General features: G+C 62.7%; 55 protein-coding genes (2 of these 55 only partly in view). 23 read left to right on the top strand and 32 right to left on the bottom strand.

All coding sequences use genetic code 11. The features are described 5' to 3' along the window. The 5 genes in view from ACMGE0_RS04670 to ACMGE0_RS04650 are tightly spaced (at most 53 nt apart) and all read left to right on the top strand, a layout consistent with a single transcriptional unit that may run on beyond the window. On the top strand, positions 1-518 hold the 3' portion of the coding sequence (locus tag ACMGE0_RS04670) for an ABC transporter ATP-binding protein (protein ID WP_436814706.1). It extends 430 nt beyond the left edge of the window; the window shows 518 of its 948 coding nt (coding positions 431-948); its start codon lies beyond the left edge, outside the window; its stop codon occupies positions 516-518. A gap of 4 nt (positions 519-522) precedes the next feature. Beyond that, the gene (locus ACMGE0_RS04665) at positions 523-1,476 is read left to right on the top strand and encodes an ABC transporter permease (protein ID WP_436814705.1); all 954 of its coding nucleotides are present in this window, start codon (positions 523-525) and stop codon (positions 1,474-1,476) included. Continuing rightward, the gene (locus ACMGE0_RS04660) at positions 1,473-2,423 is read left to right on the top strand and encodes an ABC transporter permease (protein ID WP_436814704.1); all 951 of its coding nucleotides are present in this window, start codon (positions 1,473-1,475) and stop codon (positions 2,421-2,423) included. Before ACMGE0_RS04665 ends, ACMGE0_RS04660 begins: the two co-directional genes overlap by 4 nt. Before the next feature lie 37 nt (positions 2,424-2,460). Continuing rightward, positions 2,461-4,152: a peptide ABC transporter substrate-binding protein gene (locus tag ACMGE0_RS04655; RefSeq protein ID WP_436814703.1), complete on the top strand. Its 1,692-nt coding sequence runs from the start codon at positions 2,461-2,463 to the stop codon at positions 4,150-4,152. Positions 4,153-4,205: 53 nt separating this feature from the next. Then, positions 4,206-5,228, top strand: a complete 1,023-nt coding sequence (locus tag ACMGE0_RS04650) for a D-2-hydroxyacid dehydrogenase family protein (RefSeq protein WP_436814702.1) — start codon at positions 4,206-4,208, stop codon at positions 5,226-5,228. Here the strand turns inward: ACMGE0_RS04650 and ACMGE0_RS04645 are convergent. Then, entirely contained in the window at positions 5,209-6,114 is a 906-nt protein-coding gene (locus tag ACMGE0_RS04645; protein WP_436814701.1) for a LysR family transcriptional regulator, read from the bottom strand. The two genes, ACMGE0_RS04650 and ACMGE0_RS04645, sit on opposite strands and share 20 nt — an antisense overlap. 116 nt (positions 6,115-6,230) lie before the next feature. Between ACMGE0_RS04645 and ACMGE0_RS04640 the strand changes: the two genes are divergently transcribed. The 7 genes from ACMGE0_RS04640 to ACMGE0_RS04610 all read left to right on the top strand — a co-directional run bounded on the left by ACMGE0_RS04640 (position 6,231) and on the right by ACMGE0_RS04610 (position 12,014). Next, complete coding sequence (locus ACMGE0_RS04640) at positions 6,231-6,437, top strand: rubredoxin (RefSeq protein ID WP_436814700.1); 207 nt, start codon at positions 6,231-6,233, stop codon at positions 6,435-6,437. A gap of 55 nt (positions 6,438-6,492) precedes the next feature. Next, complete coding sequence (locus ACMGE0_RS04635; RefSeq protein ID WP_436814699.1) at positions 6,493-7,242, top strand: hypothetical protein; 750 nt, start codon at positions 6,493-6,495, stop codon at positions 7,240-7,242. A gap of 20 nt (positions 7,243-7,262) precedes the next feature. Continuing rightward, positions 7,263-7,997 carry a transporter substrate-binding domain-containing protein gene (locus tag ACMGE0_RS04630; protein ID WP_436814698.1) on the top strand — a complete coding sequence of 245 codons (735 nt, stop codon included), beginning with the start codon at positions 7,263-7,265 and terminating at the stop codon, positions 7,995-7,997. Between the two features lie 167 nt (positions 7,998-8,164). After that, a complete protein-coding gene (osmF, locus tag ACMGE0_RS04625; RefSeq protein WP_436814697.1) occupies positions 8,165-9,076 on the top strand; it encodes a glycine betaine ABC transporter substrate-binding protein OsmF in 912 nt (303 codons plus the stop codon). A 96-nt stretch (positions 9,077-9,172) separates the two neighbouring features. Next, positions 9,173-10,339 carry an ABC transporter permease gene (locus tag ACMGE0_RS04620; RefSeq protein WP_436814696.1) on the top strand — a complete coding sequence of 389 codons (1,167 nt, stop codon included), beginning with the start codon at positions 9,173-9,175 and terminating at the stop codon, positions 10,337-10,339. Further along, a complete protein-coding gene (locus ACMGE0_RS04615) occupies positions 10,336-11,274 on the top strand; it encodes an ABC transporter ATP-binding protein (RefSeq protein WP_436814695.1) in 939 nt (312 codons plus the stop codon). The genes ACMGE0_RS04620 and ACMGE0_RS04615 overlap by 4 nt, the downstream gene beginning before the upstream one ends. Next, positions 11,271-12,014, top strand: a complete 744-nt coding sequence (locus tag ACMGE0_RS04610) for an ABC transporter permease (RefSeq protein WP_436814694.1) — start codon at positions 11,271-11,273, stop codon at positions 12,012-12,014. Before ACMGE0_RS04615 ends, ACMGE0_RS04610 begins: the two co-directional genes overlap by 4 nt. Here ACMGE0_RS04610 and ACMGE0_RS04605 read toward each other — a convergent pair. The 10 genes from ACMGE0_RS04605 to murA form a co-directional block, all read right to left on the bottom strand. Continuing rightward, complete coding sequence (locus ACMGE0_RS04605; RefSeq protein ID WP_436814693.1) at positions 12,011-12,931, bottom strand: DMT family transporter; 921 nt, start codon at positions 12,929-12,931, stop codon at positions 12,011-12,013. The two genes, ACMGE0_RS04610 and ACMGE0_RS04605, sit on opposite strands and share 4 nt — an antisense overlap. A gap of 47 nt (positions 12,932-12,978) precedes the next feature. After that, positions 12,979-14,094, bottom strand: a complete 1,116-nt coding sequence (locus ACMGE0_RS04600) for an anhydro-N-acetylmuramic acid kinase (protein WP_436814692.1) — start codon at positions 14,092-14,094, stop codon at positions 12,979-12,981. A 10-nt stretch (positions 14,095-14,104) separates the two neighbouring features. Further along, positions 14,105-15,136 (bottom strand): serine hydrolase domain-containing protein, encoded by a 1,032-nt coding sequence (locus ACMGE0_RS04595; protein ID WP_436814691.1) that lies wholly within the window; start codon positions 15,134-15,136, stop codon positions 14,105-14,107. An 11-nt stretch (positions 15,137-15,147) separates the two neighbouring features. Continuing rightward, positions 15,148-16,905 (bottom strand): ABC transporter ATP-binding protein, encoded by a 1,758-nt coding sequence (locus ACMGE0_RS04590; RefSeq protein ID WP_436814690.1) that lies wholly within the window; start codon positions 16,903-16,905, stop codon positions 15,148-15,150. After that, a complete protein-coding gene (locus ACMGE0_RS04585) occupies positions 16,902-17,741 on the bottom strand; it encodes an ABC transporter permease (protein ID WP_436814689.1) in 840 nt (279 codons plus the stop codon). The genes ACMGE0_RS04590 and ACMGE0_RS04585 overlap by 4 nt, the downstream gene beginning before the upstream one ends. After that, positions 17,741-18,703: an ABC transporter permease gene (locus ACMGE0_RS04580; RefSeq protein WP_436814688.1), complete on the bottom strand. Its 963-nt coding sequence runs from the start codon at positions 18,701-18,703 to the stop codon at positions 17,741-17,743. Before ACMGE0_RS04580 ends, ACMGE0_RS04585 begins: the two co-directional genes overlap by 1 nt. 38 nt (positions 18,704-18,741) lie before the next feature. Then, positions 18,742-20,265 (bottom strand): ABC transporter substrate-binding protein, encoded by a 1,524-nt coding sequence (locus ACMGE0_RS04575; protein WP_436814687.1) that lies wholly within the window; start codon positions 20,263-20,265, stop codon positions 18,742-18,744. Positions 20,266-20,343: 78 nt separating this feature from the next. Continuing rightward, the gene (gene murQ / locus ACMGE0_RS04570) at positions 20,344-21,267 is read right to left on the bottom strand and encodes an N-acetylmuramic acid 6-phosphate etherase (protein WP_436814686.1); all 924 of its coding nucleotides are present in this window, start codon (positions 21,265-21,267) and stop codon (positions 20,344-20,346) included. Positions 21,268-21,405: 138 nt separating this feature from the next. After that, the gene (locus tag ACMGE0_RS04565) at positions 21,406-22,335 is read right to left on the bottom strand and encodes a glucosamine kinase nucleotide-binding domain-containing protein (RefSeq protein WP_436814685.1); all 930 of its coding nucleotides are present in this window, start codon (positions 22,333-22,335) and stop codon (positions 21,406-21,408) included. After that, positions 22,332-23,588, bottom strand: a complete 1,257-nt coding sequence (murA, locus tag ACMGE0_RS04560; protein ID WP_436814684.1) for a UDP-N-acetylglucosamine 1-carboxyvinyltransferase — start codon at positions 23,586-23,588, stop codon at positions 22,332-22,334. The genes ACMGE0_RS04565 and murA overlap by 4 nt, the downstream gene beginning before the upstream one ends. 220 nt (positions 23,589-23,808) lie before the next feature. Between murA and ACMGE0_RS04555 the strand changes: the two genes are divergently transcribed. Next, the gene (locus ACMGE0_RS04555; protein WP_436814683.1) at positions 23,809-24,660 is read left to right on the top strand and encodes a MurR/RpiR family transcriptional regulator; all 852 of its coding nucleotides are present in this window, start codon (positions 23,809-23,811) and stop codon (positions 24,658-24,660) included. Between the two features lie 5 nt (positions 24,661-24,665). Here the strand turns inward: ACMGE0_RS04555 and ACMGE0_RS04550 are convergent, their stop codons facing one another. From ACMGE0_RS04550 to ACMGE0_RS04530, 5 genes are all read right to left on the bottom strand, one after another. Then, positions 24,666-25,316: a class I SAM-dependent methyltransferase gene (locus ACMGE0_RS04550; protein ID WP_436814682.1), complete on the bottom strand. Its 651-nt coding sequence runs from the start codon at positions 25,314-25,316 to the stop codon at positions 24,666-24,668. 102 nt (positions 25,317-25,418) lie between these two features. Further along, on the bottom strand, positions 25,419-26,039 hold the full coding sequence (locus ACMGE0_RS04545) for a 2-dehydro-3-deoxy-6-phosphogalactonate aldolase (protein ID WP_436814681.1): 621 nt from the start codon (positions 26,037-26,039) through the stop codon (positions 25,419-25,421). 15 nt (positions 26,040-26,054) lie between these two features. Then, positions 26,055-26,984 (bottom strand): 2-dehydro-3-deoxygalactonokinase, encoded by a 930-nt coding sequence (locus ACMGE0_RS04540; RefSeq protein WP_436814680.1) that lies wholly within the window; start codon positions 26,982-26,984, stop codon positions 26,055-26,057. A gap of 2 nt (positions 26,985-26,986) precedes the next feature. Continuing rightward, positions 26,987-27,910, bottom strand: a complete 924-nt coding sequence (locus tag ACMGE0_RS04535; protein ID WP_436814679.1) for a 2-dehydro-3-deoxygalactonokinase — start codon at positions 27,908-27,910, stop codon at positions 26,987-26,989. Positions 27,911-27,941: 31 nt separating this feature from the next. After that, positions 27,942-29,093, bottom strand: a complete 1,152-nt coding sequence (locus tag ACMGE0_RS04530) for a mandelate racemase/muconate lactonizing enzyme family protein (protein ID WP_436814678.1) — start codon at positions 29,091-29,093, stop codon at positions 27,942-27,944. 140 nt (positions 29,094-29,233) lie between these two features. Here ACMGE0_RS04530 and ACMGE0_RS04525 point away from each other — a divergent pair, with 140 nt between their 5' ends. From ACMGE0_RS04525 to msrA, 9 genes are all read left to right on the top strand, one after another. Then, positions 29,234-30,958, top strand: a complete 1,725-nt coding sequence (locus tag ACMGE0_RS04525) for an SMP-30/gluconolactonase/LRE family protein (RefSeq protein WP_436814677.1) — start codon at positions 29,234-29,236, stop codon at positions 30,956-30,958. Positions 30,959-30,985: 27 nt separating this feature from the next. Continuing rightward, positions 30,986-32,080, top strand: a complete 1,095-nt coding sequence (locus ACMGE0_RS04520; RefSeq protein WP_436814676.1) for an ABC transporter ATP-binding protein — start codon at positions 30,986-30,988, stop codon at positions 32,078-32,080. Then, positions 32,077-32,883, top strand: a complete 807-nt coding sequence (locus ACMGE0_RS04515) for an SDR family NAD(P)-dependent oxidoreductase (RefSeq protein ID WP_436814675.1) — start codon at positions 32,077-32,079, stop codon at positions 32,881-32,883. The genes ACMGE0_RS04520 and ACMGE0_RS04515 overlap by 4 nt, the downstream gene beginning before the upstream one ends. An 80-nt stretch (positions 32,884-32,963) precedes the next feature. Further along, positions 32,964-34,235: an extracellular solute-binding protein gene (locus tag ACMGE0_RS04510; RefSeq protein WP_436814674.1), complete on the top strand. Its 1,272-nt coding sequence runs from the start codon at positions 32,964-32,966 to the stop codon at positions 34,233-34,235. 132 nt (positions 34,236-34,367) lie between these two features. Continuing rightward, the gene (locus tag ACMGE0_RS04505; protein WP_436814673.1) at positions 34,368-35,300 is read left to right on the top strand and encodes a carbohydrate ABC transporter permease; all 933 of its coding nucleotides are present in this window, start codon (positions 34,368-34,370) and stop codon (positions 35,298-35,300) included. A gap of 1 nt (position 35,301) precedes the next feature. Next, a complete protein-coding gene (locus tag ACMGE0_RS04500; protein WP_436814672.1) occupies positions 35,302-36,138 on the top strand; it encodes a carbohydrate ABC transporter permease in 837 nt (278 codons plus the stop codon). Then, positions 36,135-37,046, top strand: a complete 912-nt coding sequence (locus ACMGE0_RS04495) for a dihydrodipicolinate synthase family protein (protein ID WP_436814671.1) — start codon at positions 36,135-36,137, stop codon at positions 37,044-37,046. Before ACMGE0_RS04500 ends, ACMGE0_RS04495 begins: the two co-directional genes overlap by 4 nt. Before the next feature lie 11 nt (positions 37,047-37,057). Next, positions 37,058-38,251, top strand: coding sequence for a mandelate racemase/muconate lactonizing enzyme family protein (locus tag ACMGE0_RS04490; RefSeq protein WP_436814670.1), 1,194 nt, complete (start codon positions 37,058-37,060; stop codon positions 38,249-38,251). Between the two features lie 77 nt (positions 38,252-38,328). Beyond that, positions 38,329-38,853, top strand: coding sequence for a peptide-methionine (S)-S-oxide reductase MsrA (gene msrA, locus ACMGE0_RS04485; protein WP_436814669.1), 525 nt, complete (start codon positions 38,329-38,331; stop codon positions 38,851-38,853). Positions 38,854-38,925: 72 nt separating this feature from the next. Here the strand turns inward: msrA and ACMGE0_RS04480 are convergent, their stop codons facing one another. From ACMGE0_RS04480 to ACMGE0_RS04430, 11 genes are all read right to left on the bottom strand, one after another. Beyond that, positions 38,926-40,359, bottom strand: a complete 1,434-nt coding sequence (locus ACMGE0_RS04480; RefSeq protein WP_436814668.1) for an aldehyde dehydrogenase family protein — start codon at positions 40,357-40,359, stop codon at positions 38,926-38,928. 65 nt (positions 40,360-40,424) lie between these two features. Then, positions 40,425-41,705 (bottom strand): TRAP transporter large permease, encoded by a 1,281-nt coding sequence (locus ACMGE0_RS04475; RefSeq protein WP_436814667.1) that lies wholly within the window; start codon positions 41,703-41,705, stop codon positions 40,425-40,427. Beyond that, entirely contained in the window at positions 41,705-42,226 is a 522-nt protein-coding gene (locus ACMGE0_RS04470) for a TRAP transporter small permease (protein WP_436814666.1), read from the bottom strand. The genes ACMGE0_RS04475 and ACMGE0_RS04470 overlap by 1 nt, the downstream gene beginning before the upstream one ends. 81 nt (positions 42,227-42,307) lie before the next feature. Then, complete coding sequence (locus ACMGE0_RS04465) at positions 42,308-43,282, bottom strand: TRAP transporter substrate-binding protein (RefSeq protein WP_436814665.1); 975 nt, start codon at positions 43,280-43,282, stop codon at positions 42,308-42,310. Between the two features lie 54 nt (positions 43,283-43,336). Then, complete coding sequence (locus ACMGE0_RS04460; RefSeq protein ID WP_436814664.1) at positions 43,337-44,218, bottom strand: amidohydrolase family protein; 882 nt, start codon at positions 44,216-44,218, stop codon at positions 43,337-43,339. Next, positions 44,218-45,354 (bottom strand): mandelate racemase/muconate lactonizing enzyme family protein, encoded by a 1,137-nt coding sequence (locus tag ACMGE0_RS04455; RefSeq protein WP_436814663.1) that lies wholly within the window; start codon positions 45,352-45,354, stop codon positions 44,218-44,220. Before ACMGE0_RS04455 ends, ACMGE0_RS04460 begins: the two co-directional genes overlap by 1 nt. Positions 45,355-45,358: 4 nt before the next feature. Further along, a complete protein-coding gene (gene kdgD / locus ACMGE0_RS04450; protein WP_436814662.1) occupies positions 45,359-46,264 on the bottom strand; it encodes a 5-dehydro-4-deoxyglucarate dehydratase in 906 nt (301 codons plus the stop codon). 71 nt (positions 46,265-46,335) lie between these two features. Next, complete coding sequence (locus tag ACMGE0_RS04445) at positions 46,336-47,088, bottom strand: FadR/GntR family transcriptional regulator (RefSeq protein WP_436814661.1); 753 nt, start codon at positions 47,086-47,088, stop codon at positions 46,336-46,338. A 319-nt stretch (positions 47,089-47,407) separates the two neighbouring features. Continuing rightward, complete coding sequence (locus ACMGE0_RS04440) at positions 47,408-48,634, bottom strand: MFS transporter (RefSeq protein WP_436814660.1); 1,227 nt, start codon at positions 48,632-48,634, stop codon at positions 47,408-47,410. Then, positions 48,634-49,515 (bottom strand): TonB-dependent receptor domain-containing protein, encoded by an 882-nt coding sequence (locus ACMGE0_RS04435; RefSeq protein ID WP_436814659.1) that lies wholly within the window; start codon positions 49,513-49,515, stop codon positions 48,634-48,636. Before ACMGE0_RS04435 ends, ACMGE0_RS04440 begins: the two co-directional genes overlap by 1 nt. A gap of 35 nt (positions 49,516-49,550) precedes the next feature. Beyond that, on the bottom strand, positions 49,551-50,678 hold the full coding sequence (locus tag ACMGE0_RS04430) for a TonB-dependent receptor plug domain-containing protein (protein ID WP_436814658.1): 1,128 nt from the start codon (positions 50,676-50,678) through the stop codon (positions 49,551-49,553). Positions 50,679-50,946: 268 nt separating this feature from the next. Here ACMGE0_RS04430 and ACMGE0_RS04425 point away from each other — a divergent pair, with 268 nt between their 5' ends. Beyond that, positions 50,947-51,906, top strand: a complete 960-nt coding sequence (locus ACMGE0_RS04425; RefSeq protein WP_436814657.1) for a S1C family serine protease — start codon at positions 50,947-50,949, stop codon at positions 51,904-51,906. A gap of 18 nt (positions 51,907-51,924) precedes the next feature. Here the strand turns inward: ACMGE0_RS04425 and ACMGE0_RS04420 are convergent, their stop codons facing one another. The 5 genes from ACMGE0_RS04420 to ACMGE0_RS04400 all read right to left on the bottom strand — a co-directional run. Continuing rightward, positions 51,925-52,665, bottom strand: a complete 741-nt coding sequence (locus tag ACMGE0_RS04420; RefSeq protein ID WP_436814656.1) for a tyrosine-protein phosphatase — start codon at positions 52,663-52,665, stop codon at positions 51,925-51,927. Between the two features lies 1 nt (position 52,666). After that, positions 52,667-53,527, bottom strand: coding sequence for a carbohydrate ABC transporter permease (locus ACMGE0_RS04415; protein ID WP_436814655.1), 861 nt, complete (start codon positions 53,525-53,527; stop codon positions 52,667-52,669). After that, positions 53,517-54,467, bottom strand: coding sequence for a carbohydrate ABC transporter permease (locus ACMGE0_RS04410; RefSeq protein ID WP_436814654.1), 951 nt, complete (start codon positions 54,465-54,467; stop codon positions 53,517-53,519). The genes ACMGE0_RS04415 and ACMGE0_RS04410 overlap by 11 nt, the downstream gene beginning before the upstream one ends. A 109-nt stretch (positions 54,468-54,576) precedes the next feature. After that, positions 54,577-55,872, bottom strand: coding sequence for an ABC transporter substrate-binding protein (locus tag ACMGE0_RS04405; RefSeq protein WP_436814653.1), 1,296 nt, complete (start codon positions 55,870-55,872; stop codon positions 54,577-54,579). Positions 55,873-55,894: 22 nt separating this feature from the next. Then, on the bottom strand, positions 55,895-55,959 hold the final stretch of the coding sequence (locus tag ACMGE0_RS04400; protein WP_436814652.1) for a metallophosphoesterase family protein. The gene runs 778 nt beyond the window's last position; only the last 65 of its 843 coding nucleotides appear in the window; the start codon falls outside the window, past its right edge — the gene reads right to left on this strand; it ends in the stop codon at positions 55,895-55,897.

Below are 55,959 nucleotides of genomic sequence, written 5' to 3'. Positions count from 1 at the left end.
CGCATCAGTTTTCCGGCGGGCAGCGGCAGCGCATCGCGATCGCCCGCGCGCTGATCGCCGAGCCGGAGATGATCGTTGCCGACGAGCCGCTTTCGGCGCTCGACGTCTCGATTCAGAGCCAGGTGCTCAATCTCTTGGACGATATCAAGCAGGAGCATGGCATCAGCTATATCTTCATCAGCCACGATCTCGGCGTCGTCCGGCATCTCGCGGACCGGGTCGCGGTTCTTTATCTCGGGCGGCTGATGGAAGTGGCGAGCCGCGACGATCTCTTCGCCACGCCCAGCCATCCCTATACTCAGGCGCTGCTTGCCGCCGTGCCTCGCATCGGCAAGGGGCGGCGCAGGAAGGAGCAGATCCTCAAGGGCGAGATTCCGTCCCCTCTCGCGCCGCCTTCCGGCTGCGTCTTCCACACGCGCTGTCCGAAGGCCGAGGACATATGCCGCAAGGAAAAGCCGGCACTTCTGCCGGCGCCCGGCCGGCAAGCGCAGCTTTCCGCCTGTCATTTCAAGGATTAAGCCGATGTTGAGATACACGATATCGCGCCTTCTCCAAGCGGTCCTCGTCATCCTGGTGATGTCGCTCCTGCTCTTCATGCTGATCGGGCTGATGCCGGGCGACCCGGTGGAGAACATGCTGGAAGGAAACCCGGCGCTGACGCCCGAGACGATGGCGCAGATGCGGGCTCTCTACGGCGTCGACCAGCCGCTCTATACGCGTTACGGGCACTGGCTCACTTCGGCCTTCCATGGCGATCTCGGTTATTCGAGCGTCTATTTCCGACCGGTGCTCGACATCCTTGGGCCGGGGATCATCCAGACGGCCAAGCTTCTGGTCCTGACGGAGCTGATCAGCATCCCGCTCGCGATGCTTCTCGGCGCTCTGGCTGCGCGCCGGCCCGGCGGCTGGACGGACAGCATCATCAGCCTGCTGGCATTCGCGAGCATCTCGCTTCCGGGCTTCTGGACCTCGCTCATCCTGATCATCGTCTTCTCGGTCAAGCTCGGCTGGCTGCCGGCGAGCGGCACGCCGCTTCTCAGCGACGCGTCCATGTCGGAGCAGCTCGTGCACATGATCCTGCCGGTGACGGTACTGACGTTCTTCCATGTCGGGCCGCTGGTGCGTTACGTGCGCGCCTCGATGATCGAGACGCTGAATTCGGATTTCGTCCGCACTGCCCGGGCGAAGGGATTGTCCGAAGTGACGGTCGTCATGCGCCATGCGCTCCGCAATGCGCTGATCCCCATGGTGACCGTTCTGGCGCTTGGCTTCGGCTCGCTGTTTTCCGGGGCGCTCGTCGTCGAGACGATCTTTGGCATGCTCGGCATGGGCAAGATCATCTACGACGCGATCAGCAATATCGATTTCAACCTGGCGCTGGTCGGGCTCCTGCTCGCGACGATCGTCACCCTGTTGTCGAGCCTGCTTGCCGACCTCGCCTATGCCTGGCTCGATCCGAGGATTACCCTGAAATGAGCACCGTCACCGCCGACAAAGCGCCGGCAGAGGCCGGCAGGAATTCAGTCTGGAGCAAGCGCTGGGAGCGTTTCCGGCACAACAAGCTGGCGATGATCTCGCTCGTCTTCCTGGCACTCATGGCGATCGCCTGTGCGATGGCCGGTCCGATCGAACATTTCACCGGCATCGATGCGAATGCGACGAACCTTCTGCGGCGTTTCCGGCCACCGTCGGCGCAGCACTGGCTCGGAACCGACGATCTCGGCCGCGACGTTCTGCTGAGGTTGCTGCATGGCGGCCAGGTGTCGATCGCGGTCGGGCTTCTCGCAACCCTCATCACGGCGGTGATCGGCATCGCGATCGGGGTCACCGCGGGTTATATCGGCGGCCAGTTCGACAATATCCTCATGCGGATGACGGACTGCATCATCGCGCTGCCGCTCATCCCGGTCCTCATCGTACTCGGCGCGGTCGACCTCACGAAGATCGGCCTGAGTCAGGAAACCGCGAGCTCGCCGACCGTCGTTTTCCTCAGGATCGTGATCATCATCGCGCTGGTGGACTGGACAACGATCGCCAGGATCGCCCGCGCCGGCACGATCACCGTGCGCGACGTCGATTATGTGCGGGCGGCGACCGTCAGCGGCGCGAAGGGGCCGTACAATATCTTCGTGCACGTGCTGCCGAATATCGCGACGCCCCTGATCGTCGCCATGACGCTGTCGGTCGGGCGCATCATCTTGTTCGAATCGACTCTCAGCTTCCTCGGCTTCGGCATCGTTCCGCCCACTCCCACCTGGGGCAACATGCTGACCAACGCCCAGCAGCTGATCATTTCCGCACCCATGCTCGCGGTTTATCCGGGCCTTCTGATCTTCACCACGGTGATGGCGGTGAATTTCGTCGGCGACGGAGTGCGGTCCGCATTCGATCCGCGCTCGGAGACGGGCTCGGGGTCGCATTGAGGCATGCCTGAGAAACAGAAGTCTTATGGAGGAGAAAATGACGTCTGTAGGGTTGAAATTCAAAGCATACGCCAAGGTCGCGCTGGCCGGTGCCGCAATCGCGGTTCTGGCTTCGTCGTCGACGATGGCCCAGGCGAGCAAGGACCAGCTCGTCGTCGGCCAGATCCAGTTCCTGACCAATTTCCATCCGCTGATCCAGGTCAACAATACCAAGCGGCTGACGATCAACTATTCCCTGAGGCCGATCACCGCCTTCGATGAAAACGTCGTCAACCAATGCGTTCTGTGCGAGACGCTGCCGACGATCGAGAACGGGCTCGCCAAGATCGTCGATCTGCCCGACGGCAAGAAAGGCATGCAGGTGACGCTCACCTTGAGGAAGGGGCTTGCCTGGGGAGACGGCGTGCCGGTCACGCCCAAGGACATCGAGTTCACCTGGAAGATGGCGCGCGATCCGAAGATCGGATTTTCCAACTACAATTCTTGGGATCGCGCCACGGACCTGAAGATTGTCGACGACCGCACCGTCGTCCTGACCCTGCCGCAGGTCCTTTCCAGCTATAATTCCTGGGATCAGATCCTGCCGGAACACCTGGAGGGTCCGGTCTACGCCGCCAATCCGACGCTCGACACCTATGTCAAGCAATCGCTCTACAATACCCAGCCGACCAATCCCGGCCTCTGGAACGGGGCGTTCCTTCTGAGCGACTACCAGATCGGCACGCGCATCATCTTTCAGCCCAATCCCCATTGGCCGGGGACCAAGCCGCACCTGCAGCGCATCATCTTCAGCTATCGCGACAACTCGTCCGCGCTGCTTCAGAACCTTCTGGCCGGAGCGGTGGATGCGGTGCCGGTCAGCCCCGGCGGCATCAGTTTCTCGCAGATGCTCGACCTGCGCGGCCAGCAGCCGACCAAATTCAAGTACTATTTAGACTACGGCACCAACGTGGAGCGCATCGCGGTCAATTTCGACAATCCCATCCTGCAGGACAAAGCGGTGCGACAGGCGCTTCTCTACGCGATCGACCGGCAGGCGATCAGCGACGAGCTGTTCGGCGGATTGCAGCCGGTGGCGAACGGCATCCTCAGCGACGAGAATGCCTACTACAACAAGAATATGACGATCTACAAATATGATGCGGCGAAAGCCAAGGAGCTGCTGACGAGCGCCGGCTGGAAGCCGGGTCCTGACGGCATCTGCGCGAACGGCAAGGGTGAGCGCCTCTCGCTCGAACTGGTGTCGACCGCCGGCAACCAGACCCGCGAGCAGATCGCCCAGGTCCTGCAGAGCCAGATGAAGGAGGTCTGCGTCGAGATCAAGAACAACTTCGTGCCGCTCCAGGAATTCAACGGCGAGATGGCGCGCAAGCGGAAGTTCAAGGCCCTGATGATGTCCTCGATCGACTTCTCGCCATCAGTGTCCCCGCGCATCGCGCTCGGTTCGGATTCCATTCCGAAGCCGGAGAACAACGGCGTCGGCAACAATTTCTCCGGCTATGCGAACCCGGCGATGGATGAGGCGATTTCTGAACTGGAAGTGGCTCTCGACCCGAAAACCACCAAGGAGAAATGGGCGGAAGTCCAGAAGATCTTCGCCGACGACCTGCCGATGCTGCCGCTCTATTTCTATCCGCGCGCCTATGTGGCGGTGCCCGATCTGGTGAATTTCCGGCAGGGCACGCTCGATCCCCTGGCGATATGGGCGGAGGAATGGGAGCGGAAATAGCGCTACTACCCGGATTGCCAGCTGTCGAAGCACCACGAAGCACGGGATTTCCGATGAGGATGAACATCGCCGTTCTGGACGATTATATCGGCATTTCCCAGGAGGTCGCCGATTGGGAGCCCTTGAAATCCCGTGCCAACGTGGTCGTGTTCGACAGGCCGCTTGCCGTGCCGGACGAGGCGGCGAGGGAACTCGCGGACTTCGACATCATCTGCACGCTGCGGGAGAGAATGCCGATCCCGGCCGTGCTGATCGAGCGGCTGCCGCGGCTGAAATATATCGTCGTGACCGGCAAGCGTTACGACACGGTGGATGTCGCCGCCGCCGCGTCCCGCGGCATCCTCGTCTCCAACACGCCGGTCGCCGGCGCCGGTGCGGGCGGGGTCGCGGAACTCGTTTGGGGGCTGATCCTCTCCGCCACCCGGCATATCGCCTCCGAGGACCGCATGATGCGGCTGGGCGGCTGGCAGCATCAGGCGGGAACGACCGTCGGCGGCAAGACCCTCGGCATTCTCGGGCTTGGCGGGCTGGGGCGGCGTGTCGCCGAGATCGGCCGGGTCTTCGGCATGAACCTGCAGGCCTGGAGCCAGAACATGACGGACGAGCAGGCGGCGGCCGCCGGCGTTCGCCGCGTATCGAAGGAAGAGCTTTTTGCCACCAGCGACGTCATCACCATCCATCTCGCTCTCAGCGACCGGACCCGCGGCATCGTGGGGGCGCCGGAACTGCGGGCGATGAAGAAGAGCGCCTTCCTGATCAATACGGCGAGAGGCGCTATCGTCGACGAACAAGCCCTTATCGATGCTTTAGGAGGCGGTTCGATCGCCGGTGCGGGCCTTGATGTCTACGAAAGGGAGCCGCTGCCGGCGGATCATCCATTCCGCAGCATGCCGAACGTGGTGATCACGCCGCATCTCGGCTATTTCACGCGCGAGATGCTCGGCACCTATTACGGTGACGCCGTCCGCCTGATCGGGGCTTTCCTGGACGGCAGGCCCGAGCGGATCGTCAACATGATGGCCGCCGGTACCCGAGGCATTGCTGCCTCGACCGATGCTATGCCTGCGCGTTCTTGAGGAGCTGCAGGCTCAGATCCCTGAGTATCCGGAAGGCGGCCTCATGGAGCCTGTTGTTGAGCCTGCGGGCCGGCTGGACGAGTTCGACGGAGAGGACGAGTTCCGGCCCGACGATCTTCCGCATGGCGAGACCCGGGCCGGCACCCTTGGATTTGAGCGTCCGTATCGACGCGACCGTGAACCCGTAGCCGTCACGCACGAGGTCGAACATCGTTTCGAGCGGATCGAGCTCGAAGACGATATTCGGTTTCTGACCCATGCGCGCCAGTTCGGACTCCACGATCACCCTCGTGCTGTTGGGACGGCAGGCGATCACCATGGGCAAGGATGCCAGGGCTTCCAACGGCACAGGTCCCGGGTCATCGAAAGCATCTTCCGAACCGATCAGATAGAGGTTCTCGTCGACCAGGTCATGAATTTCCAGCATGGGCGAGGAGGGGGCGTTGTACATGATCGCCATGTCGATGCGGCCGGAGAGCAGCCATTCCTGCAACTGGCTGGAGCGGCCGTGGATGAGCGTCACCTGGGCGTCCGACAATTCCTCCCGCAGACGGCGGATCAGCGCGGTGGCGATGGCGATGGAAATCGTGGCCGGCAGGCCGATCGCGACCTTTCCCGATTTGCCGGTGCGCGCATTGTCGATGTCCTCATAGGTTCGCTCGACCATCCGAAGAATGCCGCGCGCATTGCTGAGCAGCCGCTCGCCCGCCTCGGTCACCTCCACGCCGCGGCCGTTGCGGACGAGCAGCCTTTCCTTGAGTTCGATCTCGAGGTTCCGCACCTGCCTGCTGAGCGCGGGCTGGGCAACATGCAGAAACGCCGAAGCGCGACTGAAACTGCCGAGCTCCGCCACGCGCACGAAATATCCGAGCTGCCGAATGTCCATCCCTGCCTCCTCTTCGAGTTATGCCGATTTGTTATGTCTGATAGTGAGACCTAACATCTGGTGATAGGTCACCATGTGGCGTAGCGTTTCCTGGGTCAATTTCATTCTGGAGGAGAATGGTGGCGACATCGGAAAATGTGGCGGACCGGGACGGTTTGAGAATCTGGGAATGCGTGCTTTGCGGCTATCGCTACGACGAGGCGCTCGGCGATCCCGATGGCGGCGTGCCGCCGGGCACGCGCTGGGAGGACGTGCCGGATGACTGGATATGTCCCGATTGCGGGGCCAGCAAGCACCAGTTCGACATGAAGGTCGTCGGCTGACAGCCGATAAGCCGCTGCAGGGAATGATAAGCTCGTCAACGAGAGGAGGATCGACATGCAGGCTGCGTCGTATTCAGAGAAGGAACCAAGCCGCTTTCGCCGCGGCCAGTCCTGGAAAATCAACCTGTTCGGCAAGAATTCCGATGTCGCGACGCCGGAGCCCCAGGCGTTCCGGCTCGATCTCAACGCCCATCAGAAGCTCGATTCGCATTTCCACATCGTCGACCAGTTCCAGGTTTTCATCGCCGGCAGCGGCACGATCGGCCGGGACGACGTGCGTCTCGTGACGGTCCACTATGCCGACCATCACACCGGCTACGGGCCGTTGATCGCCGGCGCCCAGGGCCTTTCCTATCTCACGCTGCGCAGCAAGACGGATGCCGGCCTCGTCTATCTCACCACCCCGGATATCCGCGAGAAACTGAAGCCGACCAAGCGCCGTCACCGCGTTTCCGACCCGGTGACGCTCTCCATCGATCCTGTACTTAATAACCGCACGGAGGTTTCCGTCGAGACGGTGATCGAGGAACAGCCAGGCGACGATGGGATGAACGTCAAGGTTATTCGCCTCGGTCCGTCGATGACGGCGCAGGCGCCCGATCCAAGCGAGTCCGGCGGCCAATATCTCATCGTCCTGAACGGCAGTCTGGTCTTCGAAGGCGCGACCTACACGCCGTTTTCGCTGATCTTCGTCCGCTCGACCGATGACGCGCCCATGCTTCAGGCCGGTGAGGGTGGACTGGAGCTCATGGTGACCCAATATCCGCGGGAGGACGACTGGATGAAATCGATCCAGGCGCCCTGAAAACAATCGGGAGGAAAATCTTGCGGCAGTCCGATCTCGATGCGGTCCGGAAGGAGATCGCGCCCTCCGGCACGTTGAAATGCGCACTCAATCACGGAAATGTCGTCCTTGTTCGCCGCGGACCGACAGACGACAGCCCGAGCGGTGTGTCCGTCGATCTGGCAAGGGCGCTGGCCGGCCGGCTGAAGCTTCCGATCGCCTTCCGGCATTACGACAAGGCCGGCGCGGTTTCCGGCAGCGTGGATACAGGCGAATGGGACGTCTGCTTTCTGGCCATCGACCCTGAGCGCGCCGAGCGGATCGCCTATAGCGAACCCTATGTGCTGATCGAGGGAGCGTATCTTGTCCGCGCCGATGGCGAGGCGAAAACGCTGGAAGATGTGGACCGGCTTCAACTGCGGATCGGGGCGGTCAAGGATAGCGCTTACGAGCTTCATCTGTCGCGGACCGGCAAAGGCGGCCGGCTCACGCGTTTCGACAGTTTCGCCGAAGCAATCGCCGCTCTCGATAGCGGTCAGATCGACGGTCTTGCCGGCGTTCGGCAGGCGATGCGGAAGGTGGTGGCCGATCACCCCGCATTCGATGTGATGGCGACACCCTTCATGACCATTCCGCAGGCCGTCGGCGTCAGTTCGACAAGGCCGCTTGCGGCAAAATTCGTCGCGGCATTCGTCGCGGAGATGAAGGCAAACGGTCTTGTCCGGCAATTCCTGGCGGACAGTGGCCATGCCGACGTGACCGTGCCCGTCGCCTGAGCCCCCATACTTCCTCGCGCGTTCATTAGCGTCGTAGAATTCAAACCAAGGACCGTTGAAAGGGACTCGCACATTCCGCGAGCCGCCCTACATAGACGGAGGTTTTTCATTTGTTCTCGTTTTGAATCTATGCGAGCATATGCCCGCAATCTGGAGGAAGTCCTGTTATGTCACTGAAAACGAAGCTGCTGGGCATTGCTCTCGCGCTCGGTGTTTCGGCCACCATGGCCAATGCCCAGGTCGTCGTCTCTTCCAAGATCGATACCGAAGGCGGCGTGCTCGGCAATATCATCCTCGCCATGTTGAAGGCCAACAATATCGAGGCAACCGACCGCATCCAGCTTGGCGCGACGCCGGTCGTCCGCAAGGCGATCACCGCCGGCGAGATCGATATCTATCCGGAATATACCGGAAACGGTGCGTTTTTCTTCGAGAAGGCCGACGATCCGGCCTGGAAGAACCCGCAGCAGGCCTATGAGGCGGTCAAGAAGCTCGACTACGACGCCAACAAGATCGTCTGGCTGACTCCATCCTCCGCCAACAACACCTGGGCGATCGCGCTCCGCAAGGATGTCGCGGATGCCGGCAACCTGAAGACGCTTACGGATTTCGGAAAATATGTTGCGGGCGGCGGCAAGATCGTGCTGGCGGCCTCTTCCGAATTCGTCAACTCCGCCGCGGCCCTGCCGGCTTTCCAGACCACATATGGTTTCCAACTGAAACCGGAGCAGCTCATCACGCTGTCGGGCGGCGATACCGCCGCGACGATCGCTGCGGCCGCCAACCAGACCAATGGCGCGAATGCGGCCATGGTCTACGGTACCGATGGCGGCATTGCGCCTTCCGGTCTCGTGGTTTTGGAAGACGACAAGGGCGTGCAGCCCGTCTACCAGCCTGCGCCGATCATCCGCGAAGAGGCGCTCAAGAAAAATCCGAATATCGAAAGCCTGCTGAAACCGGTTTTCGAAAAGCTCGATCTTGTCACGCTGCAGGATCTCAACGGCCGCGTTCAGGTGGGCGGCGAGCCGGCCAAGGCGGTTGCCGAGGATTTCCTCAAGAAGAACGGCTTCCTGAAGTAGTTCCGTTTCGGGCGGCTTTCGTGCCAACATGAGCCGGGTGCCTCGAAGCATCCGGCTTTTTCATCGGGACTGGACACCGCCACGCAGGGGAGCGGTTTGAGGATAAAGTTCGACAAGCTCGGCATCGTCATCGCCCTGATCGCTCTCTACGGGACTTTCTGGGCGGCCTTTGCGACGCTCAAGCCCAATCGCATATTACAGGGAGAGGCGAAGGCGATCCTCGACGCCTTGCCGGCGTGGGCGGGTTTCGGTGTGCTCGCTATACTGTTCCTGGCCGCAATCGCAGCACTCTTTCGAGCATCCTCGTGGCTGAAGCTGACAGCGGCGGCCGCTGCACTGGCGTCATTGACGCTTTCGATCGGTCTCGCCGCAGGCTTTCTGACGCCCGACGGCAACAGCTATGCCCGCGTCTCTCCAGCCTCGGGATTCTGGCTCCTGCTGTTCGCTTTTGCGTTGCTGGCCGCCGATGCGATCACGCGGCTTGCGCCGCCGCCCTGGATGCGCGTCTTATTCCTCATCGTGGTGGCTGTCGGAATCGGTACCGTCCTCATGTCGGGAAGCTGGGACGGGCTTTCTATCATGAAGGAATATGCCGGCCGCGCCGACGTCTTCTGGATCGAGGCGGGCCGACACGTGACACTGGCGCTCGGCTCGCTGTTTGCCGCCGTGATGGTGGGATTGCCGCTCGGCATCCTCTGTCACCGTGTGGAGCCGCTTAGGGCCGCCGTGCTGAACACATTGAACCTCATCCAGACGATCCCGTCGATCGCACTGTTCGGCATCCTGATAGGCCCGCTGGCGTGGATTTCGGCAACCGTGCCAGGCGCGGCGGCGATCGGCATCCATGGCATCGGAGTCGCGCCGGCTTTCGTGGCGCTTTTTCTTTATTCCCTGCTGCCGGTGGTCGCCAACACGGTCGTCGGTCTTGCGGGCGTGCCGCGTGAAGCCAATGACGCAGCGCGTGGGATCGGCATGACGGACCGTCAGCGGCTCTTCCAGATCGAGTTTCCGCTGGCGCTGCCGGTCATCCTGACAGGCATACGCATCGTGCTCGTCCAGAACATCGGCATGGCGACGATCGCGGCGCTGATCGGCGGCGGAGGCTTCGGCGTCTTCGTCTTCCAGGGCATCGGGCAGACGGCCATGGATCTCGTGCTGCTCGGTGCCGTGCCGACCGTCGCGCTCGCCTTTGCCGCCGCCGTCGTGCTCGATGCCCTGGTCGAAATGAACACCCGCGTGCCGAACGGAGCGAACACCAGATGATCGAGATCGACGCCATCACCAAGCGCTACGACGGTATAACCGTGGTCGACAACGTCTCGATGGTGATCGAGCCGCGCACGGTCACCGTGATTGTCGGCACGTCCGGTTCGGGCAAGACGACGCTTATCCGTATGATCAACCGTCTGGTGGAGCCGAGCGAGGGCTCGATCAGGCTCGACGGCGAGGACAACCGTTCGATCCCCGGCTACGAGCTGCGCCGCCGGATCGGTTATGCCATCCAGGGACATGGGCTTTTCCCGCATCGTACCGTGGCGCAGAACATCGCCACCGTGCCGGGCCTGCTCGGCTGGCAGAAATCGCGCATCGATGCAAAGGTCGAGGAATTGCTGATGCTTTTCCAGCTTGACCCGAAAACTTTCGGACCACGATATCCGCACGAGCTTTCCGGCGGTCAGCAGCAGCGCGTCGGCGTCGCCCGCGCGCTTGCCGCCGAGCCGAACGTGCTTCTGATGGACGAGCCGTTCGGCGCGCTCGACCCGATCATCCGCGCCAAGGCGCAGGAGGACCTGCTGGCGATCCAGAAACATTTCGGCACGACGATCGTGCTTGTCACGCATGACATGAACGAAGCGTTTCATCTCGCTGATAAGATTGCGGTTATGGACAAAGGACAGGTATTGCAATACGGCCCGCCGGCAGATCTCGTGCGCGTTCCGGCCACGCCATTCGTCGAGACGCTGATCGGCGATGGCGAGCGGCCGTTCCGCCTGCTTTCGATCGCCAGGACCGGAGCGGCGGCAGAGCCCGGCGAAGCCGAGGGGGAGCCGATCCGTGAGGACAGGAGCCAGCAGGAGGCACTTGCCGATCTGATCTGGACCGGGCGGAAAGCGCTGCCCGTCATCTCCGCCAGCGGCGCGCCTATGGGGCGGGTCACCCTCGAAACACTTCTCAAGCGCGGCGCGAGGCGCCGATGAGGGTCCGGGCGCCGACGATCCTTCGCGGCTTGCTGCTCGTTCTGCTGGTTGCTTTTCTGGTGTCGCCGGGGAGTTTCGAGCCGCTCCTGAAGCCGTTGGTGCAGCCGAACGCACCGGCCATCTACAATCAGGGAAGCCTTCTCGGTTTGACGCTCCAGCATTTAAGGACGGTCTTCATCGCAACCTTGGCCGCAACGATCATCGCAGTGCTGCTGGCGATCCTCGTCACAAGGCCGTTCGGGGCGGAATTCCTGGCGCTTTCCCGCAGCCTCGTGAATATCGGCCAAACGTTTCCCCCGGTCGCAGTGTTGGCGCTCGCCGTGCCGGCCGTCGGGTTCGGCGAAAGGCCGACGCTGATCGCACTTTTCCTCTACGGCTTGCTGCCGATCTTCGAAAATACGCTGACGGCGCTCACCAATCTGCCGCGCTCCGTGATGGAAGCGGCCCGCGGTTCCGGCATGACGCCCCTGCAGCGGCTCATTCAGGTCGAACTGCCGCTTTCGCTGCCGGTGATGGTGGCCGGCATCCGGCTTTCCGTGGTCATCAGTCTTGCGACGGCGACGATCGGCTCGACGGTGGCGGCCAAGACGCTGGGCGAGGTGATCATCGCGGGGCTACAGTCGAACAATCTCGCCTTCATCCTACAGGGTGGCCTGATCGTCGGCGCACTCGCGGTGCTGATTTACGACGGGCTGTCAGCGATCGAGGCGATGCTGACCCGCAAGGTCCGGACCTATTAGCCGTGGCTTGAATCGGTCGGAACCGTGGGCTCCGCGTCCTGTTTCAGGTTGCCGCGATGGAAGATGAACAAGCCGGCCAGCACGATGATCGCGGCACCGGTCAATGTCTGGGCATCGGGAAAATCGCCGAAGAACGCCCAGCCGAGAACGATCGCCCAGAGCAGCAGCGTATATTGCAGCGGTGCCAGCACCGAGGCTGGCGCCAGTTTCAGCGAGCGGGTGATCAGCAGATGTGCGGCGCAGGATACGACGCCGAGCAGGAGCAGGGCCAGGAGTTCGCCGGTATTGAACGGGCTCCAATTGCCGATCGTGAGGAACGCTCCGGCAATCAGGCATGCGAGCGTCTGCCAGGTGACGAGCGTCGCATCCGGCGTCGAGCGCAGCATGCGGTTGAGCACCAGCGTGAGCGCGAAGGACAGGCTGCCGACCAGGCCGAAGACCGACGGCCAGGACAGCATTTCGGAAGAGGGGCGCAATGCGATGACGACGCCGATGAAGCCGATCAGGACCGCGAGCCAGCGCCGCCAGCCGATGCGTTCGCCGAGCAGGAAGTGGGACAGCGCCGCCACATAGATCGGTCCGGCCATGTAGAAGGTCATGACGTCGGCGAGCGGCAGGTAGACGACGGCCGCGTAGAAAAGTCCGGTATCGGCGGTGGCGAGGATCACGCGCAGCACATGAAGCTGGGGCTTCTCCACCCTGTACAGCGCCGAGGCCGGCTGGCGGCTAAGCATCGGTCCGAGCACGAAAAATGCGCCGATCGAGCGGATCAGCAGGACCTGACCGACGGAAAAACTGGCCACCAGCCATTTGCCCATGGCGTCGTTCAGCGCGAACATGAAATCGCCGAGCAGCATCAGAAGGACGCCAAGCAGGACTGCGTTGCCGCCCATGGCGTAAGCCGCTCTTTTGGTCATGATGTTCGAGCGCTCCCGACTCTGATCTCGATTTTGAAAGCTGCGGCTTACCCTGCTAGCCGTCCGCCTTGCAAGGGCTTTGGCGCCCCCGTCGTCGTCGGGAAGCTGATCGGCAGGCCGCGCAGCACGCGGACGGCAAGAAAGGCGAAACACTCCGCTTCCACCGCATCGCCCCGCCAGCCGAATTCATCGGCGGAAACGGCCTTCGCGCCGGCCCGGCTTTCGAGCATCGCCATGATCGTCGGGTTATGTCGGCCACCGCCGCTGACGATCAGCCGCTTCGGCCGGCGCGGCAGGAGATCGAGGGCCTTGCCGACGGCCGATGCCGTGAAGGCGGAAAGGGTTGCGGCACCCGACGCGTCGTCGAGACCGTCAGCCATAGCCGCGGTAAAGTCGAAACGGTCGAGCGATTTCGGATAGGGCGCGGTGAGGTAGGGATGCCGGAGCAGCTTGGCGAGGCGTTCTTCATCGACCTTGCCGGAAGCCCCAAGCGCACCGTTCCTGTCCATGTCGCCGAGGCCGCGCGCCTTCACGAAGTCGTTGAGCGGCGCATTGGCGGGGCCGGTGTCGAAGGCGATGATGAGGTCCTTGCCGTCCCACCAGGTGATGTTGGCGACGCCGCCGAGATTGAGCACGGCCGTATCGCCGGAGGTGTCGAGACTGCGCAGCAGTGCGGCATGGTAGGCGGCGGCGAGCGGAGCGCCCTGGCCGCCGGCGCGAACGTCCGCCGATCGGAAGTCATAGGCGACCTTGCAGCCGAGGATCGAAGCCATGAGCTCGCCGTCGCCAAGCTGGCGCGTGTCGCCGAGCCTTTCCTTCGTTGGGGCGCGATGCAATACCGTCTGACCGTGGAAGCCGACGATGCCGATATCGGCCATGGTAAGCCCATAGCTCTCCACAAGGTCCTTTACGGCTTGTGATTGGGCGCGTGTCAGCGCTTCCTCCGCCTCACGGAAGATCGCAGGATCGGGACCATCGAAATTCCAGGCGCGGGCCTGTTTCAGCGTTTCTTCGAGGAGCGCGCGGATTTCCGGGGGATAGGGGGCGAGCGTATAAGCGCCGAAAGTGTCGACCGTCTCGCCGTCCGTCTTGAGGAGAGCCACGTCGATATTGCCGTCGAGAACGGTTCCGGTCATCAGGCCGACGGCCCAGATTGGCTCCATCGTGAAATCCTCAAGTTTGATTGACGAGATCGCCGACCGCCTGCCGGAGCGCCAAGATGCCGCTGTCGAAATGGCGGGTCGGATGAATGCGATTGGTGAGCAGCGTCCAGGCGCGGCCTCTGTCGAGATCGATCCACAAAGCGGTGCCGGTGAAGCCTGTATGGCCGATCGTGCCGGGGCTGCAGGTGTTGCCACCCCACCAGCCGGGATAGGGCTGCTCCCAGCCATGGGTACGTTTGTCGGAAAGCGGCGTGCGCATCAGCCTGATAGCCTCTTTCGAAGCGCCCGTGCCGTTGAGCAGGCTTTCAGCGAAATCGAGGACCGAAGTCACGGTGCCGAACAGGCCGGCATGGCCCGAGCCTTGCAGCGCAGAGCAGTTGTCGTCATGCACTTCGCCCGAGAGCACGCGATGCCGCCAGGTGCAGTCCTCCGTGGCGGCGGAATTTTCCGGATCGGCGGACCAGGCGAAGCCCGGGCCGGGATCGAGGTCGCGCAGCGTCTTGCCGGTCAGCCGTTCGAGGGCGAAACCGAGCAGGATGAAGTTGATATCGGAATAGACGGGGGGACCAGCGCGCCATTCCCGCTGCAGGATGAAGGCACGCAAGAGCTCCGGGTCGCGGCCGTAGGTATAGATCGGCACGACGGCCGGAAAAGGCGTCTGATGGCCGAGGCACTGACGGAAGGTGACTTTCCGCTCCCAGGCCTCGGCATCGTACTGACGCAGGTCGGGCAGGAGCGTGGTGAGAGGCGCGTCGAGGTCGATTACGCCTTCGTCCACCAGTTTTAGGACACGCGTCGTGGTGAAGATCACCTTGGTCAGCGAGGCGAGGTCGAACCATGTGTCCAATGTCATCGGCCGGATGGCCGGAGTGATTTGCGCCGCTCCGATCGCGCGTGTCATGCGGCCGTGTTTCAGGTCGACGATGCCGAACACGCCGCCTGGAATGCGCTTGTCCGCCACCGATTTCCTCAGCGGTGCGAACGCCCGCTCGAAGATTGCGGTCAGCTCGGCATCGGCGGTGGTTCGGGTCCGGTCGTCCATGGTCCTGTTCCTCAGGCCTCCGCCCGCGCCCGGTGATCCGGTCCGAAATCCCGCCATTGCGCTGCCGGCGGCTCAAAACCGGGTGGGCGGACGAGGGACGGAACCTGGCGCGTATCGAGCTCGAAATGCTGGTTGCGGCGATCGATGCTCGGCACGGCGGAAATCAACCGCTTTGTATAGGAATGCTGCGGATTGGAAAGTACCGAAGCGGCATCGCCGATTTCGACGATCTGTCCTGCATAAAGCACGGCGATGCGATGGGCGATGCGTTCCACGACCGCCATGTCATGGGACACGAAAAGATAGGCAAGACCGTATTCCTTCTGCAGGTCGATCAGCAGTTCCAGCACCTTCGCCTGCACCGAGACGTCGAGCGCCGAGACAGCTTCGTCGAGGACGACGACAGATGGATTGAGCATCAGCGCGCGGGCGATGCAGAGGCGCTGCCGCTGACCGCCGGAGAACTGATGCGGGTAGCGCTCAAGACTGTCCTCCGGCAGGCCGACACGCTTCAGGAGCGCCCTCATCTTGTCGCGGGTTCCAGCGTTTATCCGGCCGCCGGCGGCGATGACCGGCTCGGCAAGGATGCTGTCGATCCGAAGCCGCGGATTGAGCGAGGCGTAGGGGTTCTGAAACACCATCTGGACGCTCGGATCGGTCGTGTCGGCGACGCTGCCGGCCCTATCTGTTAAGCCATGGGACGAGAAACGGCCGCGGGTCGGGCGCACAAGACCAAGGATTGCGCGCGCCGTGGTGGATTTGCCGGAGCCGCTTTCTCCGACGATCGCCAGCGTCTCGCCCGGCATCAGGTCGAAGCCGACATTTTCCACGGCATGGACCGAGCCCGGCGAACGGCTGAGCAGCCCGCCCGAAACCTTGAAGCGCACCGTCAGGCCGTCGACGGTCAGGGCAGGGAGTTGAGCTTTCTCCCGGCTGAAATCCGAACGGGCCGCGCGGCCGGATTCGAAATGCGGCACAGCGCTCAACAGATGCTGCGTGTAGGGGTGCTGCGGCCGGTCGAGGACCTGGTCAAGCTGCCCCTGTTCCACCGCCTCGCCGGCCTGCATGACCATGATCTGGTCGGCGATGCCGGCGACAAGGCCGATGTCATGGGTGATGAAGATCATCGCCATGCCGGTCTCGCGCTTCAGTTCGCCCAGCAGTGCCATGATTTGCGCCTGCACTGTCACGTCTAGCGCGGTCGTGGGCTCGTCCGCGATCAAGAGGCGCGGATTGCAGGCGAGCGCGGTTGCGATCATCACCCGCTGGAGCATGCCGCCGGAGAGCTGGTTCGGGCAATATTTCAAACGCCTTGCGGCATCGGGAATGCGCACGCGATCCAGCGCATCCCTGGCTGCCGCGGTCGCCTGCTTGCCGGTCAGGCCTCGATGCAAACGGAAGGATTCCTCGATCTGCGTACCGATGGTCAGTACCGGATTGAGCGAGGTCATCGGCTCCTGGAAGATCATGCCGATCTCGGAGCCGCGGATCTTTTCGAGTACCGGCTCGCCAGCTTGAGCCAGGTCGAGGACGCTGCCATCACGGCGCTTGAAGTTGATCGAGCCGCCGATGATGCGGCCGCCGCCGAAATCGACAAGGCGGTTGACGGAGAGCGCGGTCACGGATTTGCCCGAGCCGCTTTCGCCGACGATCGCCAGCGTTTCTCCGGCTGCGAGGTCGAAGCCGACGCCCTTGACAATCTCGTTCTTCAACGGGTCGCGCCCGAAGCCGACACGCAAATTCGATACGGATAGGAGCGGACTGGTCATGCCGGCCGGCTCCTCGTCCGGGGGTCGAGGATGTCGCGCAGCGCATCGCCGAGCAGGTTGAAGCCAAGAATGCTGATCATGATCGCCAACGCCGGGAAGATCAGCAGCCAGGGCGCGGTTTCCATCAGGTTACGGCTGTCCGCCAGCATCAGGCCGAGTGAGGAGGCAGGGGGTTGCGTGCCGAGGCCAAGGAAGGAGAGGCCCGCTTCGGTCAAGAGCGACCAGGCGAGCGCAAGGGTCACCTGGACGGTCAGCGGTGCGACCAGGTTCAAGAGCAGGTGACGGGTCAGGATATAGCGCCGGCTCGAACCGAAAGTGCGGGCGGCATCGACGAATTCGCGCGATTTGATGGAGAGCGCCGGGCCACGTACCACGCGCGTGAAGATCGGCGTGTAGACGATGGCGATCGCCGCCACGCTCGTCCAGGTGCCGGGACCGGCGACGGCGATGATGAGAAGCGCCAGCAGAATTGCAGGGAAGGCGAGCAGCACATCCATGACGCGCATCACCAACCCATCCCAGGCCCTGCCGAACCAGGCGGCGGTCAAGCCGAGCACCGTGCCGGCGATCGTCGCCAGCGCCACGGAGCAGAAGCCGACGAGGAAGGACTGACCGATGCCTTTCATCAGGCGGCTTGCGACGTCGCGGCCAAAGAGGTCGGTGCCCATCCAGTAGGTCGCATTCGGCGCATGCAGCCGGTCGATGCGGTATTGCTGCAGCGGATTGTGCGGGGTGATATCGAACATGCCGAGCAGCGCGACGACGACGTAGATGACGACGATCGTGCCGCCGATCCTGCCGCTCGCATGGGAAAAGATTGCACGCAGCATCGACATCAGCCGCCTTCTCCGAGACGGATGCGCGGATCGAGCGCGGCGTAAGTGAGGTCGACGAGCAGATTGACCACCATGAAATTGAAGGCGATGAAAAGGACGCAGCCCTGCACCAGCGCATAGTCGCGCTGCAGGATGGCGTCGAGGACGAGGCGGCCGAGGCCGGGCAGGGCATAGATCTGTTCCACCAGAACCGCGCCGCCGAGCAGATAGCCGAATTCCACGCCGCTTAAGGTCACGACCGGAATCAGCGCATTGGGCAGCGCGTGGCGCCAGATGACGCTGCGCTTCGACGCGCCCTTGGCCCGTGCGGTGCGGACATAGTCGTCGCTCAGGACGTCCAGCATGGCGGATCGTGAGATGCGGGTGACGGAGGCGGCGAAGGCGAAACCCAGTGTTATAGCCGGAAGGATCATCTGGCCGAGATTGCGCAGCGGATCGGTGAAGAGGGGCGTGAACTCCCCCATGACCGGCAGTATGCCGAAGCCCGCCGACAGGGCGTAGATGATCAGCAGGCCGACGACGAAATTCGGGGTCGACTGGCCGATCATCGCGAAGATGCGGACGCCGAGGTCGGACATCTTCTCGTTACGGGTGGCTGCGAAGACGCCGGCCGGCAGGCCGACGAGAAGCGCGACGCACATGGACATCAAGGCAAGCTGAAGCGTCAGGGGGAAACGTTCCAGGATGACGCCCAGCACCGGCCGGCCATAGGTGACGGAAATACCGAGATCGCCCTGGAAGACGCCGATGAGCCAACGCCAGTATTGCACCAGGATCGGCTGGTCGATGCCGAAATAGCCCGCCAGCGCATCCCTTTGCGCCGGCGTCAGAAGACCAGCCTCGGTTCCGAGCATCGCCGTGATCGCGTCGCCCGGCACCAGACGGATCGCCACGAAGACGAGGATGGAAACCCCGAGCATGACGAGCGGAAACGTGAAGAGCCGTCGCGTCAGGTAACTCATGGATCAACCAACCTCGTATCCGTCATGTCAGCCGATCGTCACTGCTGGATGCTGATCTTGCTCAGGCCGAACAGGGAGCCTTCCGGAGTCGGTACGAAGCCCTGAACGGTTTTCTGCTGTGCCGTATAGCTGTAGGACGTGTAGAGCCAGACCCAGGGCGAAACTTCGACGAGATGTTTCTCGAAGTCTGCGAAGATCGCCTTGCGCTTGGCGGGGTCGGTTTCCTCGCGGCCCTTCTGCATGAGGCTGTCGAGCGTGTCGTCGATATAGTTCGCAACCTTCTGCAGGTTGCCGCTCTTCGTCCAGTAGCGGTTGTACATGGAGTAGGGATCGGCACGGCCGCCGTTCAGCGCAACCGCCATGTCGAAATCCCCCTTCAGCCAGGCGTCGACATAGACGTTCAGTTCCATCATCTTGATGTCGAGCTTGACGCCGATTTCCGCAAGCTGCGACTGGATGACCTGCGCTTCGGCAGCAGCGGTTGCCGGCTCGCCGTTGGCAGCGATGACGGTTGCCGAGAAGCCGTCCGCAAAGCCCGCATCGGCCATCAGTTTCTTGGCTTTCTCGACATCGCGCTGGTAGCAGAACAGCGTGCCGGCATCGGTGGTGTAGCCCGGCATGGTCAGCGGGCCAGTCACCTTGCCTTCGCCTACGGAGGCCGTATCGAGGACGTCCTGCCGGTCGATGGCGCAAGAGATCGCCTGGCGCACGGCGAGATTGTCCATCGGCTTGCGGGCAGGGTTCAACTGAAGAACGTGATAGGCAAGAACCGGCGTGCGGTTCAGGATCAGGTTCGTCTCCTTCGGCACCAAGGTGGCGACCAGCGGGTCGTTCAGAAGTGCGAAATCGATCTGTTTCGTGCGCAGGGACGCAAGGATGGCGGTTTCGTCGGGCAGGACGCTGATGTCGATGCCGTCGACCGCGACCTTGCCGCCGGCCCAATCCTTGTTGGCGGTCAGGATTTCCTTGGAATTCGGATCCCACCTTTCCAGCTTGAACGGGCCGGAGCCGAGCGCCTTCGTCCCGACCGAGCCGGCCGCGATTTCCGCCGCCGGCGCGATCGCGGCATTGATGCTCGCCATCGCCGTCAGCAGCGGCACGTCCGGCCGCGAGAGCTTGAAGGTGACGGTCGTCTGGTCCGGGGTTTCGATGCTGGCGATCGAGCCGAAGTTGGCGCGTGCGGCCGCTGCCGTCTTCTCGTCGAGGATGCGCTCGAAGGACGCTTTCACGTCCGCCGGAGTTACGGGCTTGCCGTCCTGGAACTTGGCGTTGGGATTGAGCTTGAAGGTAAGCTCCTTGCCGTCGGCGGAGAATTGCCACGAGGACGCGACCGCCGGAACGATCTGCAGGTCCTTGTCGAGACGCACCAGCGGCTCGTAAATCAGTTCCAGCAGGCGGATCGAGGAAAACGCGGTCTGCTTGTGGGGATCGAGCCCCGTTGCATCCTGCGACCAGGCCATGCGCAGCGTCGCGGCCGAGGCAGGGCCGGCCGCGACCGCGGTCCCGAGTGCTACGGCCAGCGCCAGGCCGGAAACCTGCTTTGCCGAAAAATGCCTTCCCATTTCAATTCTCCCTCTCTTTGAGATTCGTTCGCCTTTTTAGCCCGACCGTTCAGGCGGTCGGGCGGTCATTCAGCAGCTTTACGCTGTCTTCCCATTTATCGCTTTCCGAAGGAAGCCTCCGGCATTGTCAAGCGCGGTGCGCGCCGCATCCACATCCATCCCCGTCAACTGGATCAGGATCGCGGGCTTGACGTCGTTGCCGGTCAGGTCCAGCGCGCGGCGCGCTTCTTCCGGTGTGCAGCCAGTTGCCTGCATGACGATGCGCGCGGCGCGCGCTACGAGCTTCTGGTTGCTGGCGTGCAGATCGACCATCAGGTTCTGATAGCTCTTGCCGATGCGGATCATGCTCGCGGTCGTCAGCATGTTGAGCACGAGCTTTTGCGCCGTGCCGGATTTCAACCGCGTCGAGCCGGTGAGGATTTCCGGGCCGACGACCGGCGAAATGGCGACGTCGGCAATCGCGGCGATCACCGAACCGGGATTGCAGGAGAGGGCGACCGTTTTGGCGCCCAGCGACTTCGCGTAGTTGAGCGCGCCGATGACATAGGGCGTGCGGCCGCTGACCGCGATGCCGACGACCACGTCATCCGCCGTCAGCCCGACATCGGCAAGCGCCTGCCGGCCCTCTTCCGGATCGTCCTCGGCACCTTCGACCGAGTGTTGCAGGGCGTGCGCACCGCCGGCGATCAGCCCGACGACCATGCCTTCCGGCACGCTGAAGGTCGGAGGGCATTCGGACGCATCGAGCACGCCCAGCCGGCCGCTGGTGCCGGCGCCGATATAGACGAGGCGGCCGCCTTTCTGGAACGCCTTGACGATTTCGTCGACGGCCTCCGCGATCTGAGGGATCACCTTTTCGACGGCCGCGGGTACGCCTTTGTCTTCCTCATTGATTTCGCGCAGCACGTCGACCGTCGGCAGAAGGTCGATATCCATGGATCGCGGATTGCGGCCTTCGGAAACCAGCCTTTCCAGTTCGGCTATCAGCCGCGCATCGCTCATGATTCTACCTTCGAAATCAGGCTCAGAGACTGCCTTCCGCAAGATCTGCGTCATGCCACGGCCTTCTCGCTTGCTGGTTGCGTTTTGTTAAGAAATTAGGATTGTTCATTCCGTCAGTCAATCGACAATTGGAATATTTTATTCCAATTGCGGTAGATTTTTTACGCCTCTGAAATCCGCGGATCGGCGAGCTTGGGCGGCCTTGCGGGCGAGGATGATGGCGCCGGAGACGGCATCGCCGTCGGCGGGCTTGAGGCGGCGGCGGACATCCGGCGCCAGCCAGGGTTCGAGCGGGGTCGAGAGGCCGCCGAGAAGCGTCACGCGCGGGGCGCCGAGATCGAAGAGCGTGCGTACCAGCGTGTCGATCTGTTCCGCCGCGCTCTGGACGACGCGGCGGCCGGCGGAATCGCCCTGATCGGCATGGCGCATGACCATGGGGGCGAGTGCCGCGTAATCGGTTGCCGTCGCGCGATCCATCCAGGCGACCGCTTCCATCGGATCGTTCTGGAAACGCTGCATGATCTCCGTCAGCAAGGCGGTCTTTTCCAGCCTGCCGTCATTGGCTCTCAGCGCCAACTGGACTGCCTTGAGGCCCAGATCGGCGCCGCTGCCCTCGTCGGAAATCGGAAAGCCGTAGCCTCCGACGCGCAGGCTGCGGCCCTCCACGAAGCCGAGCCCGATAGAGCCGGTGCCGGCGATCACGATCGCGCCGTCGCGCCCGGAATGGGCTCCGAGGCAGGCGCCCATGCCGTCGCTCGTGAAGTCGATAGCGGCAAAGGGATGGGGGATTGCCTGCAGGGCTTCCAGCGCCCCCTTTCGGCCGATCCCGGCAAGGCCGATGCCGACATGGGTGCGGGCGACCTCATCCGGTCCAAGTCCGGCTTCATCCAGAGCCGCCTTAAAGGCGCGGGAGATGGAGGCCCATGCTTCCTCGATGCCGAGCCGCGTCGTGGCGGGACCGGAAAGGCCTTGCCCCAGCACGGCGCCGGAACCATCCTCGATGCGGGCGCGGCAGCCGGTGCCGCCGCCATCGACGCCCAGGAAGTAATGTTCCGCTCCCGCCGTCATGCGCTCAGCCGTTCGATATCGGCGCCGCAGAGCCGGAGTTTGCGGTCGAGCTGCTCATAGCCGCGGTCGAGATGGTAGACGCGGTTGACGATCGTTTCACCTTTGGACACCAGCCCGGCCAGGACGAGGGAAACGGAAGCGCGCAGGTCGGTCGCCATCACCTGAGCACCCTTGAGCGGTGCGCCGCCGCGCACCAGCGCCGTCGTGCCCTGCAGAGAAACATTGGCCCCGAGCCGCATCAGCTCCGGCACATGCATGAAACGGCTTTCGAACACGGTTTCGCGGATCAGGGAGGCGCCTTCCGCACACGCAGCCAATGCCATGAACTGCGCCTGCAGGTCGGTCGGGAAGCCGGGATAGGGCTCGGTGGTGATGTCGGCGGCCTTCAGCGGGCCTTCGCGCGAGACGACGAGGCCGCGGTCGCTCGGCCAGATGCTGACACCCATGGCCTCCAGCACCTGTACGACGGAAGCCATGCTTTCGAGCCGCGCATTGGTGAGTTCGAGCATGCCGCCGGTGATCGCCGCCGCCACCGCATAGGTGCCCGCCTCGATCCGGTCGGGAATGCCGTGATGTTTCGCCGGCTGCCAGGTGGTCGAGCCTTCGATGAGGATCCGGTGGGTGCCGGCGCCTTCGATCCTTGCGCCCATGGCGGCGAGGCAGGCGGCAAGATCGGCGACTTCCGGCTCGCGCGCGGCATTGAGGATTTCCGTCTCGCCCTTGGCAGCCGTGGCCGCCATCATGGCCGTTTCGGTGGCGCCGACGGACGGTGAGGAGAGAACGATACGTGTCCCCTTCAAGCCGTTCGGCGCAGCGGCGACGATCAGCCCGCTTTCGATGCCGATCTCCGCGCCGAGCGCCGCGAGCGCCTTGATGTGCATGTCGACGGGCCGCGCGCCGATGGCGCAGCCGCCCGGCATCGAGACGCGTGCATGGCCGAAGCGGGCGAGCAGGGGCGCCAGCACAAGCACCGTCGCACGCATCCTGCGCACGGTGTCGTAGGAAGTCTCCTTCGAGACGATCGCTTTGGCGTCGATAGTCGTGGAATGGGCGGAGCGGGTCACCTCGGCCCCGTGCAGGCCGATGACGCCGAGCATGTTTTCCACGTCGCTGACCTGCGGCAGGTTGGTAAGCTCGACCGGGTAGGGGCTTAGAAGCGCCGCCGCGATCTGCGGCAGCGCCGCGTTCTTCGCGCCGGCAATGGTGACGGCGCCCTGAAGCCGATGACCGCCGACGATGCGCAATCTGTCCATGACGAAACCTGCCGAAGAAAGATTTAAGCTGACTCACCTAATGAGTTCGAGACTAGACCTCCCAAACCCGGTGTCAATCATTCGGAATTTTTTATTCCGCGGAATGGCCCATTTCGCGATAGCTGATGAAGCCTCAGGAGTGGAAACGTGTTGCAGGTCTGAGCCGCGGTGATATCCTCCATCCGCAGTGGGCGGGTTTGCGAAGCTTCCAAAGGAACGCATGTCAGTCTTAAAAAAGATCAACGCACAGCTCGAGGACATGGCGCCGGCGGACCGCGAGATCGGCCAGTTCATCCTCGACAATCCGGATCAGATGCTGCGGCTTTCTTCCGCCGCCCTTGCCGCCGAGACCGGCCGCAGCCAGTCGAGCGTCGTCAAATTCAGCCAGAAGCTGGGCTTTGCGGGATATCAGGACTTGAAGCTCGCGGTCAGCGAGGCGAAGGCGCAGGAATGGCATGCGCCGCCTGGCATGATCCACGGCACGATTGAGGTCGGTGACAGCTATCTGACCATCTTGCAGAAGCTGATCGGCAGCAAGATGCTCTCGATGCAGCAGACGCTTGCCGTCAACAGCGAACAAGAGATCGAGCGGGCGCTGACGGCGCTGAACGACGCGCGCCGCATCCATATGGCAGGGGTAGGCGCTTCCTCGTTGGTGGCACGCGACTTTTCCTACAAGCTCATGAAACTCGGCCGGAACGTGCTGCATGACAGCGACAGCCATGTGCAGATGGCCAATGTCTCGACGCTCGCCAAGGGCGACGTGCTCTTCGCGCTTTCCTATTCCGGCGCCAGTATCGAAACGCTCAGGATCGCCGAACTGGCGCGCGAGCGCGGCGCCACGGTCATCGCCGTGACGGGTCTCAACGGCGGTCCTCTTCTGCAGGTGGCGAATATCCGGCTTTATACGGTGGCCGACGAGGAACGGGTCCGTTCGTCGTCCATCACCGCGCGCGACGCGCAGCTCATGTTGACGGACCTCTTGTTCATCCTGCTCGTCCAGCGTCAGCCGGACGCCAACGAATATGTCCATAACAGCGAGCTTGCGGTCTCGGTGCTGAAGGCAAAATAGCCCGGTCAGTGGCGGACGCGATGTTTCAGCCGCATGACCTTGAAGAAACCGTTGGGGAAGACACGGCGGATATCCGCCACTTCGAAATCGCCGCGGCGCTCGGCCCATTCGGCAATCCGGGCGATGCGGAAGGCCGAGCTCCAGCCCACCTTATGTACGAGCGGTGCGACAGCCTCTTCGATCGCGCCCTGAAGGCCGCGTCCGTCGCCGAGCTTGCTGGCGATGATGATCTCTCCCCCGGGCCTCAGCACACGGGCGCATTCGTCGAGCGCCCGTTCCGGGTCGGGGATCAGCGTGATGACAAAAGGCAGGCAGACGGCATCGAACGACCGGTCTGCGAATTGGAGGCGGTGGGCATCCATGACCTGGAGCGCCCGGACGTGAAAGAGCCGGTTCCGGGCTACCTTTTCCCGCGCCCTGGCGATCATATGCTCGGACAGATCGATGCCGGTGACGCTGCACTGCTTCGGATAATAGGGGAGAACAAGCCCCGTGCCGACGCCGACTTCGAGGATATCACGGCCTGCTTCCGCGGCCAGTCTTGCGACGGTACGGTGCCCGTCTTTCAACAGGCCGCGATAGACCCGGTCGTAGACCGGAGCCCAGCGTTCATACACTTTCTGCTGATGTTCGGAGCTGTTGCGGATCGCTGCCAAGATCGTCTCCCCCTCAAGTGGCCCACTGTCGGTTGTAACTCGAAACGGAGACGATAGTTCCGCTTGGCGAATGTTTTGCGACGGGCTGAAGGCGATGGAAGATCAGGCGGCGCGCATGGCCTCGATGAATTTCCGGGCCTTTCCGGCAATCGAGGCGAGGTCGGCTCCGGGCTTGTAGAGCGAGGAACCGATGCCGAAGCCGGCAGCGCCCGCCTGGGCGTAGGCGGTCATGTTCTCCGGCGTTACGCCGCCGACCGCGAGCACGGGAATCTCCTTCGGCAATACCGCTTTCCAGGCCTTGATGACGATTGGCGGGATGGCTTCCGCCGGGAAAGCCTTGATGCCGGTAGCGCCCGCCTCGATCGCCGCGAAAGCCTCGGTCGGCGTCGCGACGCCCGGCAGGCTCACCATGCCCGCGGCGCGCGAGACCTTGATGACGGCCGGGTTGGCGTTCGGCGAGATGATCACCTTGGCGCCGGTCGCGGCGACATCGGCGACCTGGGCAGGCGTCAGAACCGTGCCGGCGCCGATCAGCGCGTGGTTGCCGAAACGCTTGACCAGCTTTTCGATGCTCTTCAGCGGATCGGGGGAGTTGAGCGGCACTTCGATGATCCGCCAGCCGGCCTCGACCAGCACCTCGCCGACAGCTTCAGCTTCCTCCGGTTTGATGCCGCGCAGGATGGCGACGAGATTGCATGCCTTGAGCGCCTCTTCGAAGGTCATCTCGGACTCCTTTGATTACCTGGCGGCTGCGGCCGCAATCAGCAGAATACCGCGCTTGGCGGCGTTGTCGGGGCCGGGCTCGACCGTCAGGCCGAAAAGCGGCGCAATGCGGCCGTAACGGCTGTTCAGCACATTGTTGCCGACGATGCCGATCGTATCGCCGGATTTGAACCAGCCGGCGGCGCGCGCCTGGCGGAACTCCGAGCCGATGACGAGGCCGGAAACATAATCCAGGATGTTTTCCGGCCTCAGTTTGCCGTCGAGGATGCCGGTGCGGGCGCTGAAGATCGCCGAGAGGAAAGCATCGGCGGAGGCGGATGTGCTTGCGGCGAATTCCGCGCCGCGATCGAAGCTCCGCCAGTCCGGCTCGGTGCCTGGTGCAGGTTCCTCGGCCTTGGCGATGAAGGAATGTCTGGTGAGCAACGCAAAAACTTCGCCGGTCGCATAGGTCTGAAAACCGTCTATGAGGCCGCTCTTGATCCGCGCCCACTTGCTGTGGGTACCGGGAAGCACGAGCGTGCGGTTCTTGTCGAGCCCGTAACCGACGATCTGGGTCTCCTCGCCACGCATCACATCGGAGAACGGCTTTGCGGCGGGATCGCGCATGCCGGGCAGAAAGGTGATGACCGCGCCATTGCCGAGCGTCAGTTTTTTCGTGCCGGCGGCAAGTTCCGCAATACCGGCCGGGGCATCGACATACGGTACTTCGATCCAGCCGTTGCGGCTGGTGATCATGCCGCTCGCCAGCACCGGCAGCGGACCATGGGAAGAAAACCATTCGCCGACCGCCTGCATCAGCGCCGCCTCAAAGGCGCCGTCCTTGACGAACTGGATGCCGCCGCTTGCGGATTCGCGGATGTCCAGCGTTTCGCCCGCCTCCGACACCAGCATGGCGCGCAGCGAACTCGTGCCCCAATCGAGGATGATCGAGGTCGGTTTTGGCATTATCACAGTCCTCCGGCAGCAGATGTTGCTCCTTCGATAGCCCGCGTCGCCTCCTCCTGTCGAGAGGCGATCTGGCGGAAACCGGCGGCAATATCCGGCGTCACGAGCGCTGCTGAGACGCCGAACAATTCGAGTGCGCTCTTATAACGTTCGGCAAGTGCCGTATGGCCGACGATATCGATTTTCTTCGGCTTGTCCGCGCCGACTGCTTCGCAGACTTCCGCACCGATCATCAGGCCGGCGAGATAATCGGCGATCTCTTCGGGGGCCAACCGGTCGAACAGCACGAGACTGCGGGCGGAGAAGATGCGAGCGAGGATGCGGCCGGGCAGGGTGCCTTGCTCATAGGCAGTTAAGACACCGCGGCGGAACGCCTCCGGCCGTTCTTCGTAGGCCAGTGGAATGAGCCGCGAGACGAGCGAATCCTTCTTGAGGAGATTGAGGATTTCGCCCGACATATAGGTGGTGACGGCGGTAATGCGGCCATCCGCCATCGCCACCCATTTGGCATGCGGGCCGGGGAGCACGAAAAGGCCGTCGGTCTTCTTCAAGCCGAAGAGCGACATTTCCTCGCCGCGCATGACGTCGGGTAGTGGCGTGGTCTGGGCGATTCCGGGCAGGAAGATGAGCGGCGGCAGACCTGCGGCGCGATGGGTGACCGCCTGGACGGCGAGATCCCCGGGGCCGGCGGGGACCGGTGCGAACGGGCTTTCGATCCAGCCGTTGCGGCTGGTGATCATGCCGGAAAACAGGATCTTTTCAGCCTTCTCGACCCAATCGCCGAGCTCTTCGCGCAAGGCCGCCTCGAAGGCTCCGTTCGCGATCTTGGCGGTGCCGCGGTCGCTCTTCTTTTCGCCAAATACCTTTTCGTCATCCAGAAGCAGGGCATGAAAGGCGGCGGAGGTCCATTCGATAGCAATATACATGAGAAATAATCCTGGTGAGCGGGCTGGGAGATCAGTAGGCAGGTTTCGCTGGGAACCAGTCCTTGCGCTCCGTATCGAGATAGGCGCCGGCAATGCCGGTGACGCGGTATTTTTCGAGCTGTTCGACATCGATCTCGACGCCGAGGCCCGGGCCTTCCGGCACCTGAAAACGGCCGTCCTTCAAAACCGGCGAATTCGGCGAAATGTCGCCGCCGAGATAGGCGCGCTCAGTATCGATGGCGATCGACATGTTCGGCAACGAGGCTGCGAGATGGATATAGGCCGATTGCGACAGTGCGAGTTCTGCACCGGAATGCAGCGTCACCGACATGCCGACCGATTCGCAGATTGCTGCCGCCTTGATCGTCTGCCAGAGCCCGCCCGCCTCGTGCGGATCGAGCAGGATCACGTCGGCTGCATTGGCGCGGACGATATTGCCGACATCGGAAAGCGTGTATGCGCTTTCGTCGAGCGCGATGGGCACGGAAGAATTGGCTACCAGCGCCGCATGGCCGGCGAGATCATCGAGTTCCAGCGGCTGTTCCACGTAGGCGGGATCGAAGGCCTTCAGCTTTTCGAGCTGGCGCTTGGCTGTCGCAGGGTTCCAGGCGCCGTTGACGTCGAGGCGCAGCGGATAATCGCCGATCACGTTTCGGGAGGTTTCGGTCAGCATGACGTCGCTCCGCTCGTCGAAGCCGACCTTCACCTTGAAGGTCGTATAGCCGAGGTCGAGGAAACGCTTCAGCCGCTCCGACAGACCCTTCGGATCGTTGGTGAAAAGATAGGCGGCCGCTTCTATATCCTTGCGCCAGCGTCCTCCCCAGAGTGCATAGAGAGGCAAGCCGGCCTGTTTGCCGAGCGCGTCCCACATGGCCATTTCCATGGCGCAGATAGCCATCACCGCGGCGCGCTTGTGATGATAGAAGCCTGCGCCGAGAACATGCCGGTGGAAGCGCTCGGCATCCGCGACGGGATAACCGATGGCAAGCGGCGCAACGATGTCCGCAAACACTGCCGGCACGTTGGCGATCAGCGAGATCGTCTCGCCCCAGCCGGTGATCCCGGCATCCGTCTCTATCCTGCAGATCAGCCGGGTCGTGCCGATCCGGCGCCCGGACCCCCATAGGATATCCTCGGTAAAGGGCATACGGATCAGCCAATGGTTCACTTTGGTAATGCGCAAGATGTCCTCCCATTCGCGGTCATCAAAATGGCCGTTCAGTTTCGCTGTTGACATGGAACTTAGTTCCAAGATAACTCTCTTGGCAAGAGCAAGGCGGCGTGCTGTGGGAGCAGCGACAAAAATGCCGTTCGGGAGAGGTTATGGCCAAGGTTCAACTGGAGGCGATCGACAAGGAAGTGGCGAACGATACGCATGGCGTGCCGGGCGTCCAGGCGCTGACGCGCGGCATCCAGATCGTCGATGCCGTGGCGGCTGAAGCCCGCGGCCTGCGCTTCACCGAACTGCTCGACCAGACGCAATTGCCGAAGGGCACGCTGCATCGCCTTCTGCAGGCACTGGTGGACGAGCGGCTACTCGCTTTCGATACGCGCGATCAGGTCTACAGATTGGCGCCGCGGCTTTTCCAGTGGGCCCACAAGGTCTGGGACAATTTCGACCTGCGCGGCGCGGCAGAGCCGGAACTGGCGCGGCTTCGGGATCTCACCGGCGAAGCGATCCGTCTCGGCGTGCTGGATGGCGACAGCGTGCTTTACATCGACCAGCGGGAAGTGCCGCAGCCGCTTCGCCTCAACAACGGTGTCGGCTCTCGGGCCGCGCCGCATGCGAGCGGCCTCGGCAAGGCGATCCTGGCGCATCTGTCGCTCGAAAAGCGTCGTGCGCTGCTCGACGGAATCGAACTGGAGCGCCTGACGCCGAACACGATCGTCAATCCGGAAGAATTGAGCCGTCAGCTCGATCTCACCAAGGCGCGCGGTTATGCCGTCTCCGTCGATGAGCAGCATATCGGCATTTCCTCGGTCGCCGCACCCGTCCTCAACCATCGCGGCGAGCCGATCGGCGCGATCGGCATTATCGGTCCGTCCTTCCGCCTGCCGGTCGACCGGCTGCACGCCTTCGGGCGTGACGTCATCGAGGCGGCGCGCCGCACGTCCGGCAATTTTGGAGAATTCGCCATGTCGCTTGCGGTCAAGCCGCGTCCCCTCGGCCCCGATCGCGCCGATGTGCGCTGTGTCATTCCGGCAAGCACATTTTTGGGCGAGGGGCCGCACTGGTCGCCGGAGCACAAGAAACTCTATTTTGTCGATATCCTGGCGCCCGCCGTGCATACGGGCGATCCGGTCAAGGGTACCTACACATCCATGCAGGTGCCGGAACTGATCGGTTTCGTGATCCCGCGCTCGCGGGGCGGTTTCGTGGCCGCCATGCATGGCGAAGTCCGCGGCATCGATCTTGCGACCGGCGATATCACCACGATCGCGCGGCCCGAAGCCGACCGGCCGGGCAATCGCTTCAACGACGGCAAATGCGACCGCCGCGGGCGGCTCTGGGCAGGCACTCTGGCGATCGATACGACGCCGGACCAGGGGCGGCTGTGGCGGGTCGATCCGGATGGCCGGACGAGGGAGATGGATCGCGGCTTCCATGTCTCGAACGGGCTCGGCTGGAGCCCGGACGACCGCACCATGTATTTCACCGACACCAACCGCCAAACCATCTATGCCTATGATTTCGATCTCGAAAGCGGCGAGATCGCCAACCGGCGGCCGTTCATCGTGGTGCCGGAAGCGGAAGGCAAGCCGGACGGCATGACCGTCGATGCGGAGGGTTTTCTCTGGATCGCCCATTGGGACGGCTGGTGCGTCACCCGCTACGATCCCGACGGCAAGGTGGAGAGGGTCGTGCATCTGCCCGTACCGCGGCCGACGAGCTGCGTCTTCGGTGGTCCGGACATGCAGACCCTGTTCGTCACGTCCGCACGCATCCGGCTTTCCGCCGCGCAGCTTGCCGAAGCGCCGCTTTCCGGCAGCGTTTTCGCCATCGATACCGGCATCAAGGGCCAGGCCGCGCAGATGTTCGCGGGCTGACAGGAAGAGGAGCCCCGAGAGGAGCCAATGGCCAAGCTTGAACTCAAAGACATCCGCAAATCCTTCGGCTCGGCCGAGGTGCTGAAGGGGATCGACCTGACAGTGGAGGATGGTGAATTCGTCGCCTTCGTGGGGCCGTCCGGCTGCGGAAAATCCACGCTTCTGAGGCTCATTTGCGGCCTCGACGAGATCACTTCCGGCCAGATGGCGATCGACGGAGAGCTGGTGAACGACGTGCCGCCAGCCAAGCGCGGCATCGCCATGGTGTTCCAGTCCTATGCGCTTTATCCGCATATGACGGTGGCGGAAAACATGGGCTATGCGCTGCGGCTTGCCGGTACGCCGAAGGAAGAGATCGCCGCCCGCGTCACGAAAGCCGCAGAAAAGCTTCGCATCGATGCCTATCTGGAACGCAAGCCGCGCCAGCTTTCCGGCGGCCAGCGCCAGCGCGTCGCGATCGGCCGCGCCATCGTGCGGGAACCCCGCATCTTCCTGTTCGACGAACCGCTTTCCAACCTCGATGCGGCACTACGCGTCGAGATGCGGATCGAGATCGCCCGCATGAAGGAAACGCTCGGTACGACGATGATCTACGTCACCCACGATCAGATCGAGGCGATGACGCTCGCCGACAAGATCGTCGTGCTGAACGCCGGCCGGGTAGAGCAGATCGGCTCGCCGCTCGACCTTTATAACAAACCGGTCAACCGTTTCGTCGCAGGCTTCATCGGCAGCCCGAAGATGAATTTCCTGAAACTCGGGTCCAGGAAAGGCGAGGGGGTCTTTACCGTGCCGGGCGGCGAGGTGCGGCTGCCGCGCAACCTTGCCTCCGCTCCGGCAGAGGTCGGCATTCGGCCCGAGCATGTGGAACTCGTCAATCGCGGCGCTCCGGATTCGCTTGACGGCATCGTGACCATCACCGAGCACCTCGGCAGCGACACTTATGCCTATGTTGCGCTCGATGGTTCGGAAGAGATGGTCGTCGTCCGGCTTTCCGGTGACCGCGCCGTCAAGCGCAACGAGCCGATCGGCGTTCAGGTCGATCCGGCGATGATCCATGTCTTTTCCGCCGACGGCCTGTCGCTTGCCTCTGCGCGTCCCGTTGCCCTGGAGGCCGCATGACCATCCATCCGGAACTCGTCGAAAAGGTGCATGTCGAGGCCGCGACATATCCGAGCCTCAAGGGCAAGGGCGTGCTGATCACCGGCGGCGGTTCCGGCATCGGGGCCTCGCTGGTCGAGCATTTTTGCGCGCAGGGCTGCAGGGTCGGCTTTCTGGAGCTCAACCCCGATGTCGCGGATGAGACGGCCGAAACGGTCGGTAAGAGGACGGGCAACAGGCCGTTCTATCGCGCCGCCGACCTGCGCGACATCGATGCGCTGAAAACGGGCATCGCTGCACTGCGATCCGAGATCGGACCGATCCGGATTCTCGTCAACAATGCGGGCAACGATGACCGCAAGCCGTTGGAAGATGTGACGCCGGAATATTGGGACGAGCGGTTCCAGACCAATCTGCGTCACCAGTTTTTCGCGGTGCAGGCCGTCGTGCCCGAAATGGCGGAAGCCGGCGGCGGCGCGATCATCAATATGGGCTCGATTTCCTGGATGCGCGGCGCGGCAGGCCTGATCTTCTATACGACTGCCAAGTCCGCCGTCATGGGCATGACCAAGTCGCTCGCCCGCGAACTTGGGGAGCGCAATATCCGCGTCAACTCGATCGCGCCCGGCTGGGTGCTGACCGAACGCCAGGTGGAGCGGGCCAAACGCATCTACCAGGGGAAATTTTCCGAATACCTCGAGGTTCAGTGCCTCAAGGAGCATCTGCTGCCGCCCGATATCGCCCGTATGGCGCTCTTTCTGGCGGCGGACGATTCCCGCCTCATCACGGCGCAGACATTCATCGTGGACGGGGGCGTTGTCTGAGAACAGGCGGATTGGTGCTCGCCGCTTGACCTTTTTTGGTTTGAAACAGAGTTCCATCATCGTTTCATTGGGAGGATCTGATGAACTGCATAACCAGACTGATCGGAACCGCGGCGATCGCCTGCTCTCTCGGAGCGGGTGCCGCGAACGCAGCCGATTTGAGCTTCATGAGCTTCACTTATGCGGAAGAGGCCAACAAGGCGATCGTCCAGACGACGCTTGACGATTTCAAGAAGGCGGAAAACCTGACGGCCGAGCCGCTCGGCTTTGCCTGGGGCGACATGCAGAAGAACATCTTCTTGCGCGCCCGGTCGAAGACCCTGCCGGATATCGCCCAGCTCTCCGAACGCTGGCTGCCGACCTTTGCCAGCCTCGACAACCTTGTCGACCTGAACACGGTCTACGGCAAGGACAAGCTCGAAGCCGCCTTCGCACCGGATGCGCTCGCCATGGGCAATATCAACGGCAAGCAGCTGGCGCTGCCGCTGCTCTCCGGATCGATCGGCATGGTCGCAAACAAGGAGGTCCTTGTGAAGGCCGACATCAACGATGCTCCGAAGACGCTGGATGAGTTCAAGGCTGCTCTGGTTGCCGTGCGCGACAAAGTGCCGAATTCGGTGCCTTATACGATGGCGACCAAGAACAACGGGTCGATCCTGATCGACTTCATGGTCTGGAACTGGGTCCATGGCGGCCGCATCATCGACGATAGCGGCAAGGTAGTGGTCGACAGCCAGCAAAGCCGGGACGCGCTTACCTTCATGGTCGGCCTGATGAAGGATCGGCTTGCCGCACCGGAAATCGACCGCCCGGACGGCCGCCGCCTGATGGGACAGGGCGCTTCCGCCTTCTATTTCGATGCCCCGCAGACCCGCACCTTCCTGCGTGACTTTTCCGGCAAGGGCGAGGCTTTCGACGCCAATGTCCTGCCGATGCCGACGCCGGTGCTGAAGGCGGGCGACAAGCCGGTGTCCGTCCAGTGGGGGCATCTGCTGGTTCAGTTCGCCGACGGCGGCAAAGCCAAGGCGGATGATCCGGCCGACAAGTTCCTGACCTATCTCACCTCCGACAAGGTGCAGACGGACTTTCCGCTGAAGATGAGCGCGCTGCCGGTCACCAAGTCCGCCCGGGATGCGGTTGCTGGCGACGCCTATCTGAAGAACTGGTCGGCTGCGACAGGTGATGCCCGCCGCAACGAGGTCGGTATCTGGTCGAATGCCGCCGAGCTCACGAATGTCATCGGTGAAGAAGTGCAGGGTGCGCTGCTCGGCCAGAAGTCTGCCGACGATGCCATCAAATCCATGCAGGCGCGGCTTACGGCCAGCATGGAAAAGGCGAAGAAGTCGGAGTAGCGGGCGGGGCGCCCCTCGTCCGCCTGCCGGCACCCTCTCCCCTTGGGGAGAGGGTGCCGAGCGAAGGGGGGCCGGGTGAGGGGGCTGCCTCTCAAAGCAGACTGCCTTTGATACCAAACAGGAAATGACCACATGGCCGTGATCGAAAACAATATTGGAGCCTATCCGGTCTCGCCGCATGCGAACCGGGGCGGGTTGAAGGCCGGGCAGAGCCGTATCGGTCTTCTGCTGCTCCTGCCGGCCGCGATCGCCTTTTCCGCGGTCATCCTTTATCCGTTTCTATCCGCGCTTGGCCTGTCGCTCTTCGAATACACGGTCGAGATGATGGAGCCGCGTTACATCGGCTTCGAGAATTTCGCGAAGATCGCGTCCGACCCGGATGTCTGGGCGGCGTTCTGGACGACCGCGATCTATGTGACCTTGACGACCGCCGGCACGCTCGTCGCCGGCCTTGGCTGGGCGCTGATCATGAACCAGCCCTTTGCCGGGCGCGGCGTGCTGCGTTCGCTCTCGCTGCTTCCCTGGGTGCTGCCGTCGACGGTGAGCGCCTTCATCTGGGGCTGGATCTTCAATTCGCGTTACGGCGTGCTGAACGCCTTCCTGATGGAACTCGGGATCATCGATTTTCCGCAAGCCTGGCTCTCGACGCCGGAGGGCGCCATGCTCGCGGTGGTGCTCACCAAAATCTGGTTGTCGATCCCGCTTTTCATGTCCTTCTTCCTGGCCGGCCTGCAGAACCTCGACAAGGAACAGATCGATGCGGCCCGCGTCGATGGCGCCGGCAATTGGGCGGTTCTGCGCGACCACATCCTGCCGCATCTGCGCCCCGTCCTGATCATCGTCGTGGTGCTCGGCGTGATCGGCAACCTGCAGCAGTTCGACACGATCTACGCGCTGACCGGCGGCGGTCCGGTGCGGGCGACGACGGTGCTCTCCGTCGAGGTCTATCGCCGTGCCTTCGAGCAATGGGATATCGGCTTTGCGTCGGCGGTCGGCGTGCTCTGGGTCGCTTCGCTTCTGCCGCCCGCCTTCCTCTATCTTCGCATGCTGGTGAAAGGAAACTGATATGTTCGACCTTTCCTCACGACAGGCGAAGATCGTCTTCTTCCTCGCGCTGATCGTGATCGGCTTCTTCCTGTTCTTCCCGCTCTATTGGCTGGTGATCTCCTCGCTGAAAGCCAATGCCGAGCTCTATCAGGTCGTGCCGACGCCGTTTCCGGTGATGCCGAGCCTTGAACATTTCATTACCGCGCTGACCGCCGGCAAGCTGCCGATGTATCTGATGAACAGCCTGATCACCTCGACATGCAGCGCGGCGCTTGTGACGCTGCTGGCGCTCTATGCCGGCTTCAGCTTCGCGAAGTATCGCTATATCGGCCGCCAGCCGGTGATGCTCTTCATGCTTTCGGCGCAGATGTTCCCGTTCGGTCTGCTGCTCATCTCCATCTACCCGATGATGAGCGAGCTCAATCTGCTTGATACCCGGCCGGGATTGATCCTCAGCTATATCGTCTTCGCGCTGCCGGTCTCGACCTACATGCTCTACAGCTACTTCTCCCAGGTGCCGGACGAGCTGATCGACGCGGCGCGGGCGGATGGCGCGAGCGATCTCAGGATCTTCCACACGATCGTCATCCCGATCTCGATCCCGCCGATCGTCACCGTCTTCCTCTATTCCTTCATGTGGTCCTGGAACGATCTTCTCTATTCGATGACGCTGATCGTCTCGGAGGACAAGCGCACGATCGGGCCGGGCCTGCTTCTCACCTATCTCAACGAGGTCAATTCCGACTGGGGCGGCGCCATGGCGGCATCGCTGATCGCCTCCGCGCCCATCGTCGTGGCCTTCATGTTCCTCCAACGTTACTTCATTCAGGGCGTCACCGCCGGAGCAGTCAAATGACCAAACCTTTAGCCGGAGCTTTCCCCGTTCTTCCCACGCCGTTCCGCGACGACGGCTCGATCGACGAGGCGGATTTCATCTCGATCATCGACTTCGCGCTGGAGAGCAAGGTGGATGGCGTCGTCTATCCGGGTGTCGCGAGCGAGGTGGACACGCTGACACCGGAGGAGCGCAAGAGGCAGGTCGAGTTGCTGGCCGAGCGGATCGGCGGGCGCATTCCGATCATCATCGGCGCCAGCGATCCGGATCCGAAGGCGGCGGCGAAGCATGTGGCGCAGGCGGCCGAGATCGGGGCGGGGGCGGCGATGGTGATGGCGCCCTTGTCGCTCGGTAACGACATCGCCGCGCAGACGGCCTATTTCAGGCAAGTGGCCGCCGGTGCCGGCGTGCCGATCATGCTCCAGAACCAGCCGAAGCCGATCGGTGCAGGGCTCACGCCGGAAGAAGTGGCGGCCATCGCCAATGCCGTGCCGGAAATCCGCTACGTGAAGGAAGAGACCGCACCCTGCGGCCAGCATCTGACCCGCATCAAGGCGGCGGCCAATGGCTCGCTGGACGCGATCTTCGGCGGCGCCGGCGGCCGCTACATCACGGATGAGCTGGCGCGCGGTGCAGCCGGCACCATGCCGGCCGCAGAACTCGCCGATATCCATGCGCAGATGATCCATGCCTGGCAGAAGGGCGATGTCGCGACGACGCGAAAGCTTTACAACGTCTCGCTGCCGCTTCTGAACTTCCAGGCGATTTTCCGCATGCACATGACCAAGGAAGTGCTGCGCCGCCGCGGCGTCATCAGGAACACGTTCGTGCGCGGTAAAGGCCCGAAATTCGACGAGGGCGACCGCAAGGAACTGGCTCTGCTTCTGGCGGAGGCCGATTTGCCCTATACCGCTCACAAGCCGAACTGAGCCGGGACCCCATGCCAAGATCTAGGCCGAAAAACGTTGTCGATGCGATCGTCTCGGTCGAGACCTTCATCATCTCCATTCCGCGGGAGGTTCCCTATCTCGGTCCGCTGAAAGAGGGCGAGGCGATCAACGAGCGCGGCTACCTGATCCGCAAGGGTAACCGGACCATCTATCCCTCGACCGATATGACGCTGCTCATCAAGGTCATCGGCGAAAGCGGAACGGTGGGCTGGGGCGAGTGCTACGGTATCGTGGCGCCCGAGGCGACCAAGGCGATCATCGACGATGTGCTCGGACCGGTCATCATCGGCCGTGATCCCGGCGATGCGGCGGTCATTCATGAAGACCTCTACGATTTGATGCGGGTGAGGGGCTTCTTCGGCGGCTATTATCTCGATGCGCTGGCGGGCGTGGATATCGCGCTCTGGGACCTCGCCGGCAAGAATCTCGGCGTGCCGGTCTCGACGTTGCTCGGCGGGCGGCGGCACGATACGATCCGCGCCTATGTCTCCGGCCTGCCGAAGGCGACGTTGAAGGAGCGCTGCGACCTCGCCGCCTATTGGGTCGGCAAGGGTTACAGGGGCATCAAGTTCGCGGCTGTCGTCTCCGAAGAGGACATCGTCAAGGAAATGGCGGCACTGCGCGAAGCGGTCGGCCCGGATATCGACCTGATGGTCGACCTGCACTGGAAGTTCGAAGCGGGCGAGGCGATCCGCATCATCCGCAGGCTCGAGCCCTATAATCTCTATTTCGCCGAGGCGCCGGTGCAGCCGGAGAATCTCGAGGGCCAGGCGCGGGTGGCGGCCGGCATCGGCGTGCCGCTGGCGCTCGGCGAGGAGTTGCGCACCACCTACGAATACCGGCCTCGTTTCGAAGCGCGCGCCATGAGCATCGTGCAGCCGGAAATGGGTCATACGGGCGTTACGGAATTCATCCGCATCGGTCAGATGGCGCAGGCTTTCCACATGAACATCATGCCGCATGCTTCGATCAGCGTCGGCATCTTCATGGCGGCGAGCCTGCAGGCCTCGTCGGCGCTGCAGAACGTTCCATACCACGAATACCAGCATTCGATCTTCGACAGGAATCTGATCTATACCAGGGGCGATATGGCCTCGGGCGAGGGGACCTATGTGGTGCCGACCGGCGCCGGCCTCGGCGTCGAGCCGAAGGAAGAAGTGTTCGAATTCGCCATCCGGCGGTGACGGGCTTGCTGAACGTCATTGAATTTCCTTCCGCCGGTCGCCATTTTAGAGCAAATCCAAAACCGAAGGAGGAAAGCATGACGACGACTACCGAACGGGCCGTCTTGGCGGGCGGTTGTTTCTGGGGCATGCAGGACCTAATCCGGCGTATGCCGGGCGTGATTTCCACCCGCGTCGGCTATAGCGGCGGCGATGTGCCGAATGCGACCTATCGCAATCACGGCACGCACGCGGAAGCCATCGAAGTCATCTTCGATCCCGTGAAGACGAGCTATCGCGACCTTCTGGAATTCTTCTTCCAGATCCATGATCCCACCACCAAGAACCGACAGGGCAACGATATCGGCATGAGCTACCGCTCGGCGATCTTCTACGCCAATGAGGAACAGAAGCGTGTCGCGGAGGATACGATCGCCGACGTGAACGCCTCGGGCCTGTGGCCCGGGAAGGTGGTGACGGAGGTTGAACCGGTGGGCGACTTCTGGGAAGCGGAACCGGAGCATCAGGATTATCTGGTACGCTATCCGAACGGCTATACCTGCCATTTCCCGCGGCCGAACTGGAAGCTGCCGAAGCGCTCCAGTGTTGCCGCCGCCGAATGAACGATCTCAGCAGAATGAAAAAAGGCGCTGCCATTCAGAATGGCAGCGCCTTTTTTGTTTGGGCTGGTTTTGTCAGGGCTGCGTATAGGCCGTCTTCACCACGGTGAAGAATTCGGCGGCATATTTGCCCTGCTCGCGGGGGCCGAAGGACGAGGCCTTGCGGCCACCGAACGGCACGTGGAAATCGACGCCCGCCGTCGGCAGGTTGACCATCACCATGCCGGCCTCCGAATTGCGCTTGAAATGGGTCGCATATTTCAGGCTCGTCGTGGCGATACCGGCCGAGAGACCAAACGGCGTGTCGTTGGCGACAGCCAGCGCTTCCTCATAATTCTTCACGCGGATGACCGACGCGACCGGTCCGAAGATCTCTTCCCGCGAGATGCGCATCTGGTTGGTGGCTTCGGTGAAGAGCGTCGGCTGCAGGTAGAAGCCGGGCGTGTCGCGCTTCAGGAGCTCGCCGCCATAAGCAAGCTTCGCTCCTTCCTGTTTGCCGATCTCGATATAATCGGTGTCCTGCTTCAGCTGCTTTTCGTCCACGACCGGGCCGATATGCGTGCCCTGCTTCAAGGCGTTGTCCACCGTCAGCGACTTGAGCTTCTCGGTCAGCGCCGCGACGAACCTGTCGTGGATGCCTTCCGTGACGATCAGGCGGGAGGACGCGGTGCAGCGCTGGCCGGTCGAGAAGAAGCCGGAATTGGCGGCGGCTTCGACGGCGACGGCGAGGTCGGCGTCATCGAGCACGACCATCGGGTTCTTGCCGCCCATTTCGAGCTGGAACTTGCGGTTATGCTCGATGGAGGCGAGAGCCACGCGCTTGCCCGTGCCGGTCGAGCCGGTGAAGGTGATGCCGGCGAGATCGGGGCTGTCGAGCATGGCCTGACCGACGACGGAGCCGCGGCCCATGACGAGGTTCAGGACGCCCTTCGGCAGGCCGGCTCGGTTCAGGATGTCGACGATCGCCCAGGCGCAACCGGGCACGAGATCGGCCGGCTTGAAGACCACCGTATTGCCGTAGCAGAGCGCCGGCGCGATCTTCCAGGCCGGAATGGCGATCGGGAAATTCCAGGGCGTGATGATGCCGATGACGCCGAGCGGCTCGCGGGTGATCTCGACGCCGATCCCAGGACGCGCGGAGGGAACCATTTCTCCCGTCAGGCGCAGCGTCTCGCCGGCGAAGAAATCGAAGATCTGCGCGGCGCGGGTGACTTCGCCGATCGCTTCAGGCAACGTCTTTCCCTCCTCGCGTGCGAGAAGCGCGCCGAGCTCCTCCTTGCGGGCCAGGATCTCGTCGGAAGTCTTCCTCAGCACCGCATGGCGCTCCAGGATGCCGGAGCGCGACCAGGCCGGAAAGGCAGCCTTGGCCGCGGCAATCGCCTCCCTCGCGTCTTCGGCGTTGCCTTGGGCATACATGCCGACCACATCGTTGGTGTCGGAAGGATTGATGTTTTTCGAAGCGTCAGCTCCGACCCATTCGCCGGCGATCAGGTTCTGGTAGATGGTCATGGACCTCTCCTTTCATGTGAGAAGGTCCCGCTGGGCGGGACCGACAGGAATGATGTGCGCGCGCCCTACCTGAAGAGGCTTGGCAGCCAGAGCGAGAGAGCTGGAATGTACGTCACCGCCATCAGTACGGCGATGCTGGCGCCAAAGAAAGGCCAGATCGTACGCATCGCCTCGCGGATCGAGATACCGCCGACTGCGCAGCCGACAAAGAGCACCGTACCGACCGGCGGCGTGTTCAAGCCGATGCCTGCATTGAGGATCATGACGACGCCGAAATGCACCGGATCGATGCCGAACGCCTTGACGACCGGCAGCAGAATGGGGGTCGAGATGATCACCATAGGCGCCATGTCCATGAAGGTGCCGAGGATCAACAGGATGACGTTGATCATGAGCAGCACGATGATCGGATTGTCCGAGATGGCGCCGATCGCGCTGATGATCAGTGTCTGTACCTGGAGGAAAGCCATCAGCCAGCCGAACGAAGCAGCGGTGCCGATAACCAGCAGAACCATTGCCGTCGTGCGTACGGCACCCATGACCGCCTCGACGAAGCCCTCCCAGTTCAGCTCGCGATAGACCAGCATGGCGACCAGAAAGGCATAGAGAACGGCGATGCAGGAGCTTTCGGTCGCGGTGAACACGCCGGAGCGGACGCCGCCGAAGATGATGCCGATCAGCAGGATGCCCGGCAGCGAGGCAAGCAGGTAGTAACCTACGCGGGCGAAGCCGGGGAACGGTTCTGCCGGATAACCGCGCTTGCGGGCTACCCACCAGGCCGTGAACATCAGCGCGATTGCCAGAAGCAGGCCGGGAATGATGCCGGCCGTGAAGAGGTCGGCCACCGAGACGTTGCCGCCGGCCGCGATCGAATAGAGGATCATGTTGTGCGACGGCGGGATCATCAGGGCGATGATTGCGGCATTGACCGTCACGTTGACCGCATAGTCCTTGTCATAGCCGCGCTTGGCCATTTGCGGGATCATCAGGCCGCCGACGGCGGACGCATCCGCCACCGCGGAGCCGGAAATGCCGCCGAACAAGGTCGAGGCGACGACGTTCACCTGACCGAGACCGCCGCGCATATGGCCCACGAGACCGGCTGCGAAGCGGATCAGCCGGTGCGCGATGCCGCCGCGCACCATCAGGTCGCCGGCAAAGATGAAGAACGGGATTGCCATCATGGCAAAGACGTTCATGCCCGAATTCAGCTGCTGGAAGACGACGATCGGCGGAAGGCCCATGTAGAGCACGGTCGCGAGCGAAGCGATGCCGAGGCAGAAGGCGATCGGCGTGCCGATCAGCATGAGAAGCGTGAAGGTGCCGAAAAGGATGGTATAGGCCATTATGCCGCCTCCTGAACCAGGACATCCGCGGCGATTTCCTCGCCGATGGCGACGTCGACGAAGCGTTCGAGGGCGAAAAGGGCGATCATTCCGCCACCGACGATCATGGGAAAGAAATCCGTGCCGCCCGGCCAGCCGAGGACCGGGATGGTGGCCGACCAGGTGCCGATGGCGAGCAATGTGGAATAATAAGCCATGCCGATGCCGAACAGCACGATCAGGCCGAGGCTTGCGAGGTCCATGGCCTTCTGGATTGCCGGAGGCATGACATAGCGCACGATGTCGAGGCCGAGATGCACGCTTTCACGGACGCCCACCGCAGCGCCGAGCATGATAAACCAGGACATCAGGTAGAGAGAAAGCGGTTCGGACCATGTCGGCGAGTCGTTCAGCACATACCGGCCGAAGACCTGCCACCCGACGATGAGGGTCATGGCGACGATGCCGATGCCGGCGATGTAGAGCGATATCCGGCTGAGACCGCCCAGTATCGGTCTCAGGGCCAGCATGAAATTCCTCATGGTTCTTGTCCTCCTCGCCGGCACCTGATGACAACCGGCCTTCAAACCGGCCCTCGCTTGAGGGCCGGGCTGCTGCTTCACTTACTGCACTTCCTGAATGCGCTTCAGAAGATCCTTCAGCTTGGCATCGGTGACGAAGCGGTCGTAGACCGGCTTCATCGCCGCGGCGAATTCGTCCTTGTTGACGGTGACCACGTTGACGCCTCCGGCGCGGACCTTCTCTTCCGAGCTCTTTTCACGGGCTGCCCACAGTTCCCGCATCTTGCCGACCGATTCCTTGGCCGCTTCGCGAACGATCTTCCGGTCATCCGGAGTAAGCTTGTCCCAGGATATCTTGGACATGACGAGAATTTCCGGTGTCATGGAATGCTGGGTGAGAGAGTAGTTCTTGGCGACCTCGTAGTGGCGCGCCGACTCGTAGGACGGCCAGTTGTTTTCCGCGCCGTCCACCACACCGGTTTCCAGCGAGGAATAGACTTCGCCCATCGGCATCGGCGTCGGGTTGGCGCCGAAGGCCTGCATCATGGCGATCCACATGTCGGACTGCTGGACGCGGATCTTCATGCCCTTGAGGTCGGCAAGTTTCTCGACCGGCTTCTTGGTCGTGTAAAACGAACGCGCGCCGGAATCGTAGTAGGCAAGGCCGATCAGCCCATGGGGTTCAAAGGCCTTGAGAATTTCATCGCCGATCGGGCCATCGACAACCTTGTGCATATGGTCCGGCGAACGGAAAAGGAAGGGAAGACCGAGAACGGCCGTCTCGGATACGAGATTGTTGAACGGCGCGGCATTGACGCGGTTCATGTCGATGACGCCGAAGCGGGTCTGCTCGATCGTATCCTTTTCCTGGCCGAGAACCGAGTTGTTCATGACCTGGATATTGATGCGGCCGTTGGTGCGCTGCGACACCAGTTCGCCCATGTATTTGACGGCATCGACCGTCGGATAGCCGTCCGGATGAATGTCGGCGGAGCGTAGCGTGATCTCCTGCGCGTGAGCTGCGGCTGCACCGAGCGCCAGGCTCAATGCGAGACCGAGGATCGTGGTAATCTTCATGTTTTCCTCCTCTGGTTAAGATCCGGAAGCCTCCTTGCTCCGGTTATTCGTCTGTCACTTTCCTTCGGTCTCCCAGGTGGGAAGGCCGTAAAGCTCTTCGGGATTCTTCACGAGCGCGAGATGACGGGCGGCCTCTTCCGGCAGCCAGCCAAGCACGGTATCGGTGAGTGCGGCGTCATCCGGATAATCGGCCTGTTCGCGGGCGAGATTGTGCGGCCAGTTGGTGCCCCAGACGATGCGTTCCGGCGCATATTTGGCGATCTCTCGGGAAAAGGCGGCGATATCGGCATAATCCGGTCCGCCGGCTTTCGACGACTCGTAGACGCCGGCGAACTTGAACCAGCAGCGCCCGGCATCGATCAGCCTTTTGACGGCGGCGATCTGCGGGCTCTCCGGCGTGACGCCGGCAAAGAACTTGCCATGGTGATCAAGGACCCAGCGGGACTTCAGCTTTGCGAGCCGCGCCTCGTGATCCAGGATATTGCTGCCGTCGAACTGGACCGCCAGCATCCAGCCATGGGCTGCCGCCTTGGCGTCGACAGCCTCGAGTTCGCCGAGATTCACCGCGCCGCCGGGCAGATCCATGATCCGCGCGCCGACGATCCCGGCTGCGGAAAGGCGCTCCATTTCGGCATTCGAGGTGGTCGCATCGATGACGCCGACGCCGCGGGCGATGTCACCCATTTCGGCAAGGCAGGCGACGAGGTTGGAATTGTCGCGCTGGTGGGCATTGCCCTGAGTGATGATGACCCGGTCGAGGCCGAGCCAGCGCATGAGCTGCCGGTACTGGTCCGCATCCGGCAGAGCGCCGACCGGCAGTGCCGGTCCGCCGGGCAGGGAGGGATAGCCCGGCAGGTACATGTGCATCTGAGTGTCGACCGCGCCCTTCGGCAGCTTGGTCTTCGGAGGGGTGCCGGAAAGGGTACGGACGAGCATCAGATATCTCCCATGCGGAATTCGGCGAGCGCATCGCGGTTGATTTCGATCCCTAGGCCGGGGCCGTTCGGAATCTGAACCACGCCGCGCTCGTGTTCGATCGGCGTTTTGATCACCGCCTGACGGAACGGATTGTGGGTACGGTCGAATTCGAGGATCGGTTCGATCGGATTGACCCGGACGGGGCTCGGCACCATCGCGGCCATGAATTGCAGGGCGGCGGCGATATGGACGGCCGTGCCCCAGACATGCGGCACGACGCGTATGCCATGCAGCGCCGCGAGGTCGGCGACCCGCTTGGCTTCGGTGAAACCGCCGACGCCGGCAAGGTCGGGCTGCAGGATATCGACGGCACGGGACTCCACCGGCTCGCGCATGCCCCAGCGGGTGTGCCAGGTCTCGCCGCCGGCGACCGGGATCGGCTGGCGGGCGCGCACTTCGCGATAGGCCGCAAGCTGTTCGGGAACGACCGGTTCCTCGAACCAGTCGATGCCATATTCGGCGGCCGCATTTCCGAGCCTGATCGCCTCGACGGCGTCATAGCCGTGGTTGGCGTCGATCATCAGCCGCATGTCGGAGCCGGCCGCATCGCGCACGGCACGAATGACCGCCAGGTCTTCCTCGACGCCGAAGCCGATCTTGATCTTGGTCGCGTGAAAACCTTGCTCGCGGTAACGGGCGACATCCGCCGCATTGTCCTCGACGCGATCGACGCCGTCGCGCTTGAAGCTGCCTGTCGCATAGGCCCTCACGGATTCGCGGAAACGCCCGCCGAGCAGGATCGAAACCGGTACGCCGAAATGCTTGCCCTTGATGTCCCAGAGCGCTATGTCGATGCCGGAGAGGGCAGTGACGGCAAGGCCGCGCTGGCCCTGGTCGCGCAAGGCGTTGTAGAGCCGTGCCCAGATCTTCTCCGTTTCCAGCGGGTTCTCGCCGATCAGCCAGTTCGCATAGGCCGCGACGACCGCCGCATTCGGACGGGCAGGGCCGAGGCATTCGCCCCAGCCGATCGTGCCGTCGTCGCATTCGATCTCGACGAGCACATGCGCGCGGCGATCGAAGCGCATGGAAGCGCTTTCGAAGGCGACGTCGAGCCTGTGTTCGAGAAGGTGGGTGCGGACGGAAGCGATCTTCATCGGACTACCGCCTGTGAGAGCCGATAAGCTTAAGGAGCATGTCCTCCTCTTCAGCTGTCAGGTCATCGAGCGGCGGCCGCACCTTTCCGGCATCGAAGCCCTGCAGGCGCACACCGGCCTTGATGGCCGCGACGGCATAACCCTTGCGGCGGCTGCGCAGCGCCATGAAGGGATAGAAGAAGTCCTTGAGGATTTCCTCGCAGCGGGTGCGATTGCCCGCGCGCAGCGCCTTGTAGAACTCGACCGCAAGGCCGGGCACGAAATTGAAGACTGCCGAGGAATAGGTGGTGAAGCCGGCGCCGAGATAGGCTTCGGCGAAGAGCTCCGCCGTCGGCATGCCGCCGAGATACATCAGCCGATCGCCCATGGTGGCGGTGATCTGCCGGACAAGGCCGATGTCGCCGGTGCCGTCCTTGAAGGCGATCAGGTTGGGGCACTCGTCGCAGAGCCGCTTCAACGTGTCCACGCCGAGAACCGAATTGTCGCGGTTGTAGACCATGACGCCGATGCCGACGGACTGGCAGATACGCTTCACGTGCTGATAGAGGCCTTCCTGCGGCGCATCGATCAGATAATGGGGCAGGAGCAGGATGCCGTCGGCGCCGGCCTTTTCGACCGCGCGGGCAAGCTCGACGCCGACATGCGTGCCGAAACCGCAGCCCGAGACGATCGCCGTCTTGCCGGATGCTTCCTTGGCGGCGGCGACGATGCCGGGAATTTCATGCGGGGACAGCGAGAAGAATTCGCCCGTGCCGCCAGCCGCGAACAGAACGGGGGCATCGAAACCGGATAGCCATTCGATGTGACGGCGGTAGCTTTCCGGCTGGAACTGACCTTCCTTGTCGAAATGGGTTACGGGAAAGGACAGCAGGCCAGCGCCCAGCGTAGCCTTGATCTCTTCTGGCGCCATAATAGACTTCCTCTGTAGCGTCTCCTCCAGACGGAATTGTCGTACAGATCGCCCCGACTTGTGTCAACAAGTCATCTTACAGATTCCCGGATCTCCCTGAGAAGCGACCGATAGCGTAGCTGGCTGCCGCGCAGGTGGCTGCGCATAGCCTCGCGCGCGCCCTCCTCGTCGCCGTCCGAGATCGCCGCCACGATGGCCTCATGCTCCTGGTCGAGGAGCTTGATATAGGCGGTCTGGTCGGTCTCCGTATCGTCCGTGCGCAAGGCGGCACGCGGAATGAGGCTGCGGCCGATCATCGTCAGGAACTCGCGGAAGCGGGGATTGTTGGTCGCTTCGGCGATGGCGAGATGCAGCGCGAAATCCGCTTCGCTGGTCGGCCGCGACGCTTCCAGACAGGCTCTCACCGCATAATGCCGCTCAAGAATGACCTCCTCCTGCGCCGGCGACCGGCGCAGCGCCGCAAGTCCCGCCGCTTCGACCTCGACGGCTGTGCGGAGCTCGAGGAGTTCGATCATCGAGGAGACGCGCGCGAGATCGATATTGGGAAGCGACAGCATGGACGATTGCGTGGAGGCGGGCGGCTCCAGCACGAAGACGCCGGCGCCCTGGCGTGCCTCCACAAGGCGGTCGGCGCGCAGCGCAGCGATCGCTTCGCGCACGACGGTACGGCTGACGCCATGGGCTTCAGTCAGCTGAGCTTCGCTCGGCAGGCGCGAGCCAGGCGGAAATTGGCCGGTCGCGATCGCATGGCGAAGCGTATCGCCCAATTTTGAAACAAGCGTCCCCGACCCTTTTCCGGTATCGAGTTTCGTCTCAACGCTCATTTCGTTCCTCCATGCTCAGCGCGCGTCGCGATGTGGCACCATCTCATATATCAAGTGAGCGGCGACGCCAAACCGGGCCAGTTCGTTATTTCGTCTCTTGAACATGTATGACAAGTGGCCGCGTTTGTCACGAACAAGTTGGATTTCGCGCCTCCATCCATACTCTGAAGAAACATTCGCAAAAGACGTCGGTACCGGTTGCCGCAAGGAGTGAAAACTTGATAGGTCACAGGCAGCTTGTCGTCGGCTATTGGCGTCGCGGCGCGCAGGGGGACGACGCCCGCAGCGAAGCGGCGCGAAGTCACGCCGCTTCGAAAGTTCAGGCGACAACGTTTTCCGGCTTTGCCGCCGCGGCAATCGCCGGCGCAGCGCCGACAGCAAGAGCGGCCGCGCAGCCGAAGAAGATGCCGTAGCCGAAAGCATTGGCGATTTGGCCGGCTAGCATGCCGCCGATGATGCTGACCAATGCATCCACGCATTGGAATAGTGTGAAATCGACGCCGGCCTGCTTGGGATCGGACCAGCGCATGAATTGCGCGTAGAGCGCCACGAAACCGAAGGCCATGATGCCGGAGGAACTGCCGATCGCGGCGATGATAAGCAGGCTTTCCGGCAGCAGTTTCGTGAAAGCGGCAAAGGAGAACAGGGCAAGAAAGGCGGCCTGGATCAGCAGAGACAGGACCAGCACGGTGCGAACGCCCCACAGCCTGACGCAAAGTCCGCCGAGGAGTGCAGAGCCAAGCCCGACAAAGATGCTGCCGAGGCCGTTCAAGAGCCCGATCGTGGCGACATCGAAGCCCGCATCGACCAGGAATGGGCCGATCATGCCCATCGCCGTCTTCTGCGCGACGACGAAGACCGCCGAAACGAGCAGACCCCGGCGGAGTTCGGGCCGCTTCAGCGCCGCTCCGAGCGACGGTACGTGCTGGCGGGTCTCTTCCGGCAGGTTGCGTGCGGCGCCCAGCAGGAAGGGCAGACCCAAAAGGAGGAGAACGACAGCCATGGTCCAGACCGCCCAGGACCAGCCGAAGCCGCCGACCAGATAAAGGAACAGACCGCCGCCGATCGCCGAGCCGAGATAGGCGCCGCCGACTTGTGTCGCGTTGCCCCAGCCGTGCTCGGCTTTCGCCAGGCTCTGTACCGCAAAGCCGTCGCAGGCGATATCGACGGTCGAAGCGGCAAAAGCGACGATCGTCAGGCAGCCGAGCAGCGGTATCGCTTCACCCGGTGAGAGGCTTCCGGCCAGAAGCAGGCCGATCACGCAGATCAGCCCGCCGACCGCGACGATCTCGGCCGAACGGTTTTTCCCTGCCGGGGGCAGACGATAACGTTCCACCCACGGCGACCATAGAAATTTCAGCGCCCAGGGCAGTGCGATCAGCGACACGTAGCCGATCTGGTCGAGCGGCACGCCTTCTGAACGCATGATCGCCGGCAGGCCGGCCCAGGTGACGCCGCCGATGACGCTCTGCGCGACATAAAGCCCGCCGATCCCCGAAAGCACGAGGAGCGGCGAGACCTTTCCGGTTTGCACGGCTTCAGACATCAGAAGCGGTACCGCAGGCTGCCATAGACGGTGCGGCCTTCATCCCAGTAGCAATTGCCGGCAGAGCAGATAGGCTTGACCGTGTCGAACAGGTTCTTCGCATTCACCTGCAGCGTAAGCCCCTTCAGATTCGGGTTCTGATAGCCGAAATCGTAGGAGACCGCGGCATCGACGAGCGTCCGGGCCTCGTTCTTGAAGGTGTTCCCGTCATCGCCATAGCTTTCGCCGACATAGCGGACACCCGCGCCTATTCCCAGACCCGCCAGCGGGCCGTCTTCGAAGAGATAGTGCCCCCAGAGAGATGCGATGTGATTAGGCGTTGCGGAAAGTTGGTTGCCGACGGTTCCAGGCAGGCCTGCGTCGATTTCCATCCGCATATACGTATAGGAGGCAATCAGGCTGAAGCCATTGTCGAAAGAGGCATTCGCCTCAAGCTCGACGCCGCGCGAATGCAGGTCGAGCTGGCGCTGGATCTGGTTGCCGTCCGTATCGAACGTGCCGTCGAAGACCACGCCATCGGTTTGCTTGATGTCGAAATAGTTGGCGGTGAGCACGGCGTTGGTGTCCGGAATCTCGTATTTGACGCCGACCTCGACCTGGTCGGCCAAAGTAGGCTTGGCAACCGAGCGGGTGTTGGAGGCGTCGTAGACGAAGCCGACATTGGGCGAGAAAGACCGGGAATAGTTCGCATACGGTATTACGCCCCAATCCGTTCTATAGGACAGGCCGACACGGCCGGAGAATGCGCTGTCGGTGCTGTCCACCTGGGTACCGGTGGAGGGAACACTGTTGGACATGGCCCAGTCTTGCCGGCCGCTCAGGAAGAGCGTCCAGTTGTCCCATTCCATCTGATCATGGACGTACAGGCCATACTGGTCCATTTCCTGGCTTCCGGCCGGATTGAAGGGAAGTCCTTTCAGATCGTCGATGGAAACTGCCGAACCCTTGGCACGCGTGGGCTCACCGGTCCGGTGTCGAATTCGAACTGCGCCATGTTGTCGATGCCGAAACTCTTAACGCGCTCCTTGTAATGGGCCCAGGAGCGGACCGGCGGCGAGGGATTGAACCCACTGTATTGAAGGTCGACATCCACATCATGGTAACGCAGGTTTTGACGTAAGGTCACAACGTCATTCAGGCGATGTTCGAATTCGTAGCCAATCCGGCCTTGCCTTGTCGTCAGGTCATTCCAATCAGGGTCGCCGCTATAGATGTCGGAGACTTCGCCAACGGAAGGATTGTAGAAGAAGGCGGTGCTGCCGGTGACGGAACGGGAATATTCGCCGAGCAAGGTAAACTTGGTGTCCTCGTCCGGCTTCCAGGTGAAAGCGGGAGCGATGTAGGCCGTGTCGTCCGGATAGCCTTCAATATGCGTGTCGCTTTTCCGGCCGAGCGCGGTCAGGCGATAGAGGAACATGCCTTCCTCATCGACCGGACCGGAGAAATCGAAGGCCGCCTGGTAGCGGTTGTCCTGGCCTATCAGCGTTTCGACTTCATGGAACGGCTCGTCCTTGGGCCGCTTGGTCACCAAATTGACGATGCCGCCGGGGCCGCTGACGCCGTAGAGCGAAGATGCCGGGCCTTTCAGGACCGTGATGCCTTCAAGGCCATAGGGTTCGGTGCGGAACCAGGCGGACGGGCCGTTGAACTGCTTGAGCCCGTCACGGAACATGCCGGTATAATAGACGGGGAAGCCTCGCAGGTAGAAGGCATCATAGCGCGAATCGTAGCCAAAGTTGTTGGGGTTGGCGCCTGCCGTATAGGTCAGCGCTTCGTTGAGGGTGCGTGGCTTCTGATCCTCGATCTGGTCCTGGGTCACAACGGAGACGGCTTGGGGAATCTGAACGATCGGCGTGTCCACCTTGGTGCCGATGCGGTCGGATTTCGCGACGTAACCGTCCTGGACGAGGATGTCGTCGCTTTCCGATTCCAACACGATCGGCGCAAGCGTGGTGTCGGCATCGGGAGCCTGCGCGAAGGAGGGACCGCAGGATATGATGGCAACGCCCGCCGTCAGCAGTCCGATACTGTATTTTAGAATCATAACTTGTCTCCGCTGCTCATGATTTGCGGGGACTCACAAATATGAATTAGATTGTCAAGTATTCGTGATCTGACCGGAGGGGACAATTCCGGGCTCTATCGGTGAGTGTATCCGGTGAGCATCATTTGCCGGGCGCTTCGCTCCTTCATCGCGTTTGAGAGCGGCTGCCGTAGGGTGTCGGGTCCTTGTTTCACGCTCCCGCGCCCACCACATCAGCTTCTTCTTTCGCCCTTTCTCTTCCGAAGGGTGATTTTCCGGAGTTCTTGTCATGGGATTTATCGATACCAATCCCCCGGTCCCTGAAGATGGCACCCTTATCGACGCCTATTCGGAGACTGTCGCCGGCGCCGTCGACCGCGTCGGTCCCGCCGTCAGCCGCATCGAGCGGCTCGGCGGCAACGGGCACGGATCGGGCTTTGCCATTTCGCCCGACGGCCTGATCATCACCAATCACCACGTCGTCGCAGACGCCAAGACCGTCCGTATCCGGAGCGCGAATGGCGCCGTCGGGCAGGGCACCGTGCTCGGCCGCGACGCCGACACCGATATCGCGCTGGTGCGCGCCGACATGGACGTCCAGGCCTGGGCGCGGCTCGGAGATTCCAAGAAGCTGAGGCGCGGCCACATCGCCATTGCAATCGGCAATCCGCTCGGCTTCGACTGGTCGGTCACATCAGGCGTCGTCTCCGCGCTCGGCCGCTCCATGCGCGCCTCCACCGGCCGGCTGATCGACGACGTGGTGCAGACGGACGCGGCGCTCAACCCCGGCAATTCCGGCGGGCCGCTGGTTTCAGCGTCCGGCGAGGTCGTCGGCGTGAATACGGCCGTCATCCAAGGCGCGCAGGGGATTGCTTTCGCCGTTGCCTCCAACACCGCGAATTTCGTCGTGTCGGAACTCCTGCGCTTCGGCCATGTGCGCCGCGCTTTCATCGGCATTGTCGTGGATACGACGGCGCTGCCGCGCCGCGTCGCGCTGAAGGCGGGCATGGTGCAGGAAACGACCGTGCGGATCCGCCGCATCGATCCGGGCAGTCCGGCCGATAGGGCGGGCCTGACGGAAGGCGATTTCATCCTGGCCATCGACGGCCATCCCGTCGCCGGCGCGGACGACCTGATCCGCCTGCTCGACGGGACCCGCATCGGCAAGGAGACGCCGATCTCCGTCTACGATCTGGACTCGCAGATCGTCGACCGCGTTCTGGTTCCCGCAGCGCGTCCGAAGAGCTGAATCGCGTCGGAACCGGTTCTATGAAAGCCGGTTCCGCAGTTTTCCTGCCGTCTGCTTGTCGATACCCAGCACGTCGAAATAATCCCGCACATTGCCGTAGCTGTCGCGGATATGATCGAGCGCCTGACGCATGCTGTGCGGTTCGGAGGCCAGAACGATATCGACCAGTGCCGGTGCGGTGCCCCGGCCGAGCGCGCGTTCCCGGAGCTGCGCGATCAGCGGGCCGGAGATCGTTGCGGTCAGCGTGTAATCTTCGATGATGGTCGCTTCATCGACGCCGGCATTGGCAAGCAGCAGGGCGGAGATCACGCCGGTACGGTCCTTGCCGGCACTGCAATGGAAAAGCACCATGCCGGCAGGCGCGTCGGCGATGGCCTTCAGCACCTCCGCGATGGCCGGACGGCAATTGTCGAGCGCCTCGCAATAGCGGTTGCCCATGTCGAAGCCTTGAGCGGCATTCGCCATCAGTTCGACCGGCGCCAGCGCGGAAAACAGCGGCGTGTTCTGATAGCGCACTCGGGCATGTCCCGCGAAGGGGTTGGCCTCCGCAGCGATCTCATGGGCGTTGCGCAGGTCGATGACGGTCGTCAGGCCATGGTCCAGCAGCGTTTCGATATCGGCCGGGCTGAGCCGGTGCAGCGCATCGCCGCGCAGGATAGAGCGCCAGCGGGTCAGGCCGCCATCGGCAGTCCTGTAGCCGCCGAGGTCGCGGACGTTGTGGGCGCCTTCCAGCGCGATCAGGCGGTCATGGGCAAGCATATCAGCGGATTCCGGATTTCATGAAGGATTCGATGACGTGGCGCTGCAGGATCAGGTAGATGACCAGGATCGGCAGACTGGCCAGCGCTGCCGCCGCCATCAGCGGCCCCCAGAGATTGCCCTCCTGGGTCATGAACATCTGCAGGCCGATCTGGACGACCGAGTTTTCCGGCTTTCGCGAGAGCAGCAGCGGCCAGAAATATTCGTTCCAGGCGGAGATGAAGGCGATGATCGACAGCGAGGCGATCGGCGCGCCCATGTTCGGCGTGACGACCTGCCAGAGGATGCGCCAGCTCTTTGCCCCGTCGATGCGCGCGGCTTCCAGAATTTCGGCCGGGAAGGAGCGCATCGCGTGGTAGAGGAGCAGGATGGCGAAAGCTGCCACCGCGTTGGGCACGACGAGGCCGGTCAGCGTGTCGAGGAGGCCAAGCCGCGAGGCGAGCACATAGTTCGGGATCATCGTCACCTGGAAAGGGACGAGCCAGGAAAGCGCGATGAGGCCGTGCACGAGGCCGGCGAGCCGCATCCGCCAGCGGACAAGCGCATAGGCCGCGAGCAGACCGGTCAGCACCTGCAACGCGGCCGTCGCGGCCGCGACGATCGTCGTGTTGACGAGCATCTGAAGCATTGGAATGCGGGTCAGCACGAAGACGTAGTTCTCGAAAGACGGGTTTGACGGCCACGGCGCGGTCGAGAAGATTTCGTTCTCCGACCGGAAAGAGGTGACGATCATCCAATAGATGGGGAAGATCGACAGGATCGAAAGGAGGATCATGGTGCCGTGTACGGCGATACGGCGTGCAAGTCCGCTGCTTGACGAGAAGGCAGGCGGTTGATGGTCGCGGGAAGCGTCAATTGTCATAGATCGCATATCTCTTCATGAGCCACAGGCAGAACGCGGCGATGACGGAGAAACCGGCAAATGCAATCATGCCGGCAGCCGAACTCCAGCCGGCCGACATGGTCTGGAAGCCGTATTCCCAGAGCAGGTAGAAGATGTTGGTCGTCGATTTCAGTGGGCCGCCATTGGTCAGCACGTTGATATAGGCGAAGCTCCATTGCGCGCCGAACAGGATCGTCATCATCGACAGAAGCAGGATGGTCGGCGAAAGCAGCGGCAGGCGGATGTCGCGGATGATGCCCCAACGGCTGGCGCCGTCGATGCGCGCCGCCTCGATATAGGAGGGATTGATGCCGGCATTGGCGGCGGAAAAGAGCAGCGTCGAAAAGCCGATCAACTTCCAGCCCGTGATCCAGGTGAGCGTCGCGAGCGCATAGTCCGGGTCTGTGAGGAAGCCGATGCGGCCAAGCCCGAGAGCCTCCAGCCCCAATGTGACGAGGCCCTGGTCCTCATTGAGCAGCCAGCGCCAGAGAATGGCGGCAACCACGGGTGCGACGATCATCGGCACGAAGATCAGCGCGCGGTAGATCATCCGGGCGCGGCCCTGGAGCTCCTGGGTCCAGATCGCCACGAAGAGCGGGATGATCACCGACATCGGGAAAAGGCCGAGAATGTAGAGGAGCGTATTCCAGAGCGCAGTGCGCATCTCCGGAAGCGCCAGCAGGCGCTGATAATTTGTCAGTCCCACATAGCGCTGCGGCGCCGTCGGCAACATGTTCCATTGGTAGAAGGAAAGCTGAAAGGCTTCGAGCAGAGGAATGTAGGTCCATACCATCAGGAGGATCAGCGCCGGCGCGAGATAAAGCCAGGGCGCAAGCGCGAAGTTTCCGCGGGGGCGTGCCGCCGGCGCGGCGCGGGCAAGGGCAAGCGGCCTTGCGAGATCGGCCTGGATATCGGTCATGGGATAGCTTTCGGTGCGGTTTCGAACGCCGGGCAGGGAACGAGACCCGCCCGGCATCGCCTCGTATTTTTGCTCAGGACCTATCGGCCCCTAGAGCTCCTTGCGGTCTTTAAGGCATCAGGTTCTGGCCCTGCTCCTGAGCGGCCTTGAGCGCTGCGACCGGATCGCCGCTGCCGAAGACGGCCTCACGCACGGAGTCCATCATCATTTTCTCGACCTGGCGGTAATTCGGCCCCGGGAAAGCGATGTTGGCGGTCAGGCGGTCCAATTGCTCCAGGTTGGCGCGGAACATCGGGTTTTCCTTGACCCAGGAGCCCAGATAGTTGGGGTCGTCGACGATATCGAGACGCAGAGGCAGGTAGCCGATCTTGCTGGTGATGACCGTATAGGCTTCCTTGCTGGTCAGGAACTTGAGCAGTTCGTAGGATGCGCGCTGCTTGGCCGGATCCTTGCTGAAGACGAAGAGGGCACTGCCGGAATTGGTCGGCGCCGTCGGCTTTTCGCCGAAGGAAGGCATCGGGGCAAGGCGCAGGTCGAACTTGCCTTGGGCGGCCTTCTTGAAGCTGCCAAGCGTCGCGCTCGTATAGAGGAACATGCCGAGATTGCCGGCCGCGAAGGTGTCGGCGGGGCTTGCGACATCGATCTTGGCATGGGCGCCGCTGTCCACCATGTCGCGCAGCATCGCGACCGCTTCCGCGGCATTCGTATCGGCAAACGTCAGCTTGTTGCCGTCGCGCACCTTGCCGCCGTTCGACATGACGATCGCCTGGTAGACGAAGGTGCCGTCGGAGGGGCCATAGGCGCCCGGAAAGAAGCCGTTCTTGCCGGTCTTTTCTTTGATCGTCTTGCCGGCGAGATCGACGTCGGCCCAGGTCTTCGGCGGCTTTTCCGCATCGAGGCCGGCCTGTTTGAAGAGATCGGCATTGTAATAGAGGATCGGCGTCGAGAAGGTATAGGCGAGGCCATAGGTCTTGCCGTCTACCTTGCCGAGCTCCAGACCCTGCGGGATCATGCCCGCGAGATGATCCTTGAGCTCCGTGGGGCTCACCATGTCTTCCAGCGCGTTGGCGCCGAGATCGTTGGCGATATAGATCAGGTCGCGGAAGACGAGCTGGGCGACGTCCGGCTGGCGCCCGGCGACGATATCAGCCTGCACGCGGGCCATGATCTCGTTCGAGGGGACGGCGACCGTCTCGACCTTCACGTTGGGGAACTTCTTCTCGAAAGCGGCGATCAGCTCCCTGGTGGCGTCGGCGCCGACGCTCGCGGAAGCGAGATTGTAGTTGTAGAAGCTGATGGTCACCGGCTTGTCGACGGTCGCCGGCATTTCGGCAAGGGCCCCGAGCGGCAGTATGGAGGCGCCGGCAAGCGTCGCCATGAGCTTGAGCGTGGTTCTGCGCAGCATTTTGCGTTCTCCGGGTGGGGGGTTATTCGGCGGCGACGGGAATTGCCCGCGCCATCAGGAGTTCAAGCGGATAGGTGTTGAGTTCGG

The organism is Neorhizobium descurainiae (assembly GCF_051400715.1).
In the GTDB taxonomy this organism is placed as follows: domain Bacteria; phylum Pseudomonadota; class Alphaproteobacteria; order Rhizobiales; family Rhizobiaceae; genus Neorhizobium.
The sequence above is the reverse complement of the archived record's forward strand: the minus strand, read 5'-3'. Positions and strand labels throughout refer to the sequence as shown.

Bases quoted from the DNA above. Each gene is read 5' to 3' on its own strand.
- ACMGE0_RS04595 (WP_436814691.1), bottom strand. From the start codon at position 15,136: ATGGACGACCGGACCCGAACCACCGCCGATGCCGAGCTGACCGCAATC.
- ACMGE0_RS04580 (WP_436814688.1), bottom strand. From the start codon at position 18,703: ATGAGTTACCTGACGCGACGGCTCTTCACGTTTCCGCTCGTCATGCTC.
- ACMGE0_RS04655 (WP_436814703.1), top strand. From the start codon at position 2,461: ATGACGTCTGTAGGGTTGAAATTCAAAGCATACGCCAAGGTCGCGCTG.
- ACMGE0_RS04635 (WP_436814699.1), top strand. From the start codon at position 6,493: ATGCAGGCTGCGTCGTATTCAGAGAAGGAACCAAGCCGCTTTCGCCGC.
- ACMGE0_RS04410 (WP_436814654.1), bottom strand. From the start codon at position 54,467: ATGACCGATATCCAGGCCGATCTCGCAAGGCCGCTTGCCCTTGCCCGC.
- ACMGE0_RS04575 (WP_436814687.1), bottom strand. From the start codon at position 20,265: ATGGGAAGGCATTTTTCGGCAAAGCAGGTTTCCGGCCTGGCGCTGGCC.
- ACMGE0_RS04430 (WP_436814658.1), bottom strand. From the start codon at position 50,678: ATGATTCTAAAATACAGTATCGGACTGCTGACGGCGGGCGTTGCCATC.
- ACMGE0_RS04660 (WP_436814704.1), top strand. From the start codon at position 1,473: ATGAGCACCGTCACCGCCGACAAAGCGCCGGCAGAGGCCGGCAGGAAT.
- murA (WP_436814684.1), bottom strand. From the start codon at position 23,588: ATGGACAGATTGCGCATCGTCGGCGGTCATCGGCTTCAGGGCGCCGTC.
- ACMGE0_RS04640 (WP_436814700.1), top strand. From the start codon at position 6,231: ATGGTGGCGACATCGGAAAATGTGGCGGACCGGGACGGTTTGAGAATC.
- ACMGE0_RS04610 (WP_436814694.1), top strand. From the start codon at position 11,271: ATGAGGGTCCGGGCGCCGACGATCCTTCGCGGCTTGCTGCTCGTTCTG.
- ACMGE0_RS04510 (WP_436814674.1), top strand. From the start codon at position 32,964: ATGAACTGCATAACCAGACTGATCGGAACCGCGGCGATCGCCTGCTCT.
- ACMGE0_RS04475 (WP_436814667.1), bottom strand. From the start codon at position 41,705: ATGGCCTATACCATCCTTTTCGGCACCTTCACGCTTCTCATGCTGATC.
- ACMGE0_RS04555 (WP_436814683.1), top strand. From the start codon at position 23,809: ATGTCAGTCTTAAAAAAGATCAACGCACAGCTCGAGGACATGGCGCCG.
- ACMGE0_RS04515 (WP_436814675.1), top strand. From the start codon at position 32,077: ATGACCATCCATCCGGAACTCGTCGAAAAGGTGCATGTCGAGGCCGCG.
- ACMGE0_RS04535 (WP_436814679.1), bottom strand. From the start codon at position 27,910: ATGTATATTGCTATCGAATGGACCTCCGCCGCCTTTCATGCCCTGCTT.
- ACMGE0_RS04615 (WP_436814695.1), top strand. From the start codon at position 10,336: ATGATCGAGATCGACGCCATCACCAAGCGCTACGACGGTATAACCGTG.
- ACMGE0_RS04455 (WP_436814663.1), bottom strand. From the start codon at position 45,354: ATGAAGATCGCTTCCGTCCGCACCCACCTTCTCGAACACAGGCTCGAC.
- ACMGE0_RS04490 (WP_436814670.1), top strand. From the start codon at position 37,058: ATGCCAAGATCTAGGCCGAAAAACGTTGTCGATGCGATCGTCTCGGTC.
- ACMGE0_RS04665 (WP_436814705.1), top strand. From the start codon at position 523: ATGTTGAGATACACGATATCGCGCCTTCTCCAAGCGGTCCTCGTCATC.
- msrA (WP_436814669.1), top strand. From the start codon at position 38,329: ATGACGACGACTACCGAACGGGCCGTCTTGGCGGGCGGTTGTTTCTGG.
- ACMGE0_RS04420 (WP_436814656.1), bottom strand. From the start codon at position 52,665: ATGCTTGCCCATGACCGCCTGATCGCGCTGGAAGGCGCCCACAACGTC.
- murQ (WP_436814686.1), bottom strand. From the start codon at position 21,267: ATGAGCGATGCGCGGCTGATAGCCGAACTGGAAAGGCTGGTTTCCGAA.
- ACMGE0_RS04545 (WP_436814681.1), bottom strand. From the start codon at position 26,039: ATGACCTTCGAAGAGGCGCTCAAGGCATGCAATCTCGTCGCCATCCTG.
- ACMGE0_RS04500 (WP_436814672.1), top strand. From the start codon at position 35,302: ATGTTCGACCTTTCCTCACGACAGGCGAAGATCGTCTTCTTCCTCGCG.
- kdgD (WP_436814662.1), bottom strand. From the start codon at position 46,264: ATGGCGCCAGAAGAGATCAAGGCTACGCTGGGCGCTGGCCTGCTGTCC.
- ACMGE0_RS04470 (WP_436814666.1), bottom strand. From the start codon at position 42,226: ATGAGGAATTTCATGCTGGCCCTGAGACCGATACTGGGCGGTCTCAGC.
- ACMGE0_RS04590 (WP_436814690.1), bottom strand. From the start codon at position 16,905: ATGACCAGTCCGCTCCTATCCGTATCGAATTTGCGTGTCGGCTTCGGG.
- ACMGE0_RS04435 (WP_436814659.1), bottom strand. From the start codon at position 49,515: ATGGACCAGTATGGCCTGTACGTCCATGATCAGATGGAATGGGACAAC.
- ACMGE0_RS04440 (WP_436814660.1), bottom strand. From the start codon at position 48,634: ATGTCTGAAGCCGTGCAAACCGGAAAGGTCTCGCCGCTCCTCGTGCTT.
- ACMGE0_RS04465 (WP_436814665.1), bottom strand. From the start codon at position 43,282: ATGAAGATTACCACGATCCTCGGTCTCGCATTGAGCCTGGCGCTCGGT.
- ACMGE0_RS04520 (WP_436814676.1), top strand. From the start codon at position 30,986: ATGGCCAAGCTTGAACTCAAAGACATCCGCAAATCCTTCGGCTCGGCC.
- ACMGE0_RS04445 (WP_436814661.1), bottom strand. From the start codon at position 47,088: ATGAGCGTTGAGACGAAACTCGATACCGGAAAAGGGTCGGGGACGCTT.
- ACMGE0_RS04415 (WP_436814655.1), bottom strand. From the start codon at position 53,527: ATGACAATTGACGCTTCCCGCGACCATCAACCGCCTGCCTTCTCGTCA.
- ACMGE0_RS04425 (WP_436814657.1), top strand. From the start codon at position 50,947: ATGGGATTTATCGATACCAATCCCCCGGTCCCTGAAGATGGCACCCTT.
- ACMGE0_RS04605 (WP_436814693.1), bottom strand. From the start codon at position 12,931: ATGACCAAAAGAGCGGCTTACGCCATGGGCGGCAACGCAGTCCTGCTT.
- osmF (WP_436814697.1), top strand. From the start codon at position 8,165: ATGTCACTGAAAACGAAGCTGCTGGGCATTGCTCTCGCGCTCGGTGTT.
- ACMGE0_RS04505 (WP_436814673.1), top strand. From the start codon at position 34,368: ATGGCCGTGATCGAAAACAATATTGGAGCCTATCCGGTCTCGCCGCAT.
- ACMGE0_RS04645 (WP_436814701.1), bottom strand. From the start codon at position 6,114: ATGGACATTCGGCAGCTCGGATATTTCGTGCGCGTGGCGGAGCTCGGC.
- ACMGE0_RS04540 (WP_436814680.1), bottom strand. From the start codon at position 26,984: ATGCCAAAACCGACCTCGATCATCCTCGATTGGGGCACGAGTTCGCTG.
- ACMGE0_RS04495 (WP_436814671.1), top strand. From the start codon at position 36,135: ATGACCAAACCTTTAGCCGGAGCTTTCCCCGTTCTTCCCACGCCGTTC.
- ACMGE0_RS04460 (WP_436814664.1), bottom strand. From the start codon at position 44,218: ATGCTCGTCCGTACCCTTTCCGGCACCCCTCCGAAGACCAAGCTGCCG.
- ACMGE0_RS04480 (WP_436814668.1), bottom strand. From the start codon at position 40,359: ATGACCATCTACCAGAACCTGATCGCCGGCGAATGGGTCGGAGCTGAC.
- ACMGE0_RS04525 (WP_436814677.1), top strand. From the start codon at position 29,234: ATGGCCAAGGTTCAACTGGAGGCGATCGACAAGGAAGTGGCGAACGAT.
- ACMGE0_RS04585 (WP_436814689.1), bottom strand. From the start codon at position 17,741: ATGTCGATGCTGCGTGCAATCTTTTCCCATGCGAGCGGCAGGATCGGC.
- ACMGE0_RS04600 (WP_436814692.1), bottom strand. From the start codon at position 14,094: ATGGAGCCAATCTGGGCCGTCGGCCTGATGACCGGAACCGTTCTCGAC.
- ACMGE0_RS04405 (WP_436814653.1), bottom strand. From the start codon at position 55,872: ATGCTGCGCAGAACCACGCTCAAGCTCATGGCGACGCTTGCCGGCGCC.
- ACMGE0_RS04650 (WP_436814702.1), top strand. From the start codon at position 4,206: ATGAGGATGAACATCGCCGTTCTGGACGATTATATCGGCATTTCCCAG.
- ACMGE0_RS04565 (WP_436814685.1), bottom strand. From the start codon at position 22,335: ATGACGGCGGGAGCGGAACATTACTTCCTGGGCGTCGATGGCGGCGGC.